The organism is Dactylosporangium salmoneum (genome assembly GCF_039532525.1).
Taxonomy (GTDB): Bacteria; Actinomycetota; Actinomycetes; order Mycobacteriales; family Micromonosporaceae; genus Dactylosporangium; species Dactylosporangium salmoneum.
In genome coordinates, this window is record NZ_BAAARV010000083.1 from 202,404 (window position 1) to 258,882 (window position 56,479).

The 56,479-nt window shown below is 72.3% G+C and carries 50 protein-coding genes, 1 tRNA gene, 3 pseudogenes and 1 riboswitch (2 of these 55 only partly in view); of the genes and pseudogenes, 20 read left to right on the forward strand and 34 right to left on the reverse strand.

Annotation, left to right across the window (positions count from 1 at the left end; all coding sequences use genetic code 11):
* The 4 genes and pseudogenes from ABD352_RS42325 to sp36 form a co-directional block, all read right to left on the reverse strand.
* A pseudogene (locus ABD352_RS42325) lies at window positions 1-329 on the reverse strand (adenylate/guanylate cyclase domain-containing protein); its annotated part reaches 3,178 nt to the left of the window's first position; the annotation flags it as partial.
* A complete protein-coding gene (locus ABD352_RS42330; protein WP_344618213.1) occupies window positions 326-1,111 on the reverse strand; it encodes an MBL fold metallo-hydrolase in 786 nt (261 codons plus the stop codon). The pseudogene ABD352_RS42325 and the gene ABD352_RS42330, both read right to left, overlap by 4 nt.
* Before the next feature lie 185 nt (window positions 1,112-1,296).
* On the reverse strand, window positions 1,297-1,755 hold the full coding sequence (locus ABD352_RS42335) for a RidA family protein (protein ID WP_344618214.1): 459 nt from the start codon (window positions 1,753-1,755) through the stop codon (window positions 1,297-1,299).
* 1 nt (window position 1,756) lies between these two features.
* Complete coding sequence (gene sp36 / locus ABD352_RS42340) at window positions 1,757-1,915, reverse strand: Sp36 family protein (protein WP_344618215.1); 159 nt, start codon at window positions 1,913-1,915, stop codon at window positions 1,757-1,759.
* A 126-nt stretch (window positions 1,916-2,041) separates the two neighbouring features.
* Between sp36 and ABD352_RS42345 the strand changes: the two genes are divergently transcribed.
* From ABD352_RS42345 to bagB, 3 genes are read left to right on the forward strand one after another with little or no spacing between them, the layout of a single operon-like run.
* The gene (locus tag ABD352_RS42345) at window positions 2,042-2,914 is read left to right on the forward strand and encodes an Rv0361 family membrane protein (RefSeq protein WP_344618216.1); all 873 of its coding nucleotides are present in this window, start codon (window positions 2,042-2,044) and stop codon (window positions 2,912-2,914) included.
* A gap of 30 nt (window positions 2,915-2,944) precedes the next feature.
* The gene (gene bagA / locus ABD352_RS42350) at window positions 2,945-3,922 is read left to right on the forward strand and encodes an ATPase BagA (RefSeq protein WP_344618217.1); all 978 of its coding nucleotides are present in this window, start codon (window positions 2,945-2,947) and stop codon (window positions 3,920-3,922) included.
* 28 nt (window positions 3,923-3,950) lie between these two features.
* On the forward strand, window positions 3,951-5,093 hold the full coding sequence (gene bagB / locus ABD352_RS42355; protein WP_344618218.1) for an ArsA family ATPase: 1,143 nt from the start codon (window positions 3,951-3,953) through the stop codon (window positions 5,091-5,093).
* Between the two features lie 51 nt (window positions 5,094-5,144).
* On the opposite strand, the gene ABD352_RS42360 is transcribed toward bagB, so the two are convergent.
* The gene (locus ABD352_RS42360) at window positions 5,145-5,453 is read right to left on the reverse strand and encodes a WhiB family transcriptional regulator (RefSeq protein ID WP_223100822.1); all 309 of its coding nucleotides are present in this window, start codon (window positions 5,451-5,453) and stop codon (window positions 5,145-5,147) included.
* 433 nt (window positions 5,454-5,886) lie between these two features.
* Here ABD352_RS42360 and ABD352_RS42365 point away from each other — a divergent pair, with 433 nt between their 5' ends.
* Entirely contained in the window at window positions 5,887-8,367 is a 2,481-nt protein-coding gene (locus ABD352_RS42365; protein ID WP_344618283.1) for a transglycosylase domain-containing protein, read from the forward strand.
* Between the two features lie 89 nt (window positions 8,368-8,456).
* Here the strand turns inward: ABD352_RS42365 and ABD352_RS42370 are convergent, their stop codons facing one another.
* A complete protein-coding gene (locus ABD352_RS42370; protein WP_425553885.1) occupies window positions 8,457-8,909 on the reverse strand; it encodes a GatB/YqeY domain-containing protein in 453 nt (150 codons plus the stop codon).
* Between the two features lie 88 nt (window positions 8,910-8,997).
* Between ABD352_RS42370 and ABD352_RS42375 the strand changes: the two genes are divergently transcribed.
* From ABD352_RS42375 to ABD352_RS42385, 3 genes are all read left to right on the forward strand, one after another.
* On the forward strand, window positions 8,998-9,891 hold the full coding sequence (locus ABD352_RS42375; RefSeq protein ID WP_344618220.1) for a metallophosphoesterase: 894 nt from the start codon (window positions 8,998-9,000) through the stop codon (window positions 9,889-9,891).
* A complete protein-coding gene (locus ABD352_RS42380; protein WP_344618221.1) occupies window positions 9,888-11,063 on the forward strand; it encodes an alpha/beta hydrolase family protein in 1,176 nt (391 codons plus the stop codon). Before ABD352_RS42375 ends, ABD352_RS42380 begins: the two co-directional genes overlap by 4 nt.
* Window positions 11,064-11,147: 84 nt before the next feature.
* Window positions 11,148-11,221: transfer RNA gene (locus tag ABD352_RS42385), tRNA-Pro, on the forward strand.
* A gap of 153 nt (window positions 11,222-11,374) precedes the next feature.
* Here the strand turns inward: ABD352_RS42385 and ABD352_RS42390 are convergent.
* From ABD352_RS42390 to ABD352_RS42405, 4 genes and pseudogenes are all read right to left on the reverse strand, one after another.
* Window positions 11,375-11,573 (reverse strand): annotated as a pseudogene (locus tag ABD352_RS42390) (LacI family transcriptional regulator); the annotation flags it as partial.
* Between the two features lie 70 nt (window positions 11,574-11,643).
* Window positions 11,644-12,033, reverse strand: a complete 390-nt coding sequence (locus tag ABD352_RS42395; RefSeq protein WP_344618222.1) for a hypothetical protein — start codon at window positions 12,031-12,033, stop codon at window positions 11,644-11,646.
* 297 nt (window positions 12,034-12,330) lie between these two features.
* On the reverse strand, window positions 12,331-12,963 hold the full coding sequence (locus ABD352_RS42400) for a PilZ domain-containing protein (protein ID WP_344618223.1): 633 nt from the start codon (window positions 12,961-12,963) through the stop codon (window positions 12,331-12,333).
* 327 nt (window positions 12,964-13,290) lie between these two features.
* The gene (locus tag ABD352_RS42405; RefSeq protein WP_344618224.1) at window positions 13,291-13,653 is read right to left on the reverse strand and encodes a hypothetical protein; all 363 of its coding nucleotides are present in this window, start codon (window positions 13,651-13,653) and stop codon (window positions 13,291-13,293) included.
* A 113-nt stretch (window positions 13,654-13,766) separates the two neighbouring features.
* Between ABD352_RS42405 and ABD352_RS42410 the strand changes: the two genes are divergently transcribed.
* Window positions 13,767-14,396, forward strand: coding sequence for a UdgX family uracil-DNA binding protein (locus tag ABD352_RS42410; RefSeq protein ID WP_344618225.1), 630 nt, complete (start codon window positions 13,767-13,769; stop codon window positions 14,394-14,396).
* A 71-nt stretch (window positions 14,397-14,467) separates the two neighbouring features.
* Here ABD352_RS42410 and ABD352_RS42415 read toward each other — a convergent pair whose 3' ends face one another.
* Complete coding sequence (locus ABD352_RS42415) at window positions 14,468-15,871, reverse strand: FAD-binding oxidoreductase (RefSeq protein WP_344618226.1); 1,404 nt, start codon at window positions 15,869-15,871, stop codon at window positions 14,468-14,470.
* A gap of 19 nt (window positions 15,872-15,890) precedes the next feature.
* On the opposite strand from ABD352_RS42415, the gene ABD352_RS42420 reads away from it, so the two are divergent.
* The 3 genes from ABD352_RS42420 to bfr are packed head-to-tail and all read left to right on the forward strand — an operon-like array spanning window position 15,891 to window position 16,942.
* Window positions 15,891-16,202: a DUF4031 domain-containing protein gene (locus ABD352_RS42420; RefSeq protein ID WP_344618227.1), complete on the forward strand. Its 312-nt coding sequence runs from the start codon at window positions 15,891-15,893 to the stop codon at window positions 16,200-16,202.
* A gap of 40 nt (window positions 16,203-16,242) precedes the next feature.
* Window positions 16,243-16,428 carry a (2Fe-2S)-binding protein gene (locus tag ABD352_RS42425; RefSeq protein ID WP_344618228.1) on the forward strand — a complete coding sequence of 62 codons (186 nt, stop codon included), beginning with the start codon at window positions 16,243-16,245 and terminating at the stop codon, window positions 16,426-16,428.
* Between the two features lie 31 nt (window positions 16,429-16,459).
* Window positions 16,460-16,942 carry a bacterioferritin gene (gene bfr / locus ABD352_RS42430; protein ID WP_344618229.1) on the forward strand — a complete coding sequence of 161 codons (483 nt, stop codon included), beginning with the start codon at window positions 16,460-16,462 and terminating at the stop codon, window positions 16,940-16,942.
* Here the strand turns inward: bfr and ABD352_RS42435 are convergent.
* The 4 genes from ABD352_RS42435 to ABD352_RS42450 all read right to left on the reverse strand — a co-directional run bounded on the left by ABD352_RS42435 (window position 16,917) and on the right by ABD352_RS42450 (window position 23,485).
* Window positions 16,917-17,522 (reverse strand): HD domain-containing protein, encoded by a 606-nt coding sequence (locus tag ABD352_RS42435; RefSeq protein WP_344618230.1) that lies wholly within the window; start codon window positions 17,520-17,522, stop codon window positions 16,917-16,919. The genes bfr and ABD352_RS42435 overlap by 26 nt on opposite strands.
* 1 nt (window position 17,523) lies before the next feature.
* Window positions 17,524-20,667, reverse strand: coding sequence for a diguanylate cyclase (locus ABD352_RS42440; protein ID WP_344618231.1), 3,144 nt, complete (start codon window positions 20,665-20,667; stop codon window positions 17,524-17,526).
* A 220-nt stretch (window positions 20,668-20,887) separates the two neighbouring features.
* Complete coding sequence (locus tag ABD352_RS42445; protein WP_344618232.1) at window positions 20,888-21,631, reverse strand: hypothetical protein; 744 nt, start codon at window positions 21,629-21,631, stop codon at window positions 20,888-20,890.
* Between the two features lie 9 nt (window positions 21,632-21,640).
* Window positions 21,641-23,485, reverse strand: a complete 1,845-nt coding sequence (locus ABD352_RS42450; RefSeq protein WP_344618233.1) for a glycerol-3-phosphate dehydrogenase/oxidase — start codon at window positions 23,483-23,485, stop codon at window positions 21,641-21,643.
* A gap of 69 nt (window positions 23,486-23,554) precedes the next feature.
* Here ABD352_RS42450 and ABD352_RS42455 point away from each other — a divergent pair, with 69 nt between their 5' ends.
* On the forward strand, window positions 23,555-23,989 hold the full coding sequence (locus ABD352_RS42455) for an SRPBCC family protein (protein ID WP_344618234.1): 435 nt from the start codon (window positions 23,555-23,557) through the stop codon (window positions 23,987-23,989).
* A gap of 130 nt (window positions 23,990-24,119) precedes the next feature.
* Here ABD352_RS42455 and ABD352_RS42460 read toward each other — a convergent pair whose 3' ends face one another.
* Entirely contained in the window at window positions 24,120-25,691 is a 1,572-nt protein-coding gene (locus ABD352_RS42460) for a phytoene desaturase family protein (protein ID WP_344618235.1), read from the reverse strand.
* Window positions 25,692-25,753: 62 nt separating this feature from the next.
* Here ABD352_RS42460 and ABD352_RS42465 point away from each other — a divergent pair, with 62 nt between their 5' ends.
* Window positions 25,754-28,066, forward strand: coding sequence for a S8 family serine peptidase (locus ABD352_RS42465; protein WP_344618236.1), 2,313 nt, complete (start codon window positions 25,754-25,756; stop codon window positions 28,064-28,066).
* 92 nt (window positions 28,067-28,158) lie between these two features.
* Here ABD352_RS42465 and ABD352_RS42470 read toward each other — a convergent pair.
* Window positions 28,159-28,287, reverse strand: a pseudogene (locus ABD352_RS42470) (IS481 family transposase); the annotation flags it as partial.
* Window positions 28,288-28,740: 453 nt separating this feature from the next.
* Here ABD352_RS42470 and ABD352_RS42475 point away from each other — a divergent pair.
* Entirely contained in the window at window positions 28,741-29,190 is a 450-nt protein-coding gene (locus tag ABD352_RS42475; protein ID WP_344618237.1) for a hypothetical protein, read from the forward strand.
* A gap of 59 nt (window positions 29,191-29,249) precedes the next feature.
* On the opposite strand, the gene ABD352_RS42480 is transcribed toward ABD352_RS42475, so the two are convergent.
* Both ABD352_RS42480 and ABD352_RS42485 read right to left on the reverse strand, forming a co-directional pair.
* A complete protein-coding gene (locus tag ABD352_RS42480; RefSeq protein WP_344618238.1) occupies window positions 29,250-30,107 on the reverse strand; it encodes a DUF4262 domain-containing protein in 858 nt (285 codons plus the stop codon).
* 157 nt (window positions 30,108-30,264) lie between these two features.
* Window positions 30,265-31,338, reverse strand: a complete 1,074-nt coding sequence (locus ABD352_RS42485; protein ID WP_344618239.1) for a dipeptidase — start codon at window positions 31,336-31,338, stop codon at window positions 30,265-30,267.
* Window positions 31,339-31,430: 92 nt separating this feature from the next.
* Here ABD352_RS42485 and ABD352_RS42490 point away from each other — a divergent pair, with 92 nt between their 5' ends.
* Window positions 31,431-31,676, forward strand: a complete 246-nt coding sequence (locus ABD352_RS42490) for a hypothetical protein (protein WP_344618240.1) — start codon at window positions 31,431-31,433, stop codon at window positions 31,674-31,676.
* 131 nt (window positions 31,677-31,807) lie between these two features.
* Here the strand turns inward: ABD352_RS42490 and ABD352_RS42495 are convergent, their stop codons facing one another.
* The 6 genes from ABD352_RS42495 to thrC all read right to left on the reverse strand — a co-directional run bounded on the left by ABD352_RS42495 (window position 31,808) and on the right by thrC (window position 39,788).
* Entirely contained in the window at window positions 31,808-32,677 is an 870-nt protein-coding gene (locus ABD352_RS42495; protein WP_344618241.1) for a GNAT family N-acetyltransferase, read from the reverse strand.
* Between the two features lie 278 nt (window positions 32,678-32,955).
* Window positions 32,956-34,578 (reverse strand): chaperonin GroEL, encoded by a 1,623-nt coding sequence (gene groL / locus ABD352_RS42500; RefSeq protein ID WP_344618242.1) that lies wholly within the window; start codon window positions 34,576-34,578, stop codon window positions 32,956-32,958.
* Between the two features lie 412 nt (window positions 34,579-34,990).
* Window positions 34,991-35,194: a cold-shock protein gene (locus ABD352_RS42505; protein ID WP_344618243.1), complete on the reverse strand. Its 204-nt coding sequence runs from the start codon at window positions 35,192-35,194 to the stop codon at window positions 34,991-34,993.
* Between the two features lie 268 nt (window positions 35,195-35,462).
* A complete protein-coding gene (paaN, locus tag ABD352_RS42510) occupies window positions 35,463-37,136 on the reverse strand; it encodes a phenylacetic acid degradation protein PaaN (protein WP_344618244.1) in 1,674 nt (557 codons plus the stop codon).
* 54 nt (window positions 37,137-37,190) lie between these two features.
* Complete coding sequence (locus tag ABD352_RS42515; protein ID WP_344618245.1) at window positions 37,191-38,201, reverse strand: GNAT family N-acetyltransferase; 1,011 nt, start codon at window positions 38,199-38,201, stop codon at window positions 37,191-37,193.
* A gap of 318 nt (window positions 38,202-38,519) precedes the next feature.
* Window positions 38,520-39,788: a threonine synthase gene (thrC, locus tag ABD352_RS42520; RefSeq protein WP_344618246.1), complete on the reverse strand. Its 1,269-nt coding sequence runs from the start codon at window positions 39,786-39,788 to the stop codon at window positions 38,520-38,522.
* A 14-nt stretch (window positions 39,789-39,802) separates the two neighbouring features.
* A riboswitch (SAM riboswitch) is annotated at window positions 39,803-39,939 on the reverse strand.
* A gap of 86 nt (window positions 39,940-40,025) precedes the next feature.
* On the opposite strand from thrC, the gene ABD352_RS42525 reads away from it, so the two are divergent.
* Window positions 40,026-40,943, forward strand: coding sequence for a glucosyl-3-phosphoglycerate synthase (locus ABD352_RS42525; protein WP_344618247.1), 918 nt, complete (start codon window positions 40,026-40,028; stop codon window positions 40,941-40,943).
* Window positions 40,944-41,223: 280 nt separating this feature from the next.
* Here ABD352_RS42525 and ABD352_RS42530 read toward each other — a convergent pair whose 3' ends face one another.
* The 3 genes from ABD352_RS42530 to ABD352_RS42540 form a co-directional block, all read right to left on the reverse strand.
* A complete protein-coding gene (locus ABD352_RS42530) occupies window positions 41,224-41,706 on the reverse strand; it encodes a hypothetical protein (RefSeq protein ID WP_344618248.1) in 483 nt (160 codons plus the stop codon).
* Window positions 41,707-41,751: 45 nt separating this feature from the next.
* Entirely contained in the window at window positions 41,752-42,627 is an 876-nt protein-coding gene (locus ABD352_RS42535) for an ABC transporter permease (RefSeq protein ID WP_344618249.1), read from the reverse strand.
* A gap of 85 nt (window positions 42,628-42,712) precedes the next feature.
* Window positions 42,713-45,409, reverse strand: coding sequence for an alpha/beta fold hydrolase (locus ABD352_RS42540; protein ID WP_344618250.1), 2,697 nt, complete (start codon window positions 45,407-45,409; stop codon window positions 42,713-42,715).
* 77 nt (window positions 45,410-45,486) lie between these two features.
* Between ABD352_RS42540 and ABD352_RS42545 the strand changes: the two genes are divergently transcribed.
* Window positions 45,487-47,736 (forward strand): AAA family ATPase, encoded by a 2,250-nt coding sequence (locus ABD352_RS42545; protein WP_344618251.1) that lies wholly within the window; start codon window positions 45,487-45,489, stop codon window positions 47,734-47,736.
* Between the two features lie 3 nt (window positions 47,737-47,739).
* Here the strand turns inward: ABD352_RS42545 and ABD352_RS42550 are convergent, their stop codons facing one another.
* The 3 genes from ABD352_RS42550 to ABD352_RS42560 form a co-directional block, all read right to left on the reverse strand.
* Complete coding sequence (locus ABD352_RS42550; RefSeq protein ID WP_425553894.1) at window positions 47,740-47,829, reverse strand: DUF3263 domain-containing protein; 90 nt, start codon at window positions 47,827-47,829, stop codon at window positions 47,740-47,742.
* Between the two features lie 26 nt (window positions 47,830-47,855).
* Window positions 47,856-48,206: a DUF3263 domain-containing protein gene (locus ABD352_RS42555; protein ID WP_344618252.1), complete on the reverse strand. Its 351-nt coding sequence runs from the start codon at window positions 48,204-48,206 to the stop codon at window positions 47,856-47,858.
* 123 nt (window positions 48,207-48,329) lie between these two features.
* Window positions 48,330-49,115, reverse strand: coding sequence for a DeoR/GlpR family DNA-binding transcription regulator (locus ABD352_RS42560; protein ID WP_344618253.1), 786 nt, complete (start codon window positions 49,113-49,115; stop codon window positions 48,330-48,332).
* Between the two features lie 198 nt (window positions 49,116-49,313).
* Here ABD352_RS42560 and ABD352_RS42565 point away from each other — a divergent pair, with 198 nt between their 5' ends.
* Together ABD352_RS42565 and nagA are read left to right on the forward strand one after the other, a co-directional pair.
* Window positions 49,314-50,255: an ROK family protein gene (locus ABD352_RS42565; RefSeq protein WP_344618254.1), complete on the forward strand. Its 942-nt coding sequence runs from the start codon at window positions 49,314-49,316 to the stop codon at window positions 50,253-50,255.
* Window positions 50,252-51,361 carry an N-acetylglucosamine-6-phosphate deacetylase gene (gene nagA / locus ABD352_RS42570; RefSeq protein ID WP_344618255.1) on the forward strand — a complete coding sequence of 370 codons (1,110 nt, stop codon included), beginning with the start codon at window positions 50,252-50,254 and terminating at the stop codon, window positions 51,359-51,361. Before ABD352_RS42565 ends, nagA begins: the two co-directional genes overlap by 4 nt.
* Window positions 51,362-51,475: 114 nt before the next feature.
* Here the strand turns inward: nagA and ABD352_RS42575 are convergent, their stop codons facing one another.
* From ABD352_RS42575 to ABD352_RS42585, 3 genes are all read right to left on the reverse strand, one after another.
* Complete coding sequence (locus ABD352_RS42575; RefSeq protein ID WP_425553888.1) at window positions 51,476-52,216, reverse strand: phosphatase PAP2 family protein; 741 nt, start codon at window positions 52,214-52,216, stop codon at window positions 51,476-51,478.
* 65 nt (window positions 52,217-52,281) lie between these two features.
* A complete protein-coding gene (locus tag ABD352_RS42580; RefSeq protein WP_344618256.1) occupies window positions 52,282-53,529 on the reverse strand; it encodes a trypsin-like serine peptidase in 1,248 nt (415 codons plus the stop codon).
* A 529-nt stretch (window positions 53,530-54,058) separates the two neighbouring features.
* Window positions 54,059-55,879 carry a potassium channel family protein gene (locus ABD352_RS42585; protein ID WP_344618257.1) on the reverse strand — a complete coding sequence of 607 codons (1,821 nt, stop codon included), beginning with the start codon at window positions 55,877-55,879 and terminating at the stop codon, window positions 54,059-54,061.
* A 113-nt stretch (window positions 55,880-55,992) separates the two neighbouring features.
* On the opposite strand from ABD352_RS42585, the gene ABD352_RS42590 reads away from it, so the two are divergent.
* Window positions 55,993-56,479 carry the 5' end (the start) of a hypothetical protein gene (locus ABD352_RS42590; protein ID WP_344618258.1) on the forward strand. 500 nt of this gene lie beyond the right edge of the window, so only the first 487 of its 987 coding nucleotides appear in the window; its start codon is at window positions 55,993-55,995; its stop codon lies off the right edge, out of view.

Genomic DNA, 56,479 nt, shown 5'->3' on the forward strand with positions numbered 1-56,479 from the left:
GCCCGCACCGCCCGCTCGGCGTCGTCCTCGTGCGCCACCGGCGCGCCGAAGACGGCCATGATCCCGTCGCCGGTCAGCTTGTCGACGTGCCCGCCGAAGGTCTTCACCGCGCCCGCCAGGGCGGCCAGCACCCGGTCGGTGACCGCGCTGACCCGCTCCGGGTCGAGGTCCTCCGACCAGGCGGTGAAGTCGGACAGGTCACCGAACAGGACGGTGACGATCCGCCGCTCGGCCGCGGGCAGGGTGGCGGCCGCCGGCAGCGCGGAGCCACAGTGGTGGCAGAACCGCGCACCGGGAACGGCCACAGTCCCGCACACCGAACACGTCACGTTGCATCCAACCCGGCAACGGGTGGGTGTGATTCCCGTCGCAGAAAATCGAGCTGCGCGCGCACGCTGAGCTCGGCGGCCGGCCACAGCACGCGGTCGACGTCGGCGTACACCCGGGCCACGACGTCGCCGGCGTCGGTCGCACCGGCGGCCACCGCGGCCCGCACCTGTTCCAGCCGGGCCTCGCGGTGCGCGTGGTAGAACCGGGCGGCCACGCCGGTGTCGCCGAGCGCCGGACCGTGCCCCGGCAGCGCCGGGCGCCCGTCGAAGGCGGCGAGGCGGCCCAGGCTCTCCAGATAGTCGCCGAGGTCCCCGTCCGGCCAGGCCACGACGGTGGTGCCCCGGCCGAGGACGGTGTCCCCGGTCAGGACGATCTCCTCGCCGCGGTACCGCACGAGGAAACACACGGAGTCCTTGGTGTGCCCGGGCGTGGCGATGGGCTCGACGGTGACCCCGCCGGCCTCCAGCCCCTCGCCCACGGGCGGGTGGTACACCGGCGCCCCGGTCAGCTCGGCCAGCCGCGGCACGCCCTCGGTGTGATCGTGGTGACCGTGCGTGAGGACGATGGCGGCGACGGGCGCGTGGCCGGCGACCGCGCGCAGGTGCCCCTCGTCGAGGGGTCCGGGATCGACGACGATCGAGCCCTGACCGGGTGCGCGCAGCAGCCATGTGTTGGTGCCGTCCAGCGTCATCGGTCCAGGGTTGGGTGCGCGGACGAGCGTCACCCAGTCGGGCAACGCGGCGAGCACCTCGGCGGCGGGGGTGGTGATGTGGCTTACCACACGGGAATCGTACGGCGGGTAGCTTCCGCGGACACGTCACCCGACCGGCCAGTGGCAAACCCAATACGGCCGTTCCCTAGCGCCACGCAGCGTAGTGACCGGTGCCGCGAGTGCGCCTTTGCGATATATCGGTAGTTGATCGCCAGGTGCCGGGCGGCGGCACGCGCGCGCCGCCCGGCACGAACTCAGGCGAGCTCGAGAATCGCCTCGATCTCGACGGGGGCGTTGAGGGGCAGCGCCGCGACCCCCACGGCGCTGCGCGCGTGCTTGCCGGCGTCGCCGAACACCTCGCCGAAGAGCTCGCTGGCCCCGTTCACCACGGCGGGCTGGCCCGTGAAGCCCGGCGCCGACGCCACGAACCCCACGATCTTCACCACCTTCGCCACGCGGCCGAGGCCGACCAGCGCCTCCACGGCGGCGAGCACGTTGACGGCCGAGCGGCGGGCCAGCTCCTTGGCCTCCTCCGGCGAGACGTCCGCGCCGACCAGCCCGGTGGCCGACAGGGCGCCGTCGACCATCGGCAGCTGGCCGGAGACGTACACGTGGTTGCCGGTCTGCACCGCCGGCACGTACGCGGCCACCGGCGGCACGACGGGCGGGATCTGCAGGCCCAGCTCGGCCAGGCGCGCGTAGACGTCGCCCATCTCAGCCGGCCTTCGGGCGCTTGAAGTACGCGACGAGGTTCTCCGGGTTGGGGCCGGGCACGATCGCCACCAGCTCCCAGCCCTCCTCGCCGAAGTTGTCGAGGATCGCCTTGGTGTTGTGAACCAGCAGCGGCGCGGTCAGATACTCCCATTTCTGCATGTGGGGACACTATCGCCGCGCTGCGGGGCGGCGTCGGGCACAGCCTGATATCGGGGTACCCCATTGCTCGCCCACGGCCGCTACTGTGAGCACCGCCGTCGCGTGTGTCGCACAGAGGTGGGAGAAATGACGCAACCGCCCCAGTACCCGGGCCAGCCGGAGTACCAAGGCCAGCCGGGGCAGGGCTGGCCGCCCGCCCAGCCGATGCCGCCCATCCCCGACCCGTACACCGCGCCGGCGCAGCCGACCTCGGGCCAGCCTTTCCCGGGCCAGCCCTATCCCGGTCAGCCCGACTACGGGCAGCCGACCTCGGCCCAGCCCTTCCCGGGCCAGCCTTATCCCGGGCAGCCCGACTACGGGCAGCCGACCGGGCAGATGCCCCCGACGGGCGCCTTCGGCCAGCCGACCGGGCCGTTCCCGGCGCCGACGGGGCAGTTCCCGACCGGGCCGGTGCCGCAGCCGGGGATGGCCCCGCCGTTCTCCGGGCCGCCGGCGCCGGTGTCGGGCATGCCGGTGTCGGGCTATCCGATGTACCCCCCGCAGGCCCCGGTGAAGAAGAAGCGCGGCCTGATGATCACCCTCATCGTGCTGGCCGTGGTGGTGGTGCTCTGCGGTGGCGGCGGCGCGGCCGCGTGGTTCGTCGTGCAGAACAACCAGGGCACCGGGGCGTCCACGCCGGTCGAGGCGGTCAACGGGTTCCTCACCGCGGTGTACAAGAACAACGACGCCGACGCGGCGCTGAAGTACGTGTGCTCGTCGTCACGCAACAAGGACAAGCTGAGCGCGCGGGTCGACGAGATCCGCAAGTTCAACGGGGCGCTGAGCAGCCCGACGTACACCTGGCCGGCGCCGACGGTCGAGAAGCAGGACAAGGATCAGGCCACCCTGACCGTCAACGTCAAGGTGACGACGAGCGACGAGAAGGTCGCCGAGATGAAGTACAAGTACATCACGACCCAGAGCAAGGGCTGGTGGGTGTGCGAGATCACCGGAGCGTGATCCTCGCGCCGACCAGGTAGCGTCGAGGGCGTGACGGCACGCGAGTCTTCGGACGGGCGGGGCGGCTACGGCTGGCCCGCCCGTCTGCATGTGGTCACCGGCAAGGGCGGCACCGGCAAGACGACGGTGGCCGCGGCCCTGGCGCTCGCCCTGGCCCGTGACGGCCGGCGGACCCTGCTCATCGAGGTCGAGGCGCGGCAGGGCATCGCGCAGCTCTTCGACCGGGATCCGCTCCCCTACCAGGAGGTGCGCATCGCCACCGCGCGCGGCGGCGGGGAGGTGCGGGCGCTTGCGGTGGACGTCGAGGAGGCGCTGCTGGAGTACCTCGAGATGTTCTACCGCCTGGGCGTGGCCGGACGGGCCCTGCGGAAGATGGGCGCGGTCGACTTCGCCACCACGGTCGCACCGGGGCTGCGCGACGTGCTGCTCACCGGCAAGATCAAGGAGGCGGTCACCCGAACGGTGGACGGCCGCCGGGTCTACGACGCCGTGGTGCTCGACGCGCCGCCGACCGGGCGGGTGGGCCGGTTCCTCAACGTGACCGCCGAGACCGCGCGGCTGGCCAAGGTCGGGCCGATCAAGACGCAGAGCGAGGGCGTGGCGGCCATCCTGCGCTCGCCGATGACCGCGGTGCACGTCGTCACGCTGCTCGAGGAGATGCCGGTCCAGGAGACGTCCGACGCGATCGACGAGCTGACCCGGCTGGGCATCCCGATCGGCACGGTCATCATCAACGCCACCCGGCCGCCCGTGCTGGCCGGGGTCAAGCTCACCCAGGCCGACCTGCGCCGGGGGCTCGCCGCGGCGGGCGTGCCGGCCGACAAGGACCTGCTGGCCGGGCTGGTGGGCGAGGGGCGGGCGTACCAGACCCGGGTGGCCGCCGAGGCGTCGCTGCGGGCCGAGCTGCAGGGGCTCGGCCGGCCGGTGGTCGAGCTGCCGGTGTTGCCCGAAGGTGTGACGGTCGCCGCCCTCGAGTCGCTCGGTGATCTGCTCCTCACGTCTGCTTGAGGATGCTCGCAGCGGATACGCTCGCAGAGTGCCTTCCACTGCCGAGCCGCGCTCACCCCAGCTCGAGCTTGATGCGATCCTCGCCGACCGGGCGATCCGCATCGTGGTCTGCTGCGGCTCCGGCGGTGTCGGGAAGACGACGACCGCGGCCGCGCTGGCGCTGCGGGCCGCCGAGGAGCACGGCCGGCGCACGGTGGTGCTCACCATCGACCCGGCCCGGCGGCTGGCCCAGGCCCTCGGCCTGAGCGAGCTGGACAACACGCCCCGGCAGGTCAAGGGCCTGCAGCCGGAGTCGGCCGAGCTCCAGGCCATGATGCTGGACATGAAGCGGACCTTCGACGAGGTCGTGCTCGCGCACACCGACCCGAAGAAGGCCGAGGAGATCTTCGCCAACCCCTTCTACCAGGCCATGAGCTCGACGTTCTCCGGGACGCAGGAGTACATGGCGATGGAGAAGCTCGGTCAGCTGCGGGCCCGCGACGAGTGGGACCTGATCGTGGTCGACACCCCGCCGTCGCGCTCGGCGCTGGACTTCCTCGACGCGCCGGCCAGGCTGTCGCGGTTCCTCGACGGCAAGATGCTGCGCCTGCTCCTGGCCCCGGCGCGGGCCGGCGGGCGCAGCGTGTTCAACCTGGTCTCGGCCTCGTTCGGGCTGTTCAGCCGGACCGTGACGAAGGTCCTGGGCGCCCAGCTGCTCACCGACCTGTCGGGCTTCGTCGGCGCGCTGGACTCGATGTTCGGCGGTTTCCGCGAGCGGGCCGAGCAGACGTACCGCGTGCTGCAGGCCGCCGAGACGGCATTCCTGGTCGTCGCGGCCCCCGAGCCGGACGCCGTGCGCGAGGCGGTCTACTTCGCCGGGCGGCTGGCCGCGGACCGGATGCCGCTGGCCGGGCTGGTGCTCAACCGGGTGGTGCCGGTCGCCGCGCCGCAGCTGCCGGCCGAGGACGCGCGGGCCGCCGCGGACCGGCTCGACGAGGCCGGCGGCCACCGGGCGACCGCGGACGTGCTGCGGGTGCACGCCGAGCTGGCAGACCAGCACGACCGGCAGGCGGCGGTCTCCGGCCGGTTCCTGCGCGCCCACCCGGGCGTGCCGGTCGTCCGCATCCCGGCACAGCCCGCCGACGTCCACGACCTCGACGGGCTGCGCGCGATAGGAGCGACCTTCGGGTAGCCGCGACCGTTCGTTGCCGAACGGTCTGGCAAATACCCGACAAATATGTGCTCAGCCGGTCGGAACCAGCTCCTTGGTGGTGTCCTTCTCGTTGCGGTCCATGGCCGCTTCGAACATCTTGCGCCAGCTGGGCACCTGCGGATGACGGCGCAGCAGCGCACGGCGCTCGCGCTCGGTCATGCCTCCCCAGACCCCGAACTCGATCCGGTTGTCGAGGGCGTCCGCCAGGCACTCGTACCGCACAGGACAGCTGCGGCAGATCCGCTTCGCCACGTTCTGCTCGGCACCCTGGACGAACAGTGCGTCCGGGTCGCCATTGCGACACGCGGCGATGCTGGGCCAGTCGACGACCATGCTCATATTTCCTCTTCCCCCCTTGGACTCCCCCCGGGTCCATCCGCCGGTCTTGCCCCGGCGAAAAGCGCCCAAACCACGTCCCCCCATGGCATTCGGGTGCAGTTCGCCGGATTGCCCGGCGCGACAGCAGGGTCCCCGGCCACGGGAACCCCGAGAGGAGCTTTCCGGAACATCATGCTCTGTAGTCGTCCAGTTACGCAACGTTGTCGCACCAGGTTAACCGGCCTTTTGCGATCCACCGAAGGAACGATTCGTGCTACCGCAGCGTCACTCCCGGGTGCGATTTGCCCAAAATGCCGACGCCCCCGCGTTGCCTCAAGCAGAATCGGAACCGGGTCAACCTCACGCTTGGTGTCACGCGTCTAGGACAACGAGGACGCCGTCCATCTGGACGCGGCCTTATGACGTCGTCACGTACCCTGAGGCGGTGACCTGGATGCGCAAACGCGAGCACGGCCTGCTGCCCAATGCAGCCTCTCTGCTGCTGTGTGGGCTCTTGGCAGGACTGGTGGTCGCTGCGGCCGCGTTCCCTGCGGTCGCGATGTCCGGACTGGCCGCGAAGGCCGGCGCGGACACGTTCGAGAACCTGCCGACCGATCTCTCGGTGTTGCCCTCGCCGCAGATCTCCTACATCTACGCCTCCGACGGCAAGACGCTGCTGGCGATGATGTACGACGAGAACCGCCGGGACGTGAAGATCGACGACGTCGCCCCGATCATGTGGAAGGCGATCGTCGCGGCCGAGGACAACCGGTTCTTCGAGCACCGCGGCGTCGACGTGAAGGGCGTCGCGCGCGCGTTCGTGGCCAACCAGAACGCCGGCGGCCAGACCGAGCAGGGCGCATCGACGCTCACGATGCAGTACGTGCGCCAGGCCATCTCCTACTCGGCCCAGACGCCGCAGGAGGTCGTGGACGCCACCGACAAGACCCCGACGCGCAAGCTGAAGGAGATGAAGTACGCGATCGACCTCGAGAAGAAGCTGTCCAAGCAGGACATTCTCGAGCGGTACCTCAACATCGCGGCCTTCGGTCACGGCGCCTACGGCATCTACGCCGCTTCGCACGTCTACTTCGAGAAGGACCCCAAGGACCTGACACTCGCCGAGGCGGCGCTCATCGCCGGCCTGGTGAAGGCGCCGGGCACCAACGACCCGGCCACGGCCGGGGGCCTGCCGGCGGCGCTGGACCGGCAGAAGTACGTGCTCAAGCAGATGGTGTCGATGAAGTACATCGACCAGGCCACCGCCGACGCGGCGGCCAAGGAGAAGCTCAACATCGTCGGCAAGCGCACCCCGGAGGGCTGCGAGTCGATCCAGCGCCCGGAGCTGGGCGCCGGCTTCTTCTGCGACTACCTGCGCCGCTGGTGGACGGACCAGAAGGTGTTCGGCGAGGACCAGTACCAGCGGGCCAACCGGCTGCGGGCCGGCGGCTACACGGTCGTCACCTCGCTGGACGTGCAGACCCAGGCGGCGGCGTTCAAGTACGCCCAGGAGCAGCCGTACGTCGACAAGTACCAGCAGGTCAAGATGGGCCAGTCCAACGCGCTCATGCTGGCCGCGGTCCAGCCTGGCACCGGCCGGGTCACCGCGCTGGCCACCAACCGCCTCTTCAGCAACGACCAGAGCCAGAACGGGCCGAACACCAACCCGGACAAGAAGGGCCAGAAGGGTAACTACCCGCGGACCACGGTGCCGATCATCACCGGCGACACCGACATCCCGGGCTACCAGGCCGGCTCCGCGTTCAAGATCTTCACCGCCGTGGCCGCGCTCGAGGCCGGGTACCCGCTGGCGTACACGATCCAGACCGAGAAGCAGTACGTCTCGAACTTCGTGATCGACGCGAAGAGCCCGGCGGCCTGCAACGGCCCGCACTACTGCCCGAAGAACTCGGGCGGCCAGTCCGGTCCCTACAACATGTGGACCGGCTTCGGCTCCTCGATCAACACGTTCTTCGTACCGCTGGAGGAGCGGGTCGGCGTCGACCACGTCGTCGACGTGGCCAAGCGCATGGGCATCCAGTTCAACGCCTCGCAGGACGCGCAGTACGCGGCCAACCCGAAGCAGTGGGGCGCCTTCACGCTGGGCGTCAGCGCGACCACGCCGCTGCAGCTGGGCAACGCCTACGCCACCCTGGCCGCCGACGGCCTCTACTGCGAGCCGACCCCGATCCTCGAGGTCAAGGACATCAACGGCAAGAAGGTCGACGGCCTCGACCCGAAGTGCAAGCAGACCATCGACCCCGAGGTGGCCCGGGCGGCCGTCGACATGGCCCGCTGCCCGGTCGGCGACCAGTCCGCGACCGGCAAGTGCGCCGGCGCCACCGCCGGCTACGCGCGCAACTTCGTGAAGCGGCCGATCGCCGGCAAGACCGGCACCACCGACTCGGAGAAGAGCGCCACCTTCACCGTCATGACCAAGCAGCTCGCGGTCTCCGGGTTCCTCACCGACCCGGACTGGCCGGAGACGAACAAGGACATGAAGCACCCGCCGGTCAACTACGCCGCGCTGGGCACCCTGCGCGACGGCCTGGAGGGGCAGCCGGTCGTGAACTTCACGCCGCCGACCAAGGACAAGTCGCAGGGCAAGCTGGTCGACATCCCGTCGGTCAAGTGCCTCTCGGTCGACCAGGCCCGCTCGAAGATCAAGTCCGCCGGCTTCTCGGTCTCGGTCTCCAGCCAGCAGGTCGCGTCGCAGTGCCCGGCGGGCACGGTCGACCGCACCGACCCGGCCGGCTCCACGGTCAAGAACAGCACCGTCCAGCTGATCGTGAGCAAGGGGCCGGGGGCGCAGGCGCCGCCGTACCAGGGCGGCAACGGCCATGGCAACGGCAACGGCAATGGCCGCCCGAACGGCGACGTGCCGTTCGGCAACGGCACCGACCCGAACAACTGCCCGATCCCATGGATCTGTTAGCGCTCTGAACGCGAAAACGGCGGGCGTCCCGGCATCCGGGGCGCCCGCCGTCGTGTTCGGGTCGGATTACTTCGGTGTCGCCGAACCGCTCAGCCCGCGGCGAGCTGCGCCTTGACGATCGCGGCGACGCGCCCGCCCTCGGCCCGGCCGGCGACCGCGGCCTGCGCGGCCTTCATCGCCGCACCCATGCTGCCGGGGCCGCTGAACCCGCCGGCGGCCAGCGCGTCCCGCACGATGCCGGCGAGCTCGTCGTCGGAGAGCTGCTTCGGGAGGTACCCCGAGATGACCTCCTCCTCGGCGCGCTCCTTCGCGGCCTGGGCCTCCCGGCCCGCGCCCGCGAACGCGTCGGCCGCCTCGCGGCGCTTCTTGGCCTCCTTGGTGAGGACCGAGAGGATCTCGTCGTCGGAGAGCTCACGGGCGGACTTCCCGGCGACCTCCGCGTTACGCACCGCGGCGATCGCCATCCGCAGGGTCGACGTCACGAGCTCGTCCCGAGCCTTCATGGCGTCGCGCAGGTCGGACTCCAGGCGTGCCTTCAACATGAGCAAAGTCTATCCGTTGGATCTTGCCGAAATTCGTTTGTAAAGCCTGCACTAATCCCGTTTGTAGGAGCGCCGGTACCCTGAGCACATGCGCTCGAAGACGATCCTGCGACTCGCGGCCGGCACCGTCGCCGCAGGCGCCGCCACTTTTGCCTACGCCTCGCTCGTCGAGCGCAACATGTTCACGCTGCGCCGCTTCGACGTGCCGGTGCTCGCTCCCGACGCCGAGCCGCTGCGCATCCTGCACATCAGCGACCTGCACATGACCCCGGACCAGCACCGCAAGCAGCGGTGGGTGGCCGAGCTGGCCGGCACCGACCCCGACCTGGTCATCGTGACCGGCGACAACATGGCCCACGTGGACTCCGTCCCGGGCGTGGTGCGGGCCCTGACCCCGCTGCTGGACCGCCCGGGCGCCTTCGTCTTCGGCTCCAACGACTACCGCGGCCCGGTCTTCAAGAACCCGCTGGGGTACTTCAGCAAGCGCAAGCCGTACGTGCAGGGCGCCGTGTTGCCCGCCGAGGAGCTGCGCGACATGTTCACCGGCTCCGGCTGGGCCGACCTCAACAACGCCCGCACCACCATCAAGGCCGGCGGGCGCACCATCGAGCTGGTCGGCGTCGACGACCCACACATCGACCGCGACGACTACGACGCCGTGGCCGGCCCGGCGGCGGCGGACGTGGACGTGCGCATCGGCCTGACCCACTCCCCCGAGCCGCGCATCCTCGACCGCATGGCCGACGACGGCTTCGACCTGCTGCTGGCCGGGCACACCCACGGCGGTCAGGTCGCGTTGCCCTTCTACGGCGCCCTGGTGACCAACTGCGGCCTGGACCGCAGCATGGCCAAGGGCCTGCACCGGTGGCCCTACTCGGAGGCCTACCTGCACGTGTCGGCCGGCCTGGGCACCCACCCGACCGCCCCGATCCGCTTCGCCTGCCCGCCGGAGGCGTCGATCCTGACGCTCATCCCGCGATGACCGCAGAGGCGTCGGCGCAGCCGCTGCCGGTCCCCCGGATTCGCAAGTGGCCGCGCCGGGCCGCCTACGCGGGCGTGGCGGGGGCGGCCGGCCTGGCCGTGCTGCTGCCCACCGGGACGGCGGGGGCGGCGTGGTACCTGGCCGGCCAGGTGCTCAACGTCAACGCCGCCCGGGTGTACCCCGTGCGGGTGCGCGCCTGCGCCGACAGCCGCGTGACGCTCACCCGCACCCCCGACACCGCCCGGTCCATCCCGCTGTCGTTCGTCTGGGCCACCGGCCACGCCCGCCTCGGCGCCGTGGTCACCGCCGACCGCGCGACGGTCACCCGGGAGGTCGAGCTCGTCGAGCGGGGGTCGCTGGTGGCCGGGCTCAGGGGGTACACCTCGGGCTATGTCTTCGAAGGCGACCCTCTCGGCGCGCGCGGGCTGCCGTTCGAGGAGGTCGTCGTGCCCGGCGAGCTCGGCGCGCTGCCGGCGTGGCTGGTCCCGCCCACCACGGCCGCCGCCGACGACACCTGGATCATCGCCGTGCACGGCCGCGGCGCCCCGCGCGGCGAGGCCCTGCGCGCGCTGCCCACCCTGGCCGCCTCCGGCCACCGCACGCTGGTGGTGTCGTACCGCAACGACGCCGACGCCCCGCCGTCGCCGGACCGCCGCTTCCACCTGGGCCACACCGAGTGGCGCGACGTACGGGCGGCGATCGACTACGCCAGGTCGTCGGGCGCCCGCGACGTGATCCTGATGGGCTGGTCCATGGGCGGCGCCGCGATCCTCAACCTGCTGCGCCACTGGGACCACGGCGGCTTCCTGCGCGCCGTAGTCCTGGACTGCCCGGTGGTCGACTGGAACGCGACGCTGCGGATGAACGCCCGCCAGCTCAACGTCCCGCCGGTGTGGACCTGGACCGCCCTGCAGCTCATCTGCCGCCGCCTGGGCGTACGGGCCGTGGACCTGGACTACCGCCCGGTGGCGGCCCGCCTGGACGTCCCCACCCTCGTCTACGTCGACCACGACGACCGCACGGTGGCCCCGCAGCCGACGATCGACTTCGCCCGCTCCGCCCCCGACCGCATCTCCTTGGTCGAAACGCGTGAGGCCGGTCACTGCCGCGGCTGGAATCTCGACCCGGCGGCCTACGAACACCGTCTGACCACGTTCCTGCAATCGGTGTAACCGCAGCTCAACGCCCTGCCACGCGACGCGGGGGATACCGAGTTTGCGGGCGCGCGGGCGTGGGCTACGATTACTCGGCACGCTCGGGGTATAGCGCAGCTTGGTAGCGCGCTTCGTTCGGGACGAAGAGGCCGTCGGTTCAAATCCGGCTACCCCGACTTCGTAAGCACCAGCTCAGGGCTGGTTTCCTGGAAACAGGGAGCCAGCCCTGAGTCGTTCTCCGACTCCCGGCGGGGCCGCATCACCCGCCCGTCACGCTGCAGCAGCTGACCCCAGAGCCGCCGCCGGCGACCCGGCACTCAGCCCCCGGCGGGCGCGATCGGCACCCAGCATGCGGTAGCCGATCGGCGGCGTTACGACCCCGCGCCGGGGATGCCCGGCCAGGGCTCCCCCAGCACCGGCACCGGCCGCACACCCGCTGCCGTCCCGCGGGGATGGCGACCGGTCGCGGCGGGCTTTGAACAGCCAAGTTGCGAACCCGGTCTGCCGCCAATGCGCCGCAAGCTCACCAGGTTTCGATAGCCGGCCGCATCTTGTCACGAGTTGCATCGGCTAGGTTGCCACGGTGAGCTCCGAGCAATCAGGCGAGCGACCGTCGTCGCAGGCTGGTCAACTGTCTTGGCACAGCTTGACGCCCGAGAGCGTCGGTGACCTTACTGAGCGGTACGCGTTCGGAGATGCGTGCGTTCGCGAAGTCAGCCGCCAGCAGACTTACGGAAAGGGTGCAACGTCTACCGCTTCCGTCGTCATTGAGCTGGCGAGGAATGAGCCAGAGCCTGAGTGGGTCACCTTGCGACTGGAGCTCGGCGACGTCCGGGACTTCCGGATTGTCGACGCCAATACCTTCTCCTGGGTCCTTCTCGACGATCTCAATGTCGTACGCGACGCTACCGGCCGACTTCACGTCGATCTCGACAATGTGAGCCGAGCTGATTTCCGGACTCCTGACCAGATGGCCGAGGAGTCTCACCTGTACTTCTCGGCCCGAGAGGTCCGATGGGCGGAGCTGCCCCTCGAATGGACTGGCGAGGGGTTCGCGCCTAGAGAGGTCAGGCGCGATGACCGTTGATCACGTGAACGTGCCGAAGCCAGGCTCTCCTTCGCCAAGGAGGTATGTGACTCCGCCGACTTCGAGGCGGCGGCACAGGCATACGAGTATTTCGGCCCGCCAGAGCTCGCCGAGCGCGTGCGGCGGATGGCGGCAGTTACCGAAGACGCTGGCGACAAGCTGACCAGGCGCCACTACGAGATGCTGCGCGGCGACCCGTCATCGGTCGGCGAGGTCGCGTTCGCGGCGGCGCTGCTCGATCTCCCAGGAGTACACGAGCTGGCGGATGAGCTGGGCGACGCGCTCCTCCGGCTCGTAGGTCAGCACGATCTCAGCAAGCCCGTCGTCCGTGTCGCGCGTCGCGTGGACGACGCCGATCTGGTCGGTGCGGACCGCGCCGAGCGGCAGCGACACCGCGACCAGGTCGCCGATCTGGAACATGCGCTCGGGGTCGTGGCAGCGCACGCCGCCCTCGCTGAGGTCCACCACCTCGATCTCCAGCGACCGCGACGAGCCGGCGGCCGCGAGGTGGATCGGCGTGCCGTGCGCGCCGCGCACGAATCGGCGGCGGGTGTCGCGCACGACGTCGCCGACGATCTCCAGCTGCCAGCGCTTCGGGCTCTCCTTGGTGATGCCGACCAGGCGGACGGGCAGGATCGACCGGTTGCGGGTGGTGTTCGTCCAGAACACCTGGAACTCGGCGCCCTCTTCTGGCGGCTCGACATCTCCCGCGCCGATCGGGGCGGCGATGGTGAGCGCGGTGCCTTCGAGGTCCTCCACCCGGGTCTTGTAGGACGCATCGCCGGAGCCGGCGACGTAGAGGAGACCGTTCACGCCAGGACGATCAGTCATTGCCCGTTCCCTTCGACGACTCGACGGTAGGGGGCCGTCGAAGGGAACACCGTTGCCACGGCCGGTGCAGGATCGTTGCAGTCGCCGAGCGACTGCGGATGCGGGCGTGTTCGCGGCGTTGGGGTGAAGCACGGCGGCCTCGGCCATGCGGCCGAAGAGCTCGGCCAGCCCAGGTGACACCGGCGCGTGCTCGGAGGGCATACCCGAATCCGTGAAGCGGAGTGGGAAATCCAGCAGTACCCCACGCTGCAGGCGATGTGGGCAAGCAAGCCCATCCGCAGCGCCATCGACCTGGAGTGCGCAGACTGAGCGCGGCCGGAGGCCGTGTCAGCCGCGCACGACGTGGACGCCGCCTACCAGGCTGTACTCGCGCACCTTCAGCTTGCGGGTGGTGGGGCCGGTCGCGGGCTCGATGCGCACGCCGCCGAAGAGGCGGAAGCCCTCGACCTCGATCTCGACGTCCTGCGGGACGCGCAGCGAGCAGCCGCCGATCAGGCTGATCTTCGTGAGGACCGGGTGCTCGGGGAGGCCGGCCTCGCACAGGTCCAGGTTGGCGCCGCCGAGGGGGCCGAGCACCCGCATGTCCTGCGGCATCTTCCAGGCGCCGCGGCGCTTGGTGCCGCCGAGGATGTTGAAGTACCAGGTGGCACCCGAGCGGCTGGTCAGGAACGGGCTCTCATTCGCATCCATGTTCTTCACGGTACGGACGGCGGCGCGGGCTGAGCGATATCGATCGCCATGCCCGTGGGGATGACATCTGTCATGTGGGGTAGCGGGAAGGCCATGTGGGGTACCGGAAAGGCATGGTTGCCGAAGTTCCTCCGGACGCCGACCTCGACGAACTGCGCGCCGCGGTCCAGGGCTGCCACGGCTGCGAGCTCTACCGGGACACCACCCAGGCCGTGTTCGGCGAGGGGCCCGGCGACGCGCGGATCCTGGTCGTCGGGGAGCAGCCCGGGGACGTCGAAGACCGGCGCGGGCACCCGTTCGTCGGGCCGTCCGGGAAGGTCCTCGACCGGGCACTGGTGGCCGCCGGGATCGACCGGGAGGCCGTGTACGTCACCAACGCCGTCAAGCATTTCAAGCATCGCCCGGCGGCCCCCGGCAAGCGGCGGCTGCACCAGACCCCCGACCGGACCGAGATCGTGGCGTGCCGGCCGTGGCTGGTGGCCGAGTTCGCGCGGATCCGGCCCAGCCGGGTGGTGGTGCTCGGGGCGACCGCGGCCCAGGCGCTGCTCGGGCCGGCGTTCCGGGTCACCCGCGAGCACGGTGTGCCGCTGCCCTGGCCGCAGCGGGCCGAACACCCCGAAGACTTCCCCGGCGCCCCCGAGGCCGTGCTGGTCGCCACCGTCCACCCGTCGGCCGTGCTGCGCGCCGACGATCGGGAGGCCGCCTTCGAGGCAATGGTCGCGGACCTGAGGGCCCTACCTTGAATCGGATATAGGAGCCGCCGGGGTATAAATCCGATAAGTCGCGGCGCGCCAGCGCCCGACTTATCGCGGCCTCAGAAGATCTTGCCGGGATTGAGGATGTTGTCCGGGTCCAGGGCGGCCTTGATCGAGCGGTGCGCCTTCAGGCCCGTCGGGCCGATCTCCCGCGCCAGCCAGTCCCGCTTGAGCAGGCCCACCCCGTGCTCGCCGGTCGAGGTGCCGCCCAGGGACAGGCCCAGCGACATGATGGCGTCGAAGACCTTCTGGCCCCTTGCCAGGCTCACCGGGTCCGAGCGGTCGATCACGATGATCGGGTGCAGGTTGCCGTCGCCGGCGTGCCCGACGGTGGCCACCACGACGCCGTGCTCCGTGGCGACCCGCTCGATCCCCTCGATCAGCTCGACCAGGCGGGTGCGCGGCACGGCCACGTCGTCGACCATGATGCCGCCGCCGAGCGGGAACAGGTGGGCGGCGAAGTGCTCCAGGGCCGGGTGGGCCAGCCGCCGGGCGGCCAGGAGAGCGTCGGCCTCGGCGGCGTCGGAGGCCACGAACACGTCGGCCGCGCCGGCCTCGCGGCACATCGCCGAGATGCGGTCCAGGTCGGCGGGGGCCCGGCCGCCGGAGTCGACCGAGGCGATGAGCAGGGCGGCCGCGGCGGTCGGCAGGTCCATCGGGCGGTAGGCCTCGATCGCGCTCATCGCCACGCGGTCGATGACCTCCAGCATGCTGGGCTGCATCCCGGAGCCGACGATCGCGGAGACGGCGGCGCCGGCGGCCGGGAACGTGTCGAACACGGCGACCAGGGTGAGGGCCGGCTCGGGGGCCGGGTGCAGCCGGACGGTGATCTCCGTGATCACGCCCAGGGTGCCCTCGGAGCCGACGAAGAGGCTGGTCAGGTCGTAGCCGGCGACGCCCTTGGCGGTGCGCCGGCCGCAGGTCAGGACCTCGCCGCTGGCCAGGACGACCTCCAGCCCGATGACGTGGTCGCTGGTCACGCCGTACTTCACGCAGCACATCCCGCCCGCGTCGGTCGACACGTTGCCGCCGATCGTGGACTGCTCCCAGGAGCCGGGGTCGGGCGGGTAGTAGAGGCCCTTGGCGGCCACCGCCCGGCGCAGCTGCGCGTTGACCACGCCCGGCTGGACCACGGCGATGCGGTTCTCGGCGTCGATGTCGATGATCTCGTTCATCCCGATGAGGGACAGCACGATCGCGCCGTCGATCGCGTTGGCACCGCCGGCCAGGCCCGAGCGGGCACCCTGCGGGATGACCGGCACCTTGTGGCGGCTCGCCGCGCGCAGAACCGCCGACACCTGGCCCGTGGTGCGGGGGCGCACGACGATGGACGGCGTGCCGTACGGCACCAGGTCCGCCTCGTCATGCTCGTAGGAACGCAGCAGCTCCGGATCCGTGAGCACGCCGCCCTCGTGAGGCAGCGCTCCCCGCAGCTCGTCGACCAGACCCATGTTGAGATCCATACCTGGCAAGGTAGTGCGTGTGCTCTACATCGACACCCCCCGGTGGCCCGCACACGGGCGGCTCTGGGCCCATCTCGTCAGCGACGTGTCCGCGGCCGAGCTGCACGCCTTCGCGGAGCTGATCGGGGCGCCCCGGCGCGCGTTCGAGCGGGACCACTACGACGTGCCGGCGGACCGGGCGCGCGTCGCCGTCTGGCTGGGTGCCCGGCTGGTCCCGTCGCGGGAGATCGTCGACCGCCTGGTTGCCGCCGGGCTGCGCCGTCCGCGCTATTTGTCCGCTTCAGCCGGGCAGAAAAAGCCTGCTCAGGGGTTGTTTCGCCGGGAAGATTAGGCAACCCTTGCTTAGGTCAGGCTAAGCAAGGAGTACGGTCGTGTTCGTCTGCATCTGCCACCGCGTCCGCGAGTGCGAGATCCGCCGGGTCATTCAGTCCGGCGCGCACACGGAGGACGCCGTCGGGGAGGAATGCGGGGCGGGAACCGGATGCGGCACGTGCCTCGACCGCATCGCCGACCTGATCGACACCGAAAATCGGAGCGCGGTACCCGTTTTCGGCTGAAATCGGGCATGTGTGGGCGTACCCTGCGTGCATGCAGGGGGATGCACGAGTCATCGAATTTCTCAACGAGCAGCTGACCGCCGAGCTCACGGCGATCAACCAGTACTTTCTGCACGCGAAGATGCAGGAGAACTGGGGATACACGATCCTGGCCAAGCACACCAAGCACGAGTCGATCGACGAGATGAAGCACGCCGAGGTGCTCACCGATCGCATCCTGTTCCTGGAGGGCCTGCCGAACTACCAGCGGCTGCTCCCGCTGCGCATCGGCGAGACCGTGCCCGAGATGTTCAAGTGCGACATGCAGATCGAGATGGAGGCGGTCGACCGGCTGCGCCGGGGCATCGAGTACATGCGCTCGATCGGCGACGTGACCTCGGCCAACATCTTCGAGGACATCCTGGCCGACGAGGAGCACCACGTCGACTACCTGGAGACCCAGCTCGGCCTCATCGAGAAGCTCGGCGAGGCCCTCTACCTCCAGAACGTCACGGAGCACCCAGAAGCGTCCTGATCTCCGCCGCCAGGTTCGCGCGGGCACGGGCGGACCACTCCGCCCGTGCCGGTACCACCCGGTAGAGCTCGGGCAGGTCCGCCAGCTTCCGCAGAATCCCGGCCCGCCCCGGCCGGAACACCTCGTCCGGCACCGCCGCGTACTCCTCGCGCACCGCCGCCGCATACCGGTCGTACTCCGGTTTGCCGGACGCCAGGATCGCCAGGTCGGCGTCCGCCAGCAGCCCGCCGTTGCGGTCGCCCGGCGCCACCGCGTGTCCCGCGGTCAGCCGGACCAGCCGCGCCACCTCCTCGGCGCGCGCCTGAGAAAAGCCAAGAGCCTCCAGGTTTCGTACCGCGAGAGCCGCGCTGCGCTCCTCGTTGTCCTGGGCGAACACCTCGTAGACCGCGTCGTGGAACCACGCCGCCAGGCGCACCGCGTCGGCGTCGTCGGCCAGCCCCGCGTGCTCGTCGATGACGGCGAGCATCAGCGCGAGGTGGTCGAGCGTGTGGTACCGCCGATGGGGCTGCGACCAGCGCGCGAGCAGCTCCCGCCCGACGACCTCTTCCCCCGGGAAGATTCGCTGCCACGCCTCGAGCACGCTATGAGCTTAGCGGCCGGACGCTCTCCACGACGTGGTCGAGGCTCAGCATGCGCCCGGCGGCCCGGTCCCGCGGGTGGGCGGCGACGAGCGGCAGCGTGTGGTCCCGCAGCGTCTGCGCGTCCGGCGGGTCGGCCAGCCGGTGCCGGGCCCGCAGCGCGTCCGCGGCGCCGATGAGCCGGGCCGCGTGCGCCGGGTCGGCCTCGACCAGCATCGCCGCCACCGCGTCCAGCGAGATGGCGAGGTCCAGCCGGTCGCCGACCTCGTGCCGGGTGACCAGCGCGGCCACCAGCAGCCGCAGCGCCTCGACCCGGTCGCCGTCGGCCCGGGCGGCCAGGCCGAGCTGGTGCTGGGCCATCGCCGCGCCGAACGCGTCGCCGATCTGCCGGCTCAGCGCCAGGCTCTCGTCCAGCGCCGCGCGCGCCCCGGCCACGTCGCCGCCGAGCAGCCGCGCCTGGCCGACGCACTCCAGCGCGAGCAGGATGCCCCGGGTGTTGCCGGCCGCCCGCTCCAGCTCCAGGCACTCCCGGGCGTAGCGCTCGGCCGCCGCGTCGTCGCCCCGGCTCAGCGCCACCTTGCTGAGGTTGCCCAGCGACGCGGCGACGCCCTGCGGCACGTCCAGCTCGCGCCACACCGCGAGGCTCTCGCCGAAGTGCGCGGTGGCGGCGGCGTGGTCCCCGCCGCCGATCGCGGCGATGCCGATGGCGTTGTGCGCGTGCCCGACCGTGCCCCGGTCCCCCGCCGCGGTCGCCCGGCGCAGGCTCTCCTCGCCGAAGCGGTACGCCGCCTCGTGCTCGTCCTGGGTCGCGGCCAGGATCGCCGCGGCGTGCAGCAGCCGGGCCCCGGTGCCGTCGTCGGTCGACTCGGCGGCGCCCAGGACGCGGCCCAGCCAGTCGCGTCCCTCGCCGATGTGCGCGCCGTTGCGCCAGTACCGCCACAGCCCCAGGCAGATCCGGGTGCGCGTCGGCACGTCGCCGTGGTCGAACGCCGCCCGCACGTTCTGGTAGTCCGCCTCGATCCGGCTGGTCCACTCCACCTGGTCCGGCCCGGTCAGCCCGACCGCCGAGGCCTCCGCGAAGTCGGCGTAGAAGTGCGCGTGCCGGTCGGCCGGGCCGGCCTCGTCGCCGAGCCGGTGGTGCGCGTAGGCGCGGATGGTGCTCAGCAGGTGGTACCGCGCGCCGCCTTCGTCGCGCACCACCAGGTGCTTGTCCACGAGCGCGGCCAGCCGCTTCTCCAGCAGGTCCAGGTCTCCGCCGGGCAGGGCGACGGCCAGCGCGGCCGGCCCGGTCCAGCCCCCGGCGAAGACCGACAGCTCGGTCATGAGCCGCTGCTCCTCGCCGTCGAGCAGCACGAAGCTCCAGTCGATCGCGCCGCGCAGGGTCTGCTGGCGGGCCGGCAGGTCGCGCGGGCCGGAGCCGCCGAGCGAGTCCAGGTCGCGGTCGAGGTGCTCGGTGAGGTGGTTGAGCAGCTCGTCCGGCGTCAACCGGTCGATGCGGGCCGCCGCCAGCTCGATCGCCAGGGGCAGGCCGTCCAGCCGGCGGCACAGCGCGGCGACCGGCAGGGCGGTGTCGATGGTGATCTCGAAGTCGGCGTCGACGGCCCGCGCCCGCTGCTCGAACAGCGTCACCGCGGGCGAGTCGGCAAGCGCCGGGACCTGGTAGACCTGCTCGCCGTACAGCGACAGCCGCTCCCGGCTGGTGACCAGCGCGCGCACCCCGGGCGCGGCCGCCAGCAGGTCGCTGACCAGCGCCGCGGCGTCGTCGACGACCTGCTCGAAGTTGTCCATCACGAGCAGCTGCTCGGCCTCGGCCAGCTGGTCCAGCACCGTGTCGAACAGGTGCTGGTCGGGCAGCTCGGCCACGTGCAGGGCCTGGGCCAGCGCCGCCGTGACCAGCTCGGCGCTGGTGGCGTCGGCCAGCGGCACGAAGACGGCGCCCTCGGCGAACTCGTCGGCCACCGCCCCCGCCGCGGCCAGGGACAGCCGGGTCTTGCCGATGCCGCCCGGGCCGACCAGGGTGACCAGGCGGCCGTCGCGGATCAGGCCGGCCACCCGGGCCGTCTCCCGGTCGCGGCCGACGAGCTTGGTCATCGGCACCGGCAGCCGGCTGCGCCGCCGCTTGGGCGCGACCGGCTTCACCCCCCAGGTGCCGTCCCCGGCCGCGATCAGCTCGCCCGCCGCCCGCATCCGCTGCAGCTCGGCCTCGGCCCGCGCGGGCAGCCCGCCGGAGCGCTCCACCAGCCGGTCGATGAGGGCCTGGTTGGGCTCGCCGGTCAGCGCGATGCGCAGCCAGATCCGCACCGTGGCCGGCGACCACGGGGTGAGCTCGATGACGGTCTCCGGCCCCTGGGGGCGGGGCGCGTCGGCGCGCAGGTCGGTGCTCGCGTAGACGATGGCCGCGGCGTCGCCGAGCTCGGGCAGGGGGTCGTCGACGTCGGCAAGGAGGATTACGGATTTGTCGAGGTTTCCCGCGGTACTGCCGGAAATCTCGGTTCTGAAGCCCCGCAACCGGGCGATCTGGGCCACCTCGCGCAGGAACCGGGTGTGGCCGGCGCCCTTGGGCCCGGCGACGCGCAGCGCGCCGCGCAGGCCGGCCGCGACCCGGGTGATGAACTCCTGCGTGGCGGAGAGCGCGGCGTCGCGCTCCCACAGCCGGGACGAGCCGGCCGCCGCGTCGGCCTCGATGTCGTCGCCGACCGCCTGGCCCCGCCCGCGCCGCTTGGCCAGGTAGTTGCGCCGGTCCGCGGCCGCGATGAGCGCCTCGGCGTCGACCCCGTCGGCGGGGTTGGTCGCCACGCCCATGCTGACCGACAGGTGCAGCGGCGGGGTGCCCTCGAACACCCGGGCCTTCACCTCGTCGGTGAGCCGGATGGCCAGGCGCAGCGCCTCGTCGGCCGCGGTGTGGGGCAGGAGCAGCACGAACTCGTCGCCGCCGTAGCGGAACAGCGCGTCGTCGGCCCGGATGAGGCCCTGGATGCGCTCGGCGAGCTGGCGCAGCAGCAGGTCGCCGCGCAGGTGGCCGAAGGCGTCGTTGACCGTCTTGAAGTGGTCGACGTCGAACAGCAGCAGGCTGCAGCCGCTCACGTCGCGCAGCGCGGCGTCGAGGGCGGCCCGTGGATGGGCGCCGGTGACTGGATCCAGTGTCACCGGTGACGGTCCGCCCTGCAGGTTCATCGCCAGCTTGATCGGCCTTTCCGGGTCGCCGCTGAGATGTTCGGGCGCAAATGACGCATCGGGGGACGGGGGGTCGGGCGATCGGTGTCCGGCGGCCGGTCCGTTTCGGGCCCCGTTCGTCCCTTTGCGTCAGTCCGCCAAGCGCTGGCAGTAGTACCGCCGAAGGGGTCCGGTCATCCGCCGGGGCCCTTCGTCATCGGATCGCCACCGCCACGGTGGCGTCGTCGTGCCGCTTGTGCCGCGGGTGACGCGCGCGGTCGGGGTCGGCCCGCTCCTCGGCGCGCACCCGCCGGATCAGCTCGGCCGGGCCCTCCGCCACTACCAGGTCGAGCAGCTCGGCCCAGGTCAGCAGCCCGTAGCTGTCGGCCGCGCAGGAGGCCCCGTCGGTGAGCAGCGCGGCCCGCCGGACGCGCGGGGCCGCGCCGCGCACCGCCTCGAACGCCGCCCGCGGGTCGGCGGCCGCGATCCAGTAGCCGCCGGGCCGGTTGACGTGCCCGTACTTGTCCGAGTGGACGGCCAAGCCGGCGGCGATCCGCTCGAAGCGGTCGTCGGCCACCACCGTCACGCCCTCGCCGGCGTCCAGGACCAGCGGGCTGTCGCCGAGCACGAGGTACTCGCCCGACTCCCGCAGCGCGCAGACGGTGGCCGCCGGGGTGGCCGGGTTGGCGAGGTCGCAGCCGCCGCCGTGGTCGCCGCGCACGGCGTCGATCGCGGTGGCCAGCAGGTCGGCCAGCCCGGCGCCCGGTGCGGCGGCGTGGGCCGCGTGGAGGCGGAGGGCCAGCCGCCGGGCGTACCAGGCCGGGCCGTGCCGGCAGCCGTCGTCCAGCCCGGCCGGCCGGGTGACCCCATCCAGGACCGCGACCAGCCCGTCAACGGCCAGCACGCAGTCCTCGTTCACCCGCCCCGGCGCCCCGGCGGTGGCGAACCGGACCCGCATCGGGCCCGCTCAGACGATCGCGCGGTCGGCCTGGAAGCCGCGCACGTCGGGGGCGCCCAGCCGGGCCGCGTCCGCGGTCAGGTCGTCGAGCATCTGCTGCGACTCCTGCTCGGCGGCCACCCGGGCGAGGTAGTGGTCCACCTCGCGGGCCCGGGTCGCGGCGTCCCAGCCCAGCACCTCGCCCATCACCTTCGACGCGTCGGCGGCCGAGGCCGTGCCGCGGTGGTCGGTCTCGAACGAGATGCGGGTGCGCCGGGTGAGCACGTCCTCCAGGTGCAGCGCGCCCTCGGCGAGGGCGGCGTAGGCGACCTCGGCGGCCAGGTACTCCGGCGCCCCCTCGATCGGCCGGCGCAGCGACGGGTCGATGTCCAGCACCTCGAAGGCGAGCGAGCCGTAGCGCTCCAGCAGGTGCTCCAGCACCCCGACCGGGATCCCGTGCCGGCGGGCGAGGTCCGCCCGGTTGGTCCACAGTGGATGGTAGCCGTCCGCGCCCAGCAGGGGCAGGTCCGCGGTGCGCGAGGCCGGCACCAGACCGCCGTGCCGGCGCAGGCCGCCCAGCCGGTGTGCCACCCGGTCGATCACGTCGGCCGCCATGACCCGGTAGGTGGTGTACTTGCCGCCGGCGATGAGCATCAGGCCCAGCATCGGCTCGACGACCGCGTGCGTGCGCGACAGCGCCGAGGTCTGCTCGTCGCGGCTGTGCGGCTGGCGCTGCCGGGCCTCGCGGGACAGCAGCGGGCGCAGGCCGGCGTAGACACCCTCGATGTCGGCGGTGCCGATGGGGCGGTCGAGGACGGCGTTGACCTGGCCGAGCAGGTAGGAGATGTCGGTCGCCGAGGCCGCCGGGTGGCCGCGGTCGAGGGTCCAGTCGGTGTCGGTGGTGCCGATGATCCAGTGGCCGCCCCACGGGATGACGAAGAGCACCGACGTCGGGGTGCGCAGGATGAGGCCCGCCTCGCCGGTGATGGCGGAGCGCGGCACCACCAGGTGCACGCCCTTGCTGGCCCGCACCTGCAGGCCGGACGACTCGCGCGGCCCGGCGCCGGACAGCATGCCGGCGATGTCGTCCATCCACACCCCCGTGGCCGCGACCACGGTGCGGGCGTGGACCTCGAACTCCTCGCGGGTCTCCAGGTCGCGCACGGTCACGCCGGTGACCTCGCGGGCGTCGCGCAGCAGGCCCACCGCCCGCGCGCTGGGCACGATCGCGGCGCCGAGGCTGGCGGCGGTGCGGGCCAGCGTGGCCACCAGGCGGGCGTCGTCGACCTGGCCGTCGTAGTACTGGATGGCGCCGCTGATCGCGTCCTCGCGCAGCGACGGGAAGCGCCGGTGGGTCTCGGTGCGGGACAGGTGGCGGTGCAGCGGCATGCCGCGCGGGGCCGAGCGGCGCAGCCGGGCCGTGGCCGCGAAGGCGTCGTAGAGCCCGACGCCGGTGCCGTAGTAGGCGCGCTGCCAGGCCCGCTGCGCCAGGCCGGAGAAGCCGCGGTGGGAGGGCAGCGGCACGAGGATGGGCACGGGGCGCACGAGGTGCGGGGCCAGTCTTGAGGCGAGCAGCCCCCGCTCCTGCAGCGCCTCGGCCACCAGCCCGAACTCGAACTGTTCGAGATAGCGCAGGCCGCCGTGGATGAGCTTCGACGAGCGGCTCGACGTGCCGGAGGCCAGGTCGCGGGCCTCCACCAGGGCCACCGACAGCCCGCGGGAGGCGGCATCCACCGCGGCGCCGGCGCCGGTCACGCCGCCGCCGATGATCAGGACGTCGAATCGCTCGCGGCGCAGCCGGGCCACGTCGCTTGCCCGGCGGGCGGGCGACAGGCGGGACGCCTCGAATCGGGACGTGGAGGGTTCACGGCGCACCACTACACCGTAGCCTCGCCCGTCACGCCACCGGGTGTGAGACGCACGGCTGGGGGAATCCCTTACGACGTGTCCATCACCGAACGCATCGTGCGCGCGCCCGTCGACCGGGTGTACTCCGTGCTGTCCGACGGGTGGTCGTACGCCGACTGGGTGGTCGGCACGGCCCACGTCCGCGACGTCGACGCCGCCTGGCCCGCACCGGGCGCGCGGCTGCACCACAAGGCCGGCCCCTGGCCGCTCTCGATCCACGACGGCAGCGAGTCGCTGGCCTGCGAGCCGGGCCGGATGTTGTTACTGAAGGTGCACGTGTGGCCGCTCGGGGCGGGGCAGGCGAAGTTCACCCTGGACCCGCTGGACGAACACGCGACCCGGGTGACGCTGCAGGAGCAGTTCACGGAGGGGCCGCTGCTGGGCGTGCGCAACAAGGTCGGGGACGCGGTACTGCATTTCCGCAACACGGAGGTGCTGCAGCGGCTGGCCGATCTGGCGGAGCATCGCTGATGGTTCTTGGCACGACGGCGCTGGCAGGGAGGCCCCCCAGGGGCCGACCGGTGTCTGACGGGAGCGGCGGCGCCCTGGTTGCGCGGACCGGAGCCAGGATTTTCATTTTTGAAATTCGCAAGCCCTCGCCCTAGCTGGGGTAGATGCGTCGCATCGCGGCGGTGATGGCGGCCCGGTAGGCGTCGCCGAGCACCGGCCGGTGCCGGGCCAGCGCCGCCCGCGCCGCGTTGGCACCGGCCGCGCCGTGCACGCCGCCGCCCGGGTGGGCGCTGGAGCTGGCCAGGTACAGCCGGTCGATCGGCGTGTCGGCCCGCCCGAGCCCCGGCGTGGGCCGCCACACCACCTGCTGGTACGCCCCGGCGGTGCCCCCGTTGATCGCCCCGTCGATCAGCGAGGGGTTCTCGGCCTGCAGCTGCGCGGGGCCGGCCACGTACCGGCCGAGCACGAGGTCGTCGAAGCCGGGCGCGTACCGCCGCAGCACGCCGGTGACCCGCTCCACGTGGGCGGCCGCCTGCTCCGCGGTGACGCCGCGGGGCAGATGGGTGTACGCCCACAGCGACTCGGTCCCGCCCGGCGACCGCGTCGCATCCGCCGTCGTCATCTGCCCCACCAGCAGGAACGGCTCCTCCGGCGGGCGCCCGATCGACAGGTCGGCCGCGTAGCGCACCGGGTCGGCGCCGAGGTGGATCGTGCCTGCCCCGGCCGCCTCCGGCGCGATCCACGGCACCGGCCCGGACAGCGCGAAGTCGATCTTCAGGGTGGGGTTGTCCCAGCGGAAGCCGGCCAGGTCGGCCAGCAACCGGCCGGGCAGGTGCCGGGGCTCGATGAGGTCCTGGTACAGCGGCGGCGCCGGCACGTCGGCGACGACCGCCCGGCGGGCCCGGAAGAGCCGCCCGTCCGCGCAGCGCACGCCCAGCGCCCGGCCGCCGCCCACGACCACCCGCTCCACCGGCGCCCGCAGGTGCACGTCCCCGCCGAAGCGGCGCAGGAGGGCGTCGGTGAGCCGTTGCGCGCCGCCGACGGGGACCGGGAAGCCGTACTGCTGGGCCAGCATCGCCAGCAGCCAGCCGAAGGCGCCACCGGCCGCGTCGTCGGGCGCCAGGTCGGTGTGCAGTGCCAGGCCGTTGAGCAGCAGCCGGGCGCCCTCGCCCGCGAAGAGCTCCTCGCCGAGGACCCGGGCCGGCACCAGGAAGCGCCGGCCCAGCCGCAGCGCGCCGCCGAGGCCGGCGCCGGCGGCGAGGCGGGCCCCGGCGCGGATCGGGGGGAACGGGGTGAGCAGCGCGTCGATGAGGTCGGGGGCGAGGCGGCGCCACTCGGCGTACCAATGGCGCCAGGCCTTGCCGTCCCCCGGTGCGAAGCGCTCCAGCGACTCGGCGGTGAGGTCGAGCTCGCGGCTGATGACCGCGGCGCGGCCGTCGGGGAAGACGTGCGCCACCACCTCGGGGGCGTGGGTCCAGCGCAGCCCGTGCGCCTCGAGGTCCAGCGCGAGCAGCGGCGGGGAGCCGGCCGCCAGCGGGTAGAACGCGCTGCACAGGTCGTTGACGAACCCCGGCACGGTCACCTCGGCCGAGCGGACGCCGCCGCCGGGGTGGCCGGTGGCCTCCAGCACCACCACGTCCCATCCGGCATCGGCCAGCATATTGGCGGCGACCAGGCCGTTGGGCCCGGCGCCGATGACGACCGCGTCGACCGTTTCCGTCATGCCCCTCGGTCTCCTTCTCTTGGCGCCTCGTCCTGTCATACCCCCCGCGTAAAGTCCCGACCATGGATCCCGGCTTCTCGATCTCGCGCCGCGCCCGGGGCTGGGCGCTGGCGCTGACGATCCTGCTCGGGCTCTGGACCGTCGCCGTGGTCGTGCTGCCCAACGCGGTGGTGTGGCTGATCGGCGACACGCTCGTCATCGAGGGCCTCACCATGCCGCGGGTGGTCTGGGTGCTGGTCGCCCTGTTCACCTTCCTGCTGGCCGGCGTGCCCGCGCTGCTGCTCGCCCAGCTGTCGCCGGTGCCGTTCGCCCGCACCGCCGGGCGGCAGTGGCTGCTCGCCGCCGGCTTCGGTGCCCTGCTCGGCGTGGCCCGGCTCATCCCGACGACCTTCCACGAGCTGTATCTGGCCGTCCTCGCCGCGCTGGCCGCCATCGCCGCCGCGGTGCACATGAGCATCAAGGGCCGGCTGGAGCCGCGGGCGGACCGGGACCGCTGGATGTTCTGGCTCTCGCTCGCCGCCGGCCTGCTGCTCCTGCTGCCCTGGCTGTGGGTGGGCGCGCTCGGCGGCGCCCTGGAGAGCGTGCTGGCGCTGCTGGCCGCGCTGGCCGTGAGCTGGCTCGCCACCCGTCCGGTGCTGGCCCTGACCGCCCGGGCCGCCACCGCGCACAACGGCTGGGCCGGGGCCGCGCTGGCCGGCCTGCTCGCGGGCGTCGGGCTGACCTCGCTGGCGGCCGGCGTCGGCGAGCCGGCCGTGCAGCTCATGGCCCTGCTGTGCGTGCCGCCGGCGGCCTTCGCCCTGGCCGCCCTGCGGCACAAGGGCGAGCCGTCGGTGGTCGCGCTGCTCACCCCCGTGCTCTTCGGCCCGCTCGCGCTGGTCGACCCCGACGAGACCTCGCTCATCCTCGGCCTGCGCGACGGCCTCTTCTGGGGCGGCGTCGGCGCGGCCGCCTCGGGCGTGCTGGCGCTGCTGGCGGCGATCGCGGTGCTGGTGGCGTTCCGCCGGGCCCGCTGGCGGACCTGGCTGTCCGCGGCCCTCGCCGCCGTGATCGCCGTGATCGGGGCGGTCGTCTACGTCACGCTCGGCCAGCCCGGGCTGAGCGGCGAGCGGCTCTTCGTGGTCATGCGCGAGCAGGCCGACCTCTCCGGCGTGGCCGCCATCCCCAACCACGCCGAGCGGGTCCGGCAGACCTACGAGCGCCTGGTCGCCACGGCCGAGCGCAGTCAGGCCTCGCTGCGGGCCGCGCTGCGCTCCAGGGGCCTGTCCTACACGCCGTTCTACCTGGTCAACGGCATCGAGGTGGACGCCGGCCCGGTCGCCCGGGAGTGGCTGGCCGGCCGCACCGACGTGGCCCACGTGCTGCTCAACCCGCACCTGCGCCCGCTGCCGGCGACCGAGTCCCCGATGCACGGCACGGCCGCCGCCCCGACCTCGCCGCCGTGGAACCTCACCCTGATCAAGGCCGACCAGGTCTGGGCGCGGTACTCCACCGGCAAGGGCATCGTCGTGGGCAGCTCCGACTCCGGCGTCGACGGCACCCACCCGGCCCTGCGGGCCAACTTCCGCGGCGGCGACGACTCCTGGCTCGACCCCTACGGCCCCGATCGCACCCCGACCGACGGCAACGGCCACGGCACGCACACCATGGCCACCGCGGTCGGCGCGGGCGTCGGCGTGGCCCCCGGCGCCCAGTGGATGGCCTGCGAGAACCTCCCGCGCAACCTGGGCAGCATGGCCAACTACCTGACCTGCCTGCAGTTCATGCTGGCGCCGTATCCGGCGGGCGCCGACCCGTGGCACGCCGGCCGCCCCGACCGCGCCCCGCAGGTCCTGACCAACTCGTGGGGCTGCCCGACCGTCGAGGGCTGCGACCTGTACTCCATGCGCCCCGCCATCGACGCCTTCGCCGCCGCCGGCATCTTCTTCGTCGCCGCCGCCGGCAACACCGGCCCGCGCTGCCGCTCCATCACCGACCCGCCGGCCAACTACGCCGCCACCCTGACCGTGGGCGCCGTCGACCGCAACGCCCACGTCGCCGAGTTCTCCAGCCGCGGCCCCACCCCGGACGGGCTGACCAAGCCCGACGTCCTAGCCCCGGGCGAGGACGTCCTGTCCGCCCTCCCCGGCGGCGGCTACGACTACCTGAGCGGCACGTCGATGGCCACCCCTCACGTGGCCGGCGTGGTCGCTCTCATGTGGTCGGCCAACCCGGCCCTGATCGGCGACGTCGCCCGCACCCGCGCCATCCTGGCCGAGACCGCCACCCCGGCCACCCCGACGGGCAAGGCCTGCGCCACCCCGGCCGACACGACGGGCGCCGGCCTGGTCGACGCCCTGGCCGCCGTCCAGGCCGCCGTGGCCCTGCCCGCACACTAGGCCCTGACCTGCCGCTCATGCCGGCCTGCGACGGGCCCGGATTCCGCGTGCGAGCGCGCCCCGCGAAGACCTGGCTACAGCAACCCGTGGCCCGGCCTCGGCGGAGCGCACGCGCAGTGGTGAAGGGTGTCGCGCCAGAGGTGGGATTTGTAGCAGCCGCCGTTGTCGCTCAGGACGCGTCGGACGGTGATGCCGTGGCTGGTGAACGCGGCGACAGAACGCGGCGGCGGTGCCTTTGCGTTCGTCGGGCAGAACTTCGGTGTGCGGATAGGCGTAGCCGAGGTCACCGCCGCTGTGGCGGTCACGGCGGCGGCCGGTGCGATCGGTGGCGGTGGGCGGCTCGTTCGTAGCGGCGGACCGGTCGAGGTGGGCGAGCCTCGGCACTCACGGTCAGCACCCGGTGGACCGCAGGTACGCGATGTGGGCCGGGCTCCAGCGACGCAGGACCCGGACCTTGATGATGCGCACGTTCGGTGCGCTGCGGCCGGCTGGGGCGGTCGGCCCAGCGTTCGGTGACACCTGGGACCGTTCCGCGGCACGGCGCACCGGGCCGGGTCTCGGTCGCCCTGAGCTGCGAAGATCGAGACGTTGACGGGCATCGTTTGGAAAAACTGACGCTCGGGAATGTCAGGCTCATGGCTCTCACTAGAACGCGCCGGCGCACCGCCTCTCATGTGGGCGCCGTCGTTGCTTTCATCCTGGTGCTGATCTTCGGCAGTCCGATCTTCGTGGACTGGGTGAACGACAACACGCGGCCCGACACGGCGGGCGGGCTGTTCCTTCGCACGCTGGCCTGGCCGGCGTGGACCTTCGACTCGAAGGCTCCGGTGCGCGACGTACTGGCGCAGGATCTCAAGGCGATCCTGTTCATCCTCTTCGTCGCGGTGTTCCTGGCGATGATGGCCGGGGCCGAGCTCTCGCGGGCCCGGGGCACGCTGGCCGACTTCTTCAGCGGCTGGGGCGCGGTGATCTTCGCCGCCGCGCTCGCCGGGTTCATCACCGCGTTCCTGTCGGCGCACACGGGCCTCTACTTCGCGCTGCTGTGGGCGCTGACCGGCGCGCAGTACGGGCTGATCACCGGCTGGATCATCGCGCTGGCCCAGATGGGCACGCGCCGGCCGTAACACGCGCAACGCAGCGGGCCGGTCGCCTCCGGGCGAGTCCGGTCCGTTGCCGTGTCTCGTCAGCCCCGCAGCTGCGTGATGCCGCCCCGCTCCCACGCCGCCGCGCTCGCGTGCCGCAGCGGCTCCTCGAGGGCGGCGCGCTTCCACCCGCCGCCGGTGGCCCGCGCGGTGATGCCGTCGGGCAGGTCGCCCAGCGCGGCCAGGGTGGGATGGCGGCGCACGAGATGGCCGAGGTACGCCACGCAGAGATCGTCGGCGTCGTGCCCCCGGTCGTCGAGGACGTCGAACGCGCCGCCGTCGAAGACCACCAGCGCCGGGGCCCGCTCGCCGGCGGCGACCGCCCGGCTGGTCAGGGCCCACGCGTCGGGCTCGGCGGGCAGGGTGAAGCCGTCGGCGTACTCGTACAGCAGCCGCCAGCTGCCGTCGGGGTGCTCCGCGGCCGGCAGCCAGGCCCAGGGCTGGCGCAGCCGGCTGCTCTGGGTGGCCTGCTCGTCCCACGGCCAGCGGCCGGCGGCGTCGGACCACAGCAGCTGCCAGACGGGCTCCGGGTGGCCGCGATAGAAGCGGTGCAGACTGCCGAAGAACGCGTCGGACCACGACGCGTCGATGGGCCGCAGCTGTACCGCGATGCCGTCGATCACCCCGGCCAGCGGAGCCTCAGCCGCGGGCCAGCCGTCCGCGCGCACCCTGGCCACGCAGGTGTTGAGCCACTGCTGCATGTCCTCCCCGACGAGGCCGAACATCGCGATCTCGGGGAGGTTGAAGGAGTGCCGCAGGCCGACGGTGAAGGCGAAGTCGTACGTCCCGGGCACGGCCAGCGCGCACCAGCCGTGCTCCTCGACGGTCTTGACGATCCCGGCGTCGCCATTGCGCGGGGCAGAGGTGCAGATCAGGCACGGGCACGGCGCATCCCTCATGCCTCGTATATTCCCAGCTCTTCACCCATTCTTCATCCGCTCACACAGTGGGCGGGGCGATAGGCCGTGGACGGGGCGATAAGCCTTGGGCCGGCGATAAGCCGTGGGCGGGGCGATAAGTCGGGCGCTCCACGCCGCAAGGTCCGAGATCGCGGCCCTAGCCGCATGTCGCGCGCAGAACGCGCATGGCGTTGTGCCATGTGAGCTTGCGCAGGTCCCCCTCGGACCAGCCGCGGGCGGAGAGCTCCTCCAGCAGCGCCGGGTACGACGAGACGTCCGGCAGGCCGTCGGGCACGACCTCGGTGCCGTCGTAGTCGCCGCCCAGGCCGACGGCGTCGACGCCGGCCACCTCGCGGACGTGCTCGACGTGGTCGGCGACGTCGCGCACCGACGTGGGCGGGCACGGGTTGGCCTCGATCCAGGCCTGGCGGACGCGCAGGAAGTCGGGGCTGTCCCAGGGCAGGGCGATCGCGTCCTCGGCCCGGGCCAGCTCGTCGCCCCAGACCCGGCACTCGTCGGTCAGGAAGAACGGCACGAAGGTCACCATCACCACACCCTCGGTGTCGCGGACCCGCAGCAGCACGTCGTCGGGGACGTTGCGCGGGTGGCCGCACAGCGCGCGGGCGCTGGAGTGGGAGAAGAACGCCGGCGCGGTGGTGATGTCGAGGACGGCGTGCATGGTGGCGTCGGCGACGTGGGCGAGGTCGGCGAGCATGCCGAGGCGGTTGAGCTCCCGGACGACCTCCTCGCCGAAGGGGGTCAGGCCGCCGTGGGCCGGCTCGTCGGTGGCGCTGTCGGCCCAGGCGGTGTTGCGGGAGTGGGTCAGCGTGAGGTACCGGATCCCGAGCTTGTACAGCGAGCGCAGCACGACAAGCGAATTGTCGAGGCAGTGCCCGCCCTCGGCCCCGAGCAGCGAGGCGATGCGACCGTCGGCGCGCGCCCGCTCGACCTCGGCGGCGTTCGTGGCCAGGGCCAGGCTTCCGGGGTACCGCGCGATGATCCTCCGCACCAGCTCGACCTGCTCGACGACCTGGATCGCGGCCTGAGGCTCGGGGCGGTCGTTGGGCACGTACACGCTCCAGAACTGGGCCCCGACGCCGCCGCGGCGCAACCGCGGAAGGTCGGTGTGCAGGCCGGTGCCGCCGAGGTCGGCGGCGAGGTCGAGCCGGCCGTCCGGGTCGCGCACCCGCAGCCGCCAGGGCAGGTCGTTGTGCCCGTCGAACACGTCCATGCGCAGACCCTACGGCTTCCGATATGCGCGTTTTGCCGCCAACATGCGAACCGTCCTCATATGGTGAGGCTGGTCGACACGAGGGGGGAGCCATGGGCAAGTCGAAGAAGAACGACAGCTTCGAGCGCGGCATGCACCGCGACGAAGACGACCTCGGGTACATGGACAAGGACCTGTCCGACGACATGATCACGCCGGACTCGATGATGTCCGGCGAGTCGATGATGTCCGGCGAGTCCACGAACGCCAACACGGCGACGATGCGGGCCAGGACCAAGGCCCAGCAGGACCAGCAGACCTCGATGCAGCAGAAGCGCGGCAACCAGCCGGAGATCTGATCCGGCGGTACCGCGACCGAAACGACGTCGGCGCCCGTGGCAAGACGGGGGATCACAGGCACCGGCGGCACGTGTGCGGGGCAGGCGCGTGGCGAACCCACGCCCTGCCCCGCATGCGCGTTCGCGTTGCGTCAGAGGGTCTTGGTGTAGATCCAGAAGATGCGCTCGAGGCGGGCGGCGACGGCCTTGGAGTAGAAGGCGATCGGGCCGGCCCAGCCGATCTGGGCGGTGGCGTGCCCCTCGGCGCGCTGGTCGGCGAGGCAGCGGCGCAGGAGCACCCGGCCGACGCCCAGGCCCTCGGCGGCCGGGGCGGTGCCCATCGGGCCGAACCAGCTGGGGCGGTTGGCGCCGTACGCCGCGAAGCCCAGAATCTCCCCGTCGCGCACGGCCACGTAACAGCCGGCGCCCTCCCGGTCCAGGGACTGCTCGACCTCCCACGCCCAGCCGTCGCCCCAGATGGCGCGGACCCAGTCGGGCGCGTCGGCGTCGGCGGCGAGGACCTTGACCCCGGCGGACTCCAGGCGCGCCTCGTCGCCGGCGGCCTCGGCGCTGTGGCGGGTCAGGTCGGCGGTCATGTTCCAGGCGGTGTCCGTGAGGCTGTACCCCGCGCGCCGGGCCAGGCAGATCGCCGGCGTGTAGCGCACGTCAATCCCCGGCCACGCGTAGCAGGGCGGGTTGCCGCCGAGCCGGACGCGATCGGCGCCGAGGCCGGCCAGCCGCTCCTCGGCCGTGCGCAGCAGCGCCGAGCCAACGCCGCGGCGGCGGGCCTCGGGGGCGACGGCGAGCAGTTCCACGTGGCCGAGGCCCGGGTCGGCGTCGTTGATGGAGGCGAAGACCACGCCGGCCCCGTCGGCGGCGGCCAGGCGCACCGCGGGGCGCCCGGCGGGCGGCGCGGCGAGGCGGGCCGCCAGTACCTCGGCCTCGGCCGCGTCCTCCGGCAGGTCCAGCGCCCGGGCCAGCACGCCCCCCGCGAGCGCGAGGTCCTCGAGATCCACGATCATTTGGTTAACATACCTAACTGTTTGAGGCGCCCGGCCTGCTTGTCGCGGGGATGTGAGGAAAACGAAACACCCTCACCCCGGGCGTGGAAGCGGATTGACAAGGGCCGAACCGGCGGCAGAGGCCACGGAGAATCGGCAAGTTCGGGCATTCCGCCTGCCGGGGTATCAGTCCGATAAGTCGTGGCGCGGAGCGCCCGACTTATCGACTCAGCGGCCGCCGGTGACAGCAAAGGGCGGGCCGGCCCGGAGGCCGACCCGCCCGAAGCGTGGGACTGGACTCAGAAGTCCATGTCGCCGCCGCCACCCGGGGCGGCCGGGGCCTTCTCCTTCTCCGGCTTGTCCGCCACCACGGCCTCCGTGGTGAGGAACAGGGCCGCGATGGAGGCGGCGTTCTGCAGCGCCGAGCGCGTCACCTTGGCCGGGTCGATGATGCCCTCGGCCAGGAGGTTGACGTACTCGCCGGTCGCGGCGTTGAGGCCGTGGCCGGCCTCCAGGTTGCGGACGCGCTCGACCACGACGCCGCCCTCGAGGCCGGCGTTCACGGCGATCTGCCGCAGCGGGGCGTCCAGCGCGACCTTGACGATGTTCGCGCCGGTTGCCTCGTCGCCGACCAGGTCCAGCTTGTCGAACGCGGTCTTGCCGGCCTGCACCAGGGCGACGCCACCACCGGGGACGATGCCCTCCTCGACGGCCGCCTTCGCGTTGCGAACGGCGTCCTCGATGCGGTGCTTGCGCTCCTTGAGCTCGACCTCGGTGGCCGCGCCGACCTTGATGACCGCAACGCCGCCGGCCAGCTTGGCCAGGCGCTCCTGCAGCTTCTCGCGGTCGTAGTCCGAGTCGCTCTTCTCGATCTCGGCGCGGATCTGCGAGACCCGGCCACCGATCGAGTCGGCGTCACCGGCGCCGTCGACGACCGTCGTCTCGTCCTTGGTCACGACCACCTTGCGGGCGCGGCCGAGGAGGGACAGGTCGGCGTTCTCCAGCTTGAGGCCGACGGTCTCGCTGATGACCTGACCGCCGGTCAGGATCGCGATGTCGGTCAGCATGGCCTTGCGGCGGTCGCCGAAGCCGGGGGCCTTGACGGCGACCGACTTGAAGGTGCCGCGGATCTTGTTCACCACGAGGGTCGCCAGGGCCTCGGCCTCGACGTCCTCGGAGATGATCGCGAGCGGCTTGCCCGACTGCATGACCTTCTCCAGCACCGGGAGGAGGTCCTTCACCGCGGAGATCTTCGACTCGACGATGAGGATGTAGGGGTCGTCGAGGACGGCCTCCATCCGGTCGGTGTCGGTCACGAAGTACGGCGAGATGTAGCCCTTGTCGAAGCGCATGCCCTCGGTGAGCTCGAGCTCGAGGCCGAAGGTGTTGCTCTCCTCGACGGTGATGACGCCTTCCTTGCCGACCTTGTCCATCGCCTCGGCGATGATCTCGCCGACCGTGGAGTCACCGGCGGAGATGGAGGCGGTGGAGGCGATCTGCTCCTTGGTCTCCACGTCCTTGGCCAGGTTGGCCAGCTCGTCGGCGACGGAGGAGACCGCCGCCTCGATGCCGCGCTTCAGGGCCATCGGGTTCGCGCCGGCGGCGACGTTGCGGAGGCCCTCGCGGACCAGCGCCTGCGCCAGCACGGTCGCCGTCGTCGTGCCGTCACCGGCGACGTCGTCGGTCTTCTTCGCGACTTCCTTGACCAGCTCAGCGCCGATCTTCTCGTACGGGTCCTCGAGCTCGATCTCCTTGGCGATGCTCACACCATCGTTGGTGATGGTGGGCGCGCCCCACTTCTTCTCGAGGACGACGTTGCGGCCCTTGGGGCCCAGCGTCACCTTGACGGCGTCGGCGAGGGTGTTCATGCCCCGCTCGAGACCGCGGCGCGCCTCTTCGTCGAACGCGATAATCTTGGCCATTCGGCGTTGTCCTCCTGGACACTCACGATTCGCCTCGACCCACGCGGGGTCGGCGGCTCACCGCCTGGTTTCGCACCCTGCGAGGACCCAGCGGGATCCCCGGCGGTCGGGCCGGATGAGCCCGCGACGACCAGCCTCCCGGCGGTTGCCCACCGGAGCGGCTGCACCGTCCCGACCATTGGCACTCGCCTGACGCGAGTGCCAAGTCCTTGTTTAGCACTCTGGCCAGTCGAGTGCAAGCAAACCGGGGGTGACGGGCAAGGTGGCGGAGGGCAAGATCAACTCTAGCGGCCGAGGACCCACCATCGGCGCAAAACGCCCCAAAGCCCGAAAAGAGACCCGGAAATACACGCAGGGCACCGTTCCTCATCAATGAGGACGGTGCCCCGGCGGGGTGAATGCGGACTTTTGATCAGGCGAGGTGGCGCACCTGCTCCGCCTGCGGGCCCTTCTGGCCCTGCGCGATCTCGAACTCCACGCGCTGTCCGTCTTCCAGCGACTTGTAGCCGTCCATCTGAATCGCGGAGAAGTGGACGAACACGTCCTGTCCCCCGTCGACCGCGATGAAGCCATAGCCCTTCTCGCTGTTGAACCACTTGACGGTGCCCTGTGCCACGGTGCACTTCCTCTACTTCGGTCCTGCTGCGTCACTCGGCTGGCTGTGGGGACCAGCCCCCGGGCCTTCGACCACAGCCGCCGGATCCGGGGGTGGCTCCGGCGAAGGAACGACGACCGAACCGCACGGTACAGGAGTTACCCCTGCCTCGACAGGCCCAAATCGGACAGCAAGGTCACGAATCAAGCAGTTTGAAAAGGTCGCCGAGCATGCCTTCTCTTGCATGATCAGACATCGCCCGGCGACTACGTGTTAGTAAGTAACAGAGTTAGACGTGACGGCGTGACTGAACTACCCGGAAGCGTCCCGCCACGTACGCCCCGTCGGTCAGCGCGGCATTGGCGGCCGGATTGGCGCCACTGGCATGGAAGTCCGAAAAGGCGGCCGACTGGTTCACGAAGACCCCGCCCGTAAGGTTGACTGACAAATGCACGCCGGCAAGCAGCGCGGCCTCTTCCATGGCGTCCAGGACGTCCTCCGACGTCGAATACACCGAAGCGGTCAATGCGCCCTTCTTGCCGACGGTGTCGGCGAAGATCCGCAAACTACCCACCGTGGAATCCGTTCCTACAACGAAGGAAATGGGCCCGAACCACTCCGTGCCGTAGGTCTGCGCGTCGTCGGCGCCGAGCTTGCGGATGAGCGGGGTGCGCACCGTCGCGCCGGCGTAGGTGGGGTGCGAAACGTCTGAGGATTCCAGCACCGGATCGCCGAGCGTGGCCGCGTTCGCCAGCCGCTCCAGCACGCTCTCGTTGACGATCGCGCCGGTGAGTTCGACGCCCTTGGCCGCGTCCGCGGTGAGCTTCGCGACCGCGCTCGCGATGCCCTGGGCCACCTCGTCGAGGCTCTTGTGCCCCTCGTCGGTGGCGATGCCGGTCGCCGGGACGAGGATGTTCTGCGGGGTGGTGCACATCTGCCCGGAGTACAGCACCAGCGAGAACCCGATGTTGCGGCACATGCCGGCGAAGTCGTCGGTCGAGTCGATCACGATCGTGTTGACGCCGGCCTTCTCGGTGTAGACGACGGCCTGGCGGGCGTTGGCCTCCAGCCAGTCGCCGAACTCGGTCGAGCCGGTGAAGTCGATGATGCGCACCTCGGGGCGCAGGGCGAGCGTCTTGGCCAGCCCCTCGCCGGGCGCCTCGGCGGCCAGCAGCACGAGGTTGGGGTCGAAGCCGGCGTCGGCCAACACCTCCCGGGCGATCTTGACGGTGATCGCAAGGGGCAGCACGGCCCGCGGGTGCGGCTTGACGATCACCGGGTTGCCGGTGACCAGGGACGCGAACAGGCCGGGGTAGGAGTTCCAGGTCGGGAACGTGTTGCAGCCGACGACCAGGGCGGCCCCCCGCGGTACGACATGGAAGCTCTTCGACATGTGCAGCGTCTGCCCCTTGCCGGCCGGCTTCTCCCAGTCGGCGGTGGCCGGCGTGCGGGTCATCTCCCGGTAGGCGTAGGCGACCGCCTCCAGCGCCCGGTCCAGGGCGTGCGGCCCACCGGCCTGGAAGGCCATGACGAAGGCCTGACCGGTGGTCGCGTGCACGGCGTTGGCGAGCTCGAACACGCGCTTGTGCAGCCGGTCGAGAATCTCCAGGGTGACCCCGGCGCGGGTCTGCGGGCCGGCCGCCCGCCACGCCGGCATGCCCTCGGCGAGCGCGGCGAAGGCGGCGTCGAGGTCCAGGTGGGGGTACCGCACGTCGAGCGCGACGCCGAAGGGCGAGCTCTCGGTCGACACCCAGTCGGCGATGCCGGCCTGGTCCTTCAGCGGGAAGTCGGCGCCCAGGTAGGCGCGGAAGGCGGCCTCACCCTCGGCTGCGGCGTGCTCGCCGTAGATCCGGGGGCTCGGCGACTCGGGATAGTTGGACCAGTACGCACGCTCGGCGATCGCGGTCAGCGCCCGCTCCAGCGTGTCGGCGTGGCTGGTGAACATGGGGTGTGAGTTCTCCATGGCGCCATCCTGCCACCGCCCGGTGTGGGTCGACCGGGCGAAGCCGCATCGAGCCTAGAAGGCGGTGGGGCCCTGCCAGTTGGCCCAGGTGCCCGCGAAGCGGAACCCCATGGCCTCGTTGATCGCGATCATGTAGTCGTTCGAGACCGCGTTGAACGTGTCGACCGTGGTGACCGCCGGCTCGGCGACGAGCATCGCCCGCAGGTTCTCGACCTTCGCCACGATGCCGAGGCGGTGGCCGCGGTGCCCGGGGTGCACCAGGGTGATCCCCTGCCAGGCGTGCCAGTCGACGCCCTCGCTCAGCCGCATCGCGGTCCAGGCGACGAGCCGGCCGCTGGCCGCGTGGACGACGCCGGTCTGGTAGCGCCGCAAGCCCCAGGCGACGAACATCCGCTGCTGCTCCCGGAAGCGCCCGGCGTCGATCTTCTGCGGCTCGTATTCCAGCTCGCCCATCGGCGTCTCGGCGATGAAGGAGCTGTCCAGCGCGGCGAGGTCCTCGAGGTACTCCTCCGGCGCCTCGCTCTCCCATCGCACCACGGTGTAGCCGTCCGCGCGGGCCAGGCCCTCGGCGTGCAGCCGGTCGAGCGCGGCGTGGTCGAGGTCGGCGATGAGCAGCCGCCGGCGGGCGTCGGTCAGGCCGTCGCGCATCCCGAGGCCGGCACAGAAGGCCTCATGCGCGGGGGCGAGCGGGCTGAACGAGTGGGCGGTGGTGCGCCCGGCGGCCCGGGCGAGCTCGGCCGCGTGCCGGTAGAGAGCCCGGCCGACGCCGCGGCGCCGGTGCCCGGGGGCGACGCGGACGTCGATGTGGGCGTTGGTCAGGTTGTCGCGCAGCGGCAGTTCCAGCTGGACGGTGCCGGCCGGCGCGTCGCCGTCGAGGGCGAGGAAGACGCGGCGTCCGTGCCAGGGCGCCGGGATGCGGAACAGCGCCGCGTGGTGGAACCGGCTGCCGTCGGGCCAGTCCGGCACGTCGGCGCGCATCGCCGTTTCCTCGATGTCGTAGGTCGCGTCGATCGCCGCCGGGTCATCGGCGTGCACCTCGACGATCTCGAGCGTGGTCTGGGCCATGGCCTCAGGGTGGGCGCGCGTGAGCCGGCGCGGCAAACCATTTATGCCCGGAAATTGGTCGAGAGGACGCTCGCCAACACCTCCGGTGTTGTGGTCGCGGCCTCCACCGATATCGGCGAAAGCTCGCGGCGACACGTCCTCCCGCACCGAGCATCCTGGACCTAGGTACCTAAGGCGTCAAGTCCACCGATCAGCGCACGGCGCGCTGTCGATCACACTCCGTGTCGGACATAACCGCCATTCGGGCAACCCGTTCCACGTCCCGGTCTGAAAGCGCTCTCTTTTCCTGAACGCTGGGTAACTACGGGGCCGGAAAAATCATCCGAGCAGGCCGGCCTCGCGGGCGGACTTGAGCGACGGCTTCACCCGGTGGGTGGGTCCGACGTTGCCGGCCACCGCATCGAGGGTCTTCAGGCCGTCGCCGGTGTTGAAGATGACCGTCTCGGCGCTGGGGTCGAGCTTGCCCGACTCGACGAGCTTCTTGAGCACCGCCGTGGTCACCCCGCCGGCCGTCTCGGCGTAGACGCCGGTGGTCCGGGCGAGCAGCTGGATGCCGGCGCGGATCTCGTCGTCGTCGACGTACTCCATCCAGCCCCCGGTGCGCCGCACCGACTCCAGGGCGTAGACGCCGGCCGCCGGGTCGCCGATGTTCAGCGACTTCGCGATGCCGGTCGGCTTGACCGGGGTGATCTCGTCGACGCCGTCGTGCAGGGCCTTGGCGATCGGGTTGCAGCCGGCCGACTGGGCGCCGAAGACCTTCCACTCGGTCGGCGGCACCAGGCCGATCTCGACCAGCTCGGCGAACGCCTTGTCGATCTTCGTGAGCAGCTCGCCGCTGGCCATCGGGATGACCACCTGGGCCGGGATGCGCCAGCCGAGCTGCTCGGCGACCTCGTAGCCGAGCGTCTTGGAGCCCTCGGCGTAGAACGGCCGGACGTTGACGTTGACGAACGCGGTGTCCTCGAACTCGTCGGTCTCGGTCAGCTCCGAGCAGAGCCGGTTCACCTCGTCGTACGAGCCTTCGATGGCGACGACCTCGCCGCCGTACACGGCGGTCATGATGATCTTGCCCGGCTCCAGGTCGGCCGGGATGAACACCGTCGACGGGACGCCGGCCCGGGCCGCGTGCGCGGCGACGGAGTTGGCCAGGTTGCCGGTGGAGGCGCAGGAGTACCGCGTGAAGCCCAGCGCCTTGGCCGCGGTCAGCGCCACCGAGACGACCCGGTCCTTGAACGAGTGCGTCGGGTTGGCCGAGTCGTCCTTGACCCACAGCTGCGCGGTGAAGCCGAGCTCCTTGCCCAGCCCGTCGGCCTTGACCAGCGGGGTGAGGCCCGGGTCGAGGCTCACGCGGGTGTCCGGGTCGACCCCGACGGGCAGCAGCGGGGCGTAGCGCCAGATGTTCTGCGGGCCGGCCTCGATCTGCTCGCGGGTCACCTGGGCCAGCGCGGCCGGGTCGTAACCCACCTCGAGCGGGCCGAAACACTCGTAACAGGCGTGCTGCGCGGCGAGCGAGAAGGTGGCGCCGCAGCCGCGGCAAACCAGGTTGCGGGCCGGGGAGTCGGTGAAGACGCTGAGCGTCGAGGTCATGGCGGAGGCCTTTCCTCTCATCTTTCCCAAGCGCACGGGCGTGCACCGGGACGGATTTGGCACCTACCGCGCACTGGCCTCGACATCGAGACGCGCGCAGGGGTTGCCGGGGCTTCATCGGGCCGTATCCCTCTGCCCCTCTGGATGAGGTATGAAGTTGTGCCACCAGTGTAAGGGGCGCCACCGGGGGCCGGGTATGAGTCATCTCACGACTCGGACACCGCTAGCGTTGATCTCATGCACCCGATCGCGGCGGACTGGTTCGCCCGGCGCACCTCCGGCTGGCGCGACTGGCCCGAGGAGGAGGTCCTGGCGGCGAAGGGCGACACCCGGGTGAGCGTGGTGCTACCGGCGCTGGACGAGGAGCCGACGGTCGGCGAGATCGTGGCCGGGGTGCGCACCCTGGGCCCGCTGGTCGACGAGCTGATCGTGGTCGACTCGGGGTCGGTGGACCGCACCGCCGAGGTGGCCGCGGCGGCCGGCGCGACTGTGCACCACCGCGACGACATCCTGCCGGGCACCGGCTCCCGGCCGGGCAAGGGCGAGGTGCTGTGGAAGGCGCTCGCGGTCACCAAGGGCGACATCCTGGTGTACGTCGACGCCGACCTCACCGACTTCCGCCCCCACTTCGTGACCGGCCTGCTGGGCCCCCTGCTGGCCGACCCCGCCACGCTGATGGTCAAGGCGTTCTACGACCGCCCGCTGCTGGACCTCTCGGCGGCCGGCGGCGGCCGGGTCACGGAGCTGGCCGCCCGGCCACTGCTCAACGCCTACTTCCCGGAGCTGGCCGGGGTCGTGCAGCCGCTGGCCGGGGAGTACGCGGCCCGCCGCTCGCTGCTCGAGTCGCTGCCCTTCGCGGCCGGCTACGGCGTGGAGACCGGACTGCTCATCGACGCCTGGCGCGAGCACGGGCTGGACGCCATCGCGCAGGTCGACCTCGGCCAGCGCACGCACGGGCACCAGGACACGGCGGCGCTGGGGCGGATGGCCGCCACGATCCTGCAGACGATCAACGCCCGCGTGTTGCCGAGCCGCTCGCTCTGGCCGACGTTGACGCAGTTCGAGCGGCATGATTCCGCCGTTGTACCGCGGGAGACGGCCGTCGCCCACCCCGACCGCCCGCCGATGCGCACCGTCAGCGGCTACGAGGGATAGCACCCGTCGACGGGAACAAGCCGACAAGTCGGGCACTCCGTGCCGCGACTTGTCGGATATTTACCCTGACGGGGCATAGTCTCTGTTTTTTCGTCCGCCGTGGCATAAATCCGACATGTCGTGGCGCGGAGCGCCCGACATGTCGTACCCGCGGGATATGCCCGTTCAGGCGGCCGCTTCCTCCGACTCCGGGACGAAGCGCCACAGCTGGGCGGTGGCCGTCGCGGCGCCCATCGTGGCGCGGAGCGCCCGACATGTCGTACCCGCGGGATATGCCCGTTCAGGCGGCCGCTTCCTCCGACTCCGGGACGAAGCGCCACAGCTGGGCGGTGGCCGTCGCGGCGCCCACGACGGCCAGGGCGAGCGCGCCCCACTCGACGGCCAGCAGCCACCACGGGGTGTCGATGATCGCCACCGGTTCGTCGCCGGTGAACGAGCCGACGACGACCGCCACCGCGACCAGCAGCATGACCACCAGCAGCAGTACGGCGGTCAGGCGCAGCACCCACTCGCCGGAGCGGCCGGCCAGGCGGGCCAGCAGGGTGCTGCCGGCGGCCACGATCGCGGCGAAGGCGCTGGCGAACGAGCCGAGCAGGTTGAAGACGCGCGCGGTCTCCAGCTCGGTCGGGCCCTTGGTCACGTTGGACGTCTGCGCGAAGTGGGCCCACTGCACCAGGTGGCCCTGGTCGTAGTAGAGGCCCGCCGCGAGGGCGGCGAGCCCGACGACCAACGCGCACGCGCCCCCGAGGGCGGAGATTCGCATGACCGGGCACCCTACCCGCCGGTAGGGCGCCCGGTGGACCTGGGTCTAGCTGACCACGTCCTTGCGCAGGAAGCGCCAGAACCCGAGGGCGAAGAACACCGTGGCGTAGGCGATCGCGGCCACGGCGCCCTTGACGAGGTCGTCGACCTGCATCGGGCTGGAGAGCAGGCCGAGCCAGGCGTCGTTGTAGTGCGTCGGCAGGACCGTGCGCAGGTTCCCCAGCGCGGTGATCTGGTCGAGGATGTTGGACAGGATCTGCAGCAGCACCGCGCCGCCGACCGCGCCGAGCGGGGCGTCGGTCGACACCGACAGCAGGAACGCGAGCGAGGCGACGACGAGCAGGCAGACGCAGAGGTACCCCACGATCTCCAGCAGCCGCACCACCCCCGTGCCGGCCGGGATGTCCCCGCCGATCGGCGCGCTCAGCGGGGCCCAGCCGTAGCGCAGCGTGCCGGCCAACAGCGCGGTGCCGACGAGGGTCAGCACGGCCAGCAGGCTGTAGAGGAGGGAGACGGCCAGCTTGATGCCGAGCAGGCGGGCTCGCGGGACGGGCATCGCCAGGAGGTACCGCAGGCTGCCCCAGCTGGCCTCGCTGGCCACCGTGTCGCCGCAGAACAGCGCGACCACCACGACCAGCAGGAAGCCCGACGACACCAGCAGCGTGAACAGGGTGAAGTTCGGGCCGCCGGAGGTCGCCAGGTCCGACAGGCGGGAGAACTCGCCGTTGCCGCCGCCCCCGTTGTCGTTGTTGTTGCCGCTGTCCAGCTGGAACGCGATGAGGATGATCAGCGGGAGCAGGACCATGAAGCCCAGCGCCATCTGCGTGCGCCGACGGGAGGCCTGCCTGCGGATCTCCGTCCACAGCGAGAGGGTGGCGCGGGGACGGTACCCCACCGCTCCCCCAACAACGTCGGTGCTCATGCCGTCCCCTCCGCTTCGCTCCGGCGCCGGCCTGAGCTAAAGCTGTTCATACTGTTCGCGGCCCCTCCGCTCCGCTCCGGACCGCTCACGGCCGCTCCCCACTCGCCTTGGTGTCCCCGCCGACGAGCGACAGGAACGCGTCTTCCAGCCGGCGCCGCGGGGCGATTCGGTCGATGCCGACCCCGGCCTTGACCAGCGCCGCCACCACCTCGGCCCGCGGCGCGCCGTCGATGTCGACGACCAGGCCGCGCCCGCCGGACCAGGCCACCGAGCGCACGCCGGTGAGCTCCTGCAGTACCTTCTCGGCCGCGTCCACGTCGGAAACGTCCAGCTGCACGCTGGGCGACTCGCCGACGATCTCGTCGACCGGCCCGGCCGCGACCACCTCGCCCCGGTGCATCACCACCACGTCGGTGCAGGTCTGCTCGACCTCGGCCAGCAGGTGGCTGGAGACAAGCACGGCCCGCCCGCCGGTGGCGTAGCGGCGCAGCACCTTGCGCATCTCGGCGATCTGCGGCGGGTCCAGCCCGTCCGTCGGCTCGTCGAGCACCAGCAGCTCCGGCAGGCCGAGCATGGCCTGGGCGATGGCCAGCCGCTGCCGCATGCCGTGGCTGTAGGTGCGCACCCGCCGGTTGACCGCACTGCCGAGGCCGGCGATCTCGTACGCCTCCTCGAAGTGGGCGTCCTCGGCCGGGCGGCCGGTCGCCTTCCAGTACAGCTCCAGGTTCTGCGCCCCGGTGAGGTGCGGCAGGAAGCCGGGCCCCTCGACCAGCGCCCCGACCCGGGACAGCACCGGTGCGCCGGGCAGCAGCCGGTGACCGAAGACGAGGATCTCGCCCGCGGTCGGCCGGGTCAGCCCCATGAGCACCCGCAGCGAGGTGGTCTTGCCGGCGCCGTTCGGGCCGAGCAGGCCGACCACCTGGCCGCGCCGCACGGTGAAGTCCACCCGGGCCACCGCGACGAAGTCCTTGTACTCCTTGCGCAGCCCGCGCACCACCAGCGGCGTGTCGACGAGCTCGGCGTCGACGCTGCGGTCGATGCGCCGGGCCCGCCGCCGGGCGAGGACCAGCACCACGGCCAGGCCGAGCGCGATGGCCGCGAGCAGCCCGGCGAGCACGTAGCGCCAGACGATGTCGGGGTTGGCCAGCGGGGTGCCGGCGATGGCGGGGAGGTCGACCGAGCCGTCGAGGGCGACGGTGTACACCACCGGCTCCGTCGGCGACCAGTAGCCCGTGTCCGCCGTGGCCACCGTGACCCGCACCCGGCTGCCCGCCTCGAAGCGGTGCACGACCGCGGGCAGGGTGACGGTCACCGGCACGGCGTCGCCGATGTTCTTGGGCAGGCCGGTGAGGTGGATCGGGGCGATGAGCCCGTCCGGCACCGAGGGCTCACCCTTGGCCGGCACGTCGTAGAGCTTGACGAAGAGCGTCGCCTCGCCGGTCGGGGACGCGACCCGCAGCCGCACCTTCGGCGCGCCGGCGACGTCCAGGGCCGCGCCGACCGGGGTCGAGACGAAGTCGGCGTGCTGGCCGGGGATCTCCTGGGTGATCCCGCCGGCGCCGGCCGCGCCGAGCAGGCCGGACAGCCCGGCGATGGGCAGCGAGGAGATGCCCGCCGGATTGCCGTCCGGCGGACTGGCGATCCGCTGGTCGGGGCCCTGCAGCGTGACGGCGGCGCCGACATTGTTCAGGCCGGGGTAGGCGTCCACCGAGGAGGCGGCGGTGACCAGGCCGCGGCCCTGCGCGTTGAGGCCGGAGACCCGCGAGTAGGTGAAGCTCGTCGGCGGGGTCGCCCCGTCGCCCTTGAGGTAGTGGCCGAGCCACTGGTCGCTGAGCTGCCGCAGCCGGTCCACCTCGGACTGCGGGCCGCTGCCGCCGTCGTGGCCGCCGGTGTACCAGGCGACCCGGACCGGCGTGCCGTTGGCCGCGATGCCGCGGGCGTTGGCGTCGCCCTCGCTGAGCGGGAACAGGGTGTCCACCTGGCCCTGGATGAGCAGCGTCGGCGCCTTGATCCGGTCCAGCACCTGCGACGGCGAGGACTTGCGCAGCAGCGCCTCGGTGGCGGGGGTGGACCGGCCGGTGGTGGCGATGTCGAGGTACGCCTTGCAGATGTCCTCGGCGAAGCGCCCGCACTGCGGGTTGGCCGGGTTCTCCGAGGAGCCGAAGAACTCCCCCGCCCACTGCTTCTTGAACACCCCGCCGGGCAGGAAGACGTTGACGAGGTCGTTCCAGGTGATCATCGGCACGATCGCGTCGACCCGGGCGTCCTGGGCGGCCAGCAGCAGGGACAGCGCGCCGCCGTAGGAGCCGCCGACGGCGGCCACCTTCGGGTCGTTGCCGTCCTTACGGATCTCGGGCCGCGCGGCGAGCCAGTCGATCAGCCGCTGGGCGTCCTTGACCTCCCAGTCCGGGCTGTCCAGGTGGATCTCGCCGGTGGAGCGGCCGAAGCCCTGGGCAGTCCAGGTGAGCACGGCGTAGCCCTGGTCGGCGAAGCGCTCGGCGTCGGAGCGCACGCTCTGCTTGGTGCCGCCGAAGCCGTGGGCCAGCAGGACGGCCGGCACCGGGTCGCCGGCCCCGGCCGACTTGGGCAGGTACAGCGTCGTGTCCAGGGTGACCTCGGACCCGTCGTCGGGGCCGGTCTTCACCGTGATCATTTGATCGGTGGTGCGGAAGCTCTTCGGCTTGGGCGCCGAGGCCCAGCCGACCAGCCCCACTACGAGCACCAACGCGACGGCGCCAGAGATGATCTGGCGCCGGCTCAGGCTCGGCAGGCGAACTCGCATTGACCAAACGTACGCATCGGATGTTGCGGCGGGCGCAATCCCTCAGGCCCTTCACAGCAACGGCTACGCTCGTTTGCGTGTCGGCGACCTTGACGCTCACCGCCAGCCTCCGCCCAGCCGCGCTCGACGCCCGCCGGGGTGTCGTCCGCCTGCACCCGGAGGTGCTGACCGCGCTCGGCCTACGCCCGGGCGACCCGATCGCGCTCACCGGCCGGCGCACCTCGGCCGGGATCGTCGCGGTGGCCGAGCCGGGCGCCAGCCGGGCCCTGCTCTACGCCGACGACCTGGTGCTGGGCAACCTCGGCCTGCGGGACGGGGGCCAGGTGGCGGTGGCCGCCGCCCCGCTGCGCGCGGCCCAGACGGTCACGCTGTCCGGGCCGGCCGAGATCATGGCGGTCGTCTCGCCGGAGATGCTGCGGCTGGCCCTGCTGGGCAAGGTCGTCACGGTCGGCGACAACGTGTCGCTGCTGCCCCAGGACGTGTCGCTGGGGACGCTGTCGGTGTCGGCTCCCGCGGTACACATGGTGGATCGCGGCCTGGTCGAGGCGGCCCGGCGCAGCCTGTCCAACACCGTCGGCTACGCGTGGACGAGCGCCCTGCTGACCGTGGTGGCGGCCGACCCGGACCCGGGCGCGCTGGTCACCATGGACACCGCCGTCGGCTGGCAGCACGGCCAGGCCACCCACGCACCTGGCAGCGTCGTCGCGCCGGCCGGCTCCGCCCCCACGGCCGCCGCGCCGGCCTCGGCCCCGGTCCCTGCTCCGGTGCTGGACGACCTGCCCGGGCTGCGGGCGCAGGCCGAGCAGCTGATCGAGCTGCTGGACCTCGGCTTCCACCACGGCGAGGTGCTGGCCAAGCTCGGCACCACCGTCTCCCTCGGCGTGCTGGTCACCGGCCCGGCCGGCTCGGGCAAGTCGGCGCTCGTGCGCGCCGTCGCGGCCGAGGTCGAGGCCCAGGTGGTGGCGCTGTGGGCGCCCGAGATCGCGGCGCTGACCAACAACGACGCCGCGGCCCGGCTGCGCAAGGCGGCCGACGAGATGCGCGCCCCCGGCCCGGCCATCCTGCTCATCTCCGACGTCGACGCGCTCGCGCCGCGCGACCAGCCCGGGCCGCTGGCCACCGTGTTCCGCCAGCTGCTGGCCGAGCTGATCGGGGAGGGTGAGGCGGTGGTGTGCACCACCAGCCGCCCCGAGTCGGTCGACCCGGCGCTGCACTCCCCCGAGCTGCTCGCGCACGAGATCTCGGTGCCGCTGCCGGACGCCGCGCTGCGCCGCGAGCAGCTGACCGTGCTCACCCGCGGCATGCCGCTGGCCGACGACGTGCGCCTCGACGAGGTCGCCGGCCGCACGCCCGGCTTCGTCGCCGCCGACCTGGCCGCGCTCGCCCGCGAGGCCGGGGTCCGGGCCGCGCTGCGCCACCGCCGCGAGGCCGAGACCCCGCAGGTGGTGATGGCCGACTTCGAGGCCGCGCTGGAGGTGGTCCGCCCGACGTCGATGGCCGAGAGCTCGCTCGAGCTGGCCAAGGTCACCCTCGACGACGTCGGCGACATGGTCGAGGTCAAGCAGACGCTCACCGAGTCGGTGCTGTGGCCGTTGTCGTACCCCGACGCCTTCTCCCGGCTGGGCGTCGAGCCCCCGCGCGGCGTGCTGCTCTACGGCCCGCCCGGCTGCGGCAAGACCTTCCTGGTCAAGGCGATCGCCGGCACCGGCAAGGCCAACGTGCTCTCGGTGAAGGGGGCCGAGCTGCTGTCCAAGTGGGTCGGCGAGTCGGAGCGCGCGGTGCGCGAGCTCTTCCGCCGCGCCCGCGAGGCCGCGCCGACGTTGGTCTTCCTGGACGAGGTGGACGCGCTGGCCCCGACCCGCGGGCAGGCCACCGACGGCGGCACCACCGACCGGGTGGTCGCCGCGCTGCTGACCGAGCTGGACGGGGTCGAGTCGCTGCGCAACGTCGTGGTCATCGGCGCCACCAACCGGCCCGACCTGGTCGACCCGGCCCTGCTGCGCCCCGGCCGGCTGGAGCGGCTGGTCTTCGTGCCGCCGCCGGACGCCGACGCGCGGGCCGAGATCCTGCGGGCGGCCGCGAAGTCGGTGCCGCTCGCCCCCGACGTGGACCTGAAGGCCCTGGCCGCGTCGCTGGACCGGTTCTCGGCCGCGGACTGCGCCGCGCTGGTCCGCGAGTCGGCGCTGGCCGCGATGCGCGAGTCGCTGGACGCCACCGAGGTCACGGCCACCCACGTGGAGCTGGCCCGCGAGCGGGTCCGCCCGTCGCTGGACCCGGTGCAGGTGGCCTGGCTGGCCGGCTACGCGGAGCAGCAGAAGGCGCGCTGAGCCCTACCGGTGCCGTGCCCGGGAGGCGCGCAGCCGGCACAGGCGCTGGACCACCTCCGGGTCGTGCGCCAGGGCCAGGGGGTGGTCGAGCAGCTGGTAGTAGCGGGTCGCGCTGAGCCCTACCGGTGCCTTGCCCGGGAGGCGCGCAGCCGGCGCAGGCGCTGGACCACCACCGGATCGTGCGCCAGCGCCAGGGGGTCGTCGAGCAGGCCGTTGAGCAGCTGGTAGTAGCGGGTCGCGCTGAGCCCGAAGGTGTCGCGGATGGCCTGCTCCTTGGCGCCCGCCTGGCGCCACCACTGCTTCTCGAAGCCGAGGATCTTCTTGCTGCGCTCGTCGAGCTCGGCCGGCTCCTCGGCCGCCGCCACGTCCGCGGCCGGCTGCTCCGGCTCGTCGCCGTCCAGGAAGTCGTCGACGTCCTCTGTGGACGGTTGCGTGGGGACGCGGCGGGCGGCGAGTTCGTCGCGCTTCATCGTCGCTCTCCCGGGGGACGTGGGGGTCACCCGCCACCCTATCGGCTGACCCCTCGTTCACCCACCGGTTCATGGCGCGAAATGTCCGACATGTTCCGAATGGGCCCTGACGCGCGCCCGCCGTCAGGCGGTGACGATTTTGACGCCGGCCGACCGGAAGGCGTCGAGCGTCGCGGTGGTGGCGTTGGAGTCGGTCACCAGCGTGTCGATGCGGTCGATCGGGCAGATCCGGGCGAAGGCGTGGCCGCCCAGCTTGGAGCTGTCCGCGATGATCACCACGCGGCGGGCGCGGGCGACCATGAGGCTGTTCATCGCGGCCTCGCCCTCGTGGTGGGCGGCGGCGCCGAGGGTGACGTCGAGCGCGTCGACGCCGAGCAGGGCGATGTCGAGGGTGACGTCGCGCAGGATGTTGCCGCCGAGCGGGCCGACCAGCTCGAAGGACTGCGGGCGGACCACCCCGCCGGTCACGACGATCTTCATCCGGGAGCGCACCAGCAGCTCGTTGGCGATGTTCAGCGCGTTGGTGACCACGGTGAGCTGGGCGTCGTCGACCCCGCCGGTGAGCTCGGGGCGCACCGCGAGCGCGCGGGCCACCTCGGTGGTCGTGGTGCCGCCGTTGAGCGCGACCACCATGCCGGGCGAGACCAGCGCGGCCGCCGCGGCGCCGATGCGCTGCTTCTCCGGGGCATGCTTGGCCGTCTTGTACCGCAGGGGCAGGTCGTAGGACACCCCGTTGGCCACGGCCCCGCCCCGGGTGCGGGTGATCATCTGTTGCTGGGCCAGCTGGTCGAAGTCCCGCCGGATCGTGGCCTGCGACACGTCCAGCCGCTCCGCCGCGTCCTCCACGCTGATGCGGCCGGCGTCGGTGAGGATTTCGAGGAGCGCGTTCCAGCGCGCGTAGCGGTCCACTCGCCCCCCTCCCCTGCGCATACGGTGCGAGATGTGTGCACAATAATGCGCGAAACAGCGGGTAAACGCAAAGGCAACTGCTCGAACCAACCCGGCCGGTATGGTTGCCAGCCAGGCCGCCCGTGCGCAATGATGCGCGAACCCGCCGGATTTGATGCCGTAACGATCAGGCAGTGAGCGATCGGGGACACAGAGCACATGACGCAGACCGTGATCGCCCTCGATGTCGGGGGCACCGGGATCAAGTGTGCCCTGGTCGGCGCCGACGGCGACGCGCTACACACGGTCCAGCACGCGGAGCGGCACCCCACGGGCGCCCAGCGCGGCGGCGAGGCCGTCATCGCGACCATCCTGGGCATCGCCGAGGGGCTCGCCGCGACCGCCCGGGCCAAGGGGCTGGAGCCGGTGGGCGCCGGGCTCGTCGTGCCCGGGGTCATCGACGAGGCCGAGGGCGTCGCGGTCTGGGCGGCGAACGTCGGATTCCGGGACGTACCGCTGCGAAGGCTTCTGGAAGAACGGCTCGGGCTCCCCGCGGCCCTCGGGCACGACGTGCGCGGCGGCGGCCTGGCCGAGGCGCGTCTCGGCGCCGGGCGCGGGCACGACTACGTGCTGGTCATCCCCATCGGCACCGGCATCGCGGCCGCCAACGTGGTGCACGGCCAGGTGTACACCGGCGCGCACGGGGCGGGCGGCGAGATCGGCCACATCGTCGTGCGGCCCGGCGGCCCGGTCTGCGGCTGCGGCCAGCGCGGCTGCCTGGAGGCGGTCGCCTCGGCGTCGGCGGTGGGCCGGCGCTACACCGAGCAGGCCGGGCGCGCGGCCACCGCCGAGGAGGTGGCCCGGCTGGCCGCCGAGGGCGAGCCGACCGCGGTCGCCGTGTGGCGCGAGACGATCGACGCGCTGGCCGATGGTCTGATGACCGGCATCGCGCTGTTCGACCCGGCGGTCATCGTGCTCGGCGGCGGCCTGGCCGAGGCGGGCGAGGCCCTGCTGGCTCCGCTGCGCGAGGGCGTGCACGCCCGGGTGACCTTCCATCGCGAGCCGGTCATCACCCGCGCCGCGCTCGGCGACGAGGCCGGCTGCCTGGGCGCGGCCCTCATCGCGCTCGACAACCTGAACACGAAGGGGAACACGCAATGACGGTGGTGTCCGGGGTCCGGGTGGTCGCGGGCGACCGCGTCATCGACAACGGCTTCGTCCGCATCGAGGGCGAGCACATCGCCGAGGTCGGCGAGGGGGGCCCGGCGACCGACGGCGCCGTCGTGGTGCCCGGCTTCGTCGACATCCACGTCCACGGCGGCGGCGGTGCGACCTTCACCACCGGCGACGCGGACGAGGCGCGCAAGGCCGCCGCGTACCACCTCGGGCACGGCACCACGACCATGCTCGCCAGCCTGGTCACCTCGCCGCCGGCGCTCATGCTGGCCGCCACCAGGGCGTTCGCCCCGCTCGTCGCGGAGGGCGTGCTCGCCGGCATCCACTTCGAGGGCCCGTACCTCTCCCAGGCCCGCTGCGGCGCCCAGAACCCGGCCTTCCTGCGCGACCCGTCGCTCGAGGAGCTGGAGTCCCTCATCGGCGCGGGAGAGGGTGCGGTACGGCTGGTCACGGTCGCCCCCGAGCTCCCCGGCGCGCTGGAGGCGATCCGGCTGCTGGTTTCCCGCGGTGTCGTCGCCGCCATCGGCCACACGGACGCCACCTACGAGGAGACCCTCGCCGGCGTCGAGGCCGGCGCCACGGTGGGCACCCACGTCTTCAACGGCATGCGCCCGCCCCACCACCGCCAGCCCGGCCCGGTCTTCGCCCTCCTCGGCGCGTCGGGCGTGGTCTGCGAGTTCGTCGCCGACGGCATCCACCTGCACGACGGCACCCTGGCCTTCGCCGCCTCGGTCACCGGCCCGGCCCGCGCCGCCCTGATCACCGACGCCATGGCCGCCGCCGGCATGCCCGACGGCACGTACGAGCTGGGCGGCCAGAGCGTCGACGTGGCCGGCGGGGTGGCCCGGCTGACCCGCGACGGCGCGATCGCCGGTAGCACGCTCACCATGGACAAGGCGTTCCGGCGGGCCGTCGGGGCGGGGCTGTCGCTGACGGCGGCCTCGCGGATGGCCTCCACCACGCCGGCGGGCGCCATCGGGCTGGGCTCGGACCGCGGGACACTGCAGGCCGGCGCCCGCGCGGACCTGCTGGTCCTGGACGAGGAGCTGAATGTGCGGCGCGTAATGCGCGCGGGTGCGTGGGTTTCGTAAGTCTCTTGGCGCGAAAAATCCCGATGCCTGGCGGCATCAGGATTTTTCGGACATTTCTCCCGACGGGGCGTAAGTCCGATAAGGCGGAGCGCCCGGTTCTTCTGGTTCGCGGTCTTATGCCCGATTGCCGAGCGGCGTCCGGGTCTCGGCCGGCGAGACGTCGTAGAACGGGCCGGCCCAGCCCGCGCGCGTCAGGCGCCCGCCGAGCGGCAGGGCGTCCCAGGGCACCCGCCGCAGGAGCCGGTCCAGGAACAGCCCCAGCAGCAGCGCCGCCAGGCCGTCCGTGATCCAGTGGAAGCTCAGGTACGTCGTCGTGAACAACAGCACCAGCGGAACCGTGTAGCGGATCGCCGCCACCACCCGCGGGCTGACCACGCCGGTCAGGAGGGTGGCGAGGACGCCGTACCAGACGATGGCGTTCACCACGTGGCCCGACGGGTACGACATGCCTTCGTCGGCGTAGAAGAGGTACTCCGGGTGGGCGTGCAGGTGCTCGCTCGCCGCCAGCCGGTCGGTCCAGATCTTCAGCGGGCCGATTGTCACGTACGTGATCGCGAAGGCGCCGATCACCAGCAGGAACGGGCGCACGGTGCGGCGGGCGCGGGTCAGGAAGAAGGCGACGATCACCGCCAGCGGGGTGAGCACCTGCCCGCCCTGGCCGAGCCGGTTGCACCAGCGCAGCAGGGTGTCGGCCCAGCTCGGGCGGTGCGCGTCGACGAAGTCGCGGACGGCGAGGTCCAGGCTCAGCAACGGGGTCTTCGCGGCCAGCAGGATCGTGATGACGACGAAGCCCGCCACCAGCAGCGCGTCGAGCCACCAACCAGACGGACGGACCGGGCGTAACTCGATGCGCACGGGGTTCAACGGTACCCGAACACGCGAAGGGGCCCGGCGAACCGGGCCCCACGTGCACAGGATCTCTACATGAGCCGGCGCAGCTGGGCGGCGATGCGGTCGATGCGCACGCCGGAGTTCGGGCAGCCGCCGAAGTGGTGCAGGGCGATGACCTTGTTGGTGCGCCGGGAGATCACCGGGGAGCCGGACGAGCCGCCGTCGGTGTCGCAGAAGTACGACATGTCGGTGTTCGACGCGTAGCCGTCGTAGGCCGGGTCGTCGACCGCGCAGTTGCCGCTGCGCTCGGTGCTGTCCTCGCTGGTGATGACCGTCGGGGCGCCCCGCGGGTGCTGCGGGATGTACAGCTCCTCACCGCGCACCGGGGCCCGGTCGTCGATCTCGAGGTACCCGAACTGCTGGATCTGCGCGAAGTTGCGCACGCTGAACAGCGTGTAGTCGAGGATGTCGTCGGTGGCCAGCACCTGGTCGCCCATGACCTTGACGGGACGCAGCGTGGCGCCGCCGTCACACCGCGCGCACTCGTAGTTGAACCACACCTCGGTGTTGCGGGCCTCGCGGGTGGTGGTGAAACAGTGGTGGTTGGTGAGCATCCGGTTCTGGGTGCCGACCCGCCAGGCGGTGCACAGCTCGACGCCGTTGATGAGGATCCGGGCCACGGGCTTCGAGTTCGCGTACGCCACCGGGTCCGACGACTTGTAACAGGCCGCGTTCTCCGCCTCGTTGGTCCGCCCGCAGATGCTCTCCTCGTGCGGCGCGGCGGCGAGCGCGGCCTTCCGGTCGGCGTCGGCCCTGGCCCGCTCGGTGGCGGTCTGCCCGCGCGCCACGCGGTCGATGGTGACCCCCATCGAGGCCAGCCGCGACCGGATCCCGAAGACGTCGTCGTGCCCCTTGACGACCCGCACCACGGCCCGGTCGCCCGACACGGACATGGACCAGTTGTCGGAGTCGCCGAGATCCTTCGAGGTGTACTCGTAGTGCTCGGTCCCCTGCGCGTCGCTCACCACGACCTTGTCGCCGGACCCGAGCGCGAGCCGCGAGAAGTGCACCTTCACGTAGTCGGCGCCCGGGTACTGGAAGGTCCGGCTGGCGGCCCGCTCGATCGCCCCGGCGGTCACCGACTCCAGCACGCCGGCCGGCTCGGCCCCCGGCTCCTGCAGGCCCGAGATGTCGTGGTGCAGGCGCAGCTGCGGCGCGGTGGCCGGCGCCCGGCCCGGTGGCGGCTGCGCCGGGCCGGAAGAAGCCATGGCGACCCCCGCCCCGGTGATTCCCAGCAGGGCACAGACCCCGGCGACGAGCAACGACCTACGGCGCATGAGCGCGTCCTCCCGAATGGGTTGCAAGAAGGGACCGCCCCGGAGTGTTAGGGGTAAATCGGGCGATCCGCCCATTCAACGAGCCATCCGCCCGCCAGGAGGCGGGAACGCTCGTGGATCCGTCGCCCGTACTTGCGTTCCGACCCGTCCGGCTCACCCTGCCACGACGATCGGCCGACATATCCGAAATTTCGGGCATGTCCTGCGATGGCCCCTCCCCGACGAGCGGGCGCGAAGGCTTCCGTCCCCGAGTTCGCCTCGGGACCCGGCAACAGGAGGGAAGGCCCGGGGCGGGAGCGCAGACAAGAGGGCGGGAGCAGAAGGCGGGAGCGGGAGCGGAACACGGGAGCGGGAGCGGAACACGGGAGCGGGAGCGGAACACGGGAGCGGGAGCGGAACACGGGAGCGGGAGCAGAAGGCGGGTAGCGGGAGCGGAACACGGGAGCGGGAGCGGAACACGGGAGCGGGAGCGGAAGGCGGGACGGGGAGGCGGAGTTGGAGGCGAGTCGGACGGCAGCAGGGGCGGGCGCTAGGAAGGGGTGCCGCCGGTCCGGGACAGCAGGTCGCCCAAGCCCAGGCGGGTGGTGACCACGGTGAGCAGATCGTCGGCGCGCAGCACGTAGGCGCCCGGCGGCGCCCACACCGTCTGCCGTTCGCCGTCCGTCGCCACGGCCAGGACCCGTACCCCGCCCACCTCCTGCGCCGCCGACACGGTGCGGCCGTCGAGCTGGGAGCCCGCGCACACCGGTACCTCGGCCAGCAGCAGCACCCGCCGGTCGATCGGGACGGTGCCGATCACCTCGCGCTCTAGCAGGGCGGCGGCGAAGGCGGGTGCGGCGAGGTACGACACGCTCCGCGAAGCGGTGATGCCGAAGGCCCGCTGCACCCGGTCGGCGAAGCGGCCGTCGAGAAGCCGCAGGATGACCCGCAGGTCGGGCTTCAGCGCCCGGCCCTCCAGGGCGGCCTCCAGGTTGGCCTGGTCGTCGGTGGAGACCACGACCAGCGCCCGGCAGGTGTCCACCGACGCTGCCTTCAGGGTCTCGACGTTGCTGGCGTCGCCGACGATGAACGGCACGCCGCGGGCCCGGGCGGCCTGGGCGCCGCGGGCGTTCTCGTCGCGGTCGATGACCACGACGGGGACGCCGAGGTCGACGAAGGAGTGCATGACCCGGGTGCCGACGTTGCCCAGGCCGACCATGACGACGTGGTCCGAGACCGGCTCGCGCAGGCGGCCCAGGGCGATCGCCAGGCGGGCGTTGACGACCGCCTCGACCACGGCCGCCGTGATGACCGGGATGAGGGCCACGTTCACCAGGCCGAGCAGCGTGGTGACGACCTTCTCCGGCCAGTGCGACTCGAGCTCGGGGCTCGCACCGGTGAGCTCGGACAGCAGGGTCACGTAGGCGGCGTTCCACCAGCTCACGTGCTTGTAGTGGGCGATGACCACGCTGCCGGCGACGAGCACGGCCAGCAGCGCGGCGGCGGTGACCCACAGCCGGCGGCTCACCAGTCCGCGCAGCAGCCGCAGGGGGCTGTGCAGCTGGCGGCGCCACCAGCGGCGCAGGCGCTCGACCCTCGGGCGCCGCCGCGGCTCGAGGTGCACGCCCCGCTCCACGACCGTGGCGGCGCGCTCGCCGTTGGCGACGGCGAGTACGAGATCGGCCTGTTCCTGCTCTTCCGGCAGCAGCCGGGGCTCGTCCTCGCCGATGGTGGCGGCCAGGCCGCAGACCACGTCGTCGGGGCGGACCTCGGCGCGGCGGGCCACGAAGAGGGTGCGCTGCGCGACCCGCACGTGCACCGGGGCCACCTCGCCCAGCGCCTCGGACACGAAGGCCGGCGCGGCCATCTGGGCGTCGGAGAGCACCCGCACGTCGGCGAAGTTGCGCCGCACGCTGTGCCCGAGCCGGAGGTTGAACATCCGGATGACCAGCCGGATCTTCGGGTTGACCTCCTGGGCCTGCAGGGCGGCGTCGAGGTTGCCGATGTCGTCCTGCTTGACCAGCGCGAGCGCGTCGGCGCCGGCCAGGTCGGCCCGCTCGAACGCCGCCGTGTCGGGCCGCTCGGCCTCGATGACCCGGCCGCCGTGGCCGGACAGCAGCCGCGCGATCTCCGGGCCGTGCCGCCGCTTGGCGCTGGGCATGATGGCGGTGACGTGCACCCCGTACTGCAGGATCAGCTCACTGACGAGCCGGTGGGCGAGCGGGTCGTCGCCGCACACCACCACGCGCTTCGCCGGGCCGTGCACGACGTGCCGGGTGGCCGGGTCGGCGGAGGGGTCGGGCGGGGGCTCGATAGACCACGGACGGGTGATCGCCTGAACGCGTGGAAGATTGCCGCGCAGGCGCCTCATCAGCCAAGACTCGGACGCCACCGGGCGATCCTAACGAAGATCACCAGTTTCCGAAGGCCCGGCGTCTCGTTGGACCCGGCGAATCGCATTGTCGACCAGATGGGTTTTCGCCGATGAACACGTGGTTTCGCCGGACGGTAGGCACCGTCGGCCTCGCCGGCGGCATGCTGCTGCTGGGCGCCGGCGCCGCACACGCCGATGACACCGCGCTGGCACCCGGCCAGCTGGACGATCTGTTCTCGCCGCTTGGCGGGCCGAACAACCAGTCGCTGCAACTGCAGGCGCACAACGACCGTATCGACACCAACGTCGACACGGACACCGACGCCGGCCTCGAGACCAACCGTCTCAACGACCGCTCGATGCCGGGCTTGCTCGACGGCGTGCCGGTGTCGAGCCTCGTGCCGACCGACAGCCTGGGCCTGCCCCGGACCACGTCGAGCAGCCTGCCGGGCCTCCCGGCCGTGCCCACCGGCGCGGTGACCGGCACCCTGCCGGCCGCCGGCACCGAGGGCCTGCCGCTGGTCGGCCAGCTGACCAGCCTCGACCAGCTGGGCCTGCCGGGCCTGCCGGGCACCGACACGCTGGGCGGCACGTCGA

Coding starts and splice junctions, on each gene's coding strand:
- ABD352_RS42335 (WP_344618214.1), bottom strand. CDS start 1,755: ATGGGCGACGTCTACGCGCGCCTGGCCGAGCTGGGCCTGCAGATCCCG.
- sp36 (WP_344618215.1), bottom strand. CDS start 1,915: ATGCAGAAATGGGAGTATCTGACCGCGCCGCTGCTGGTTCACAACACC.
- ABD352_RS42345 (WP_344618216.1), top strand. CDS start 2,042: ATGACGCAACCGCCCCAGTACCCGGGCCAGCCGGAGTACCAAGGCCAG.
- ABD352_RS42360 (WP_223100822.1), bottom strand. CDS start 5,453: ATGAGCATGGTCGTCGACTGGCCCAGCATCGCCGCGTGTCGCAATGGC.
- ABD352_RS42365 (WP_344618283.1), top strand. CDS start 5,887: ATGCGCAAACGCGAGCACGGCCTGCTGCCCAATGCAGCCTCTCTGCTG.
- ABD352_RS42370 (WP_425553885.1), bottom strand. CDS start 8,909: ATGTTGAAGGCACGCCTGGAGTCCGACCTGCGCGACGCCATGAAGGCT.
- ABD352_RS42375 (WP_344618220.1), top strand. CDS start 8,998: ATGCGCTCGAAGACGATCCTGCGACTCGCGGCCGGCACCGTCGCCGCA.
- ABD352_RS42380 (WP_344618221.1), top strand. CDS start 9,888: ATGACCGCAGAGGCGTCGGCGCAGCCGCTGCCGGTCCCCCGGATTCGC.
- ABD352_RS42400 (WP_344618223.1), bottom strand. CDS start 12,963: ATGACTGATCGTCCTGGCGTGAACGGTCTCCTCTACGTCGCCGGCTCC.
- ABD352_RS42405 (WP_344618224.1), bottom strand. CDS start 13,653: ATGGATGCGAATGAGAGCCCGTTCCTGACCAGCCGCTCGGGTGCCACC.
- ABD352_RS42410 (WP_344618225.1), top strand. CDS start 13,767: ATGGTTGCCGAAGTTCCTCCGGACGCCGACCTCGACGAACTGCGCGCC.
- ABD352_RS42415 (WP_344618226.1), bottom strand. CDS start 15,871: ATGGATCTCAACATGGGTCTGGTCGACGAGCTGCGGGGAGCGCTGCCT.
- bfr (WP_344618229.1), top strand. CDS start 16,460: ATGCAGGGGGATGCACGAGTCATCGAATTTCTCAACGAGCAGCTGACC.
- ABD352_RS42445 (WP_344618232.1), bottom strand. CDS start 21,631: ATGCGGGTCCGGTTCGCCACCGCCGGGGCGCCGGGGCGGGTGAACGAG.
- ABD352_RS42460 (WP_344618235.1), bottom strand. CDS start 25,691: ATGACGGAAACGGTCGACGCGGTCGTCATCGGCGCCGGGCCCAACGGC.
- ABD352_RS42465 (WP_344618236.1), top strand. CDS start 25,754: ATGGATCCCGGCTTCTCGATCTCGCGCCGCGCCCGGGGCTGGGCGCTG.
- ABD352_RS42480 (WP_344618238.1), bottom strand. CDS start 30,107: ATGAGGGATGCGCCGTGCCCGTGCCTGATCTGCACCTCTGCCCCGCGC.
- ABD352_RS42485 (WP_344618239.1), bottom strand. CDS start 31,338: ATGGACGTGTTCGACGGGCACAACGACCTGCCCTGGCGGCTGCGGGTG.
- ABD352_RS42490 (WP_344618240.1), top strand. CDS start 31,431: ATGGGCAAGTCGAAGAAGAACGACAGCTTCGAGCGCGGCATGCACCGC.
- ABD352_RS42495 (WP_344618241.1), bottom strand. CDS start 32,677: ATGATCGTGGATCTCGAGGACCTCGCGCTCGCGGGGGGCGTGCTGGCC.
- groL (WP_344618242.1), bottom strand. CDS start 34,578: ATGGCCAAGATTATCGCGTTCGACGAAGAGGCGCGCCGCGGTCTCGAG.
- paaN (WP_344618244.1), bottom strand. CDS start 37,136: ATGGAGAACTCACACCCCATGTTCACCAGCCACGCCGACACGCTGGAG.
- ABD352_RS42515 (WP_344618245.1), bottom strand. CDS start 38,201: ATGGCCCAGACCACGCTCGAGATCGTCGAGGTGCACGCCGATGACCCG.
- thrC (WP_344618246.1), bottom strand. CDS start 39,788: ATGACCTCGACGCTCAGCGTCTTCACCGACTCCCCGGCCCGCAACCTG.
- ABD352_RS42525 (WP_344618247.1), top strand. CDS start 40,026: ATGCACCCGATCGCGGCGGACTGGTTCGCCCGGCGCACCTCCGGCTGG.
- ABD352_RS42530 (WP_344618248.1), bottom strand. CDS start 41,706: ATGCGAATCTCCGCCCTCGGGGGCGCGTGCGCGTTGGTCGTCGGGCTC.
- ABD352_RS42535 (WP_344618249.1), bottom strand. CDS start 42,627: ATGAGCACCGACGTTGTTGGGGGAGCGGTGGGGTACCGTCCCCGCGCC.
- ABD352_RS42540 (WP_344618250.1), bottom strand. CDS start 45,409: ATGCGAGTTCGCCTGCCGAGCCTGAGCCGGCGCCAGATCATCTCTGGC.
- ABD352_RS42555 (WP_344618252.1), bottom strand. CDS start 48,206: ATGAAGCGCGACGAACTCGCCGCCCGCCGCGTCCCCACGCAACCGTCC.
- ABD352_RS42565 (WP_344618254.1), top strand. CDS start 49,314: ATGACGCAGACCGTGATCGCCCTCGATGTCGGGGGCACCGGGATCAAG.
- nagA (WP_344618255.1), top strand. CDS start 50,252: ATGACGGTGGTGTCCGGGGTCCGGGTGGTCGCGGGCGACCGCGTCATC.
- ABD352_RS42580 (WP_344618256.1), bottom strand. CDS start 53,529: ATGCGCCGTAGGTCGTTGCTCGTCGCCGGGGTCTGTGCCCTGCTGGGA.
- ABD352_RS42585 (WP_344618257.1), bottom strand. CDS start 55,879: ATGAGGCGCCTGCGCGGCAATCTTCCACGCGTTCAGGCGATCACCCGT.